Source organism: Pseudomonas sp. GW821-FHT09C09 (assembly GCF_059418105.1).
In genome coordinates this window covers 229,212-286,882 of record NZ_JBWKPF010000009.1, presented here as the reverse complement: position 1 = coordinate 286,882, position 57,671 = coordinate 229,212, and the positions used below count along the sequence as shown (strand labels likewise).

Genomic DNA, 57,671 nt, shown 5'->3' with positions numbered 1-57,671 from the left:
GCTTTCAAGGAGTAACGGATACAGCGAAATCACCAGCAGCGCCGCCATGCCCCAGTTGAACACCCGCAACCAGCGACGATCCTTGAGCACATTGCGCAGCAAGGTCCCGCACGCCGCCCAGACGCCGACGCTCGGCAGGTTGATGATGGCGAACACAGCAGCGATCACGATCACGTTGGTGAAATAACCCTGCATTGGCGTGTAGGTGCTGATGGCGCCAATGGCCATGATCCACGCCTTGGGATTGACCCACTGGAAGGCTGCCGCGCCGAGGTAGCTGATCGGTTTCGCCTCGCCGGATTCGCTTTCGCCGACCGGGCCGGAATGGGCGATTTTCCACGCCAGGTACAGCAAGTACGCCGCGCCGACGTAACGCAGGACCGTGTAAAGAAGTGGATAAGTCTGGAACACCGCGCCCAGTCCGAATCCCACCGCTACCACCAAGACGAAGAAGCCGCAGGTAATGCCGAGCATATGGGGGATGGTGCGGTTGAAGCCGAAATTCACGCCCGATGCCAGCAACATGGTGTTGTTCGGCCCCGGTGTGATCGAGGTGACAAGGGCAAACAGGGCAAAGCCCAGCAACAGGTCAAGCGAGAGGGTCATGGCAGGCAGTCCGTCAGGGTCATTCAGGTGTTGACCCTATCCCACGACGCCGCGCAAACCCACGGACAGTTGGGTAAAACTTCGAGCAGTACAGTTTCGGATCAGCTAGGACGACCGTGCAGCTGTACGGCCCGCTCTGCGCTCATTTCACCCTTGTTATCAAACCCGAAAGGCTTCTGCGGCTGGCCGAGCAATTCGGCTTTTTTCACCTGGTATTCCTCGAAGGACAAGCCGCGACGGTTCAGGCTTTCGAGGGCCAGTTCGCGGGTTTCTTCCGCCGTGTAGGGGCGAAGTTCCGGGGAAACGTGGCTCGCGCAACCGGCGAGCACGGAGACAGCGAGCATCAGGGAAACAGTCAGTAAACGATTCATGGGAGCGTCCTGGCGAGCAGAGTGGGTCGATGGAGAAAGGCTACGCCCGGGCTCGTCGTGGCAGAAATCAACGCTCTCAATAGTGGCTATCAGGTTTCGGACAGATCGGCTTCGAATATTCAAAAAAAATCTATCAATATCAATTAACAGTCTTTTACGGAATAACAGTCAGCCTTTATAAATCCTTCATCGCGTTCGGCAGTGTTGCTCCAGCAACTGTTTCCCAGGCAACAGCGGTTCAACAAACCGGCCTGAAAGTCACAGGACCACAGCCCCCGACAACGCTAAAAGCCCCGGAATACGGGCCTTACAGGAATTGGTACAGCGCTTGCTCTGCTCCAGTGACTACTCACTGCTCGCCGAGCAACTGTTGAAAAAGGAACTGACCATGTCGCGTCCATTGAAAGTCGTCGCCCTGTCCGGCGGAACCTGGCGTCCATCGCGCACCCTGGTGCTGACCCAGGCCCTGCTGACTGAATTGTCCGGGCACCTGCCGGTCGAGAGTCATCTGATCGAACTCGGCGACATCGCCCGCCCGCTCGGCGCCGCACTGTCCCGTCAGGAATTGCCGGCGGAAATCGAGGCCGAGCTGCAAGCCATCGAACAGGCTGACCTGCTGATCGTCGCCGCGCCGGTGTATCGCGGTTCCTATCCTGGCCTGCTCAAGCACTTGTTCGATCTGATCGATCTGAATGCGCTGATCGACACCCCTGTGCTGCTCGCCGCCACCGGCGGCAGCGAACGCCATGCGCTGGTCCTCGATCATCAGTTGCGCCCGCTGTTCAGTTTCTTCCAGGCCGTGACCCTGCCGATCGGCGTGTACGCCACCGAAGCCGATTTCGCCGACTACCAGATCACCAGCGAGCCGCTGAAAGCGCGCATCCGTCTGGCCGCCGAACGCGCCGCGCCGCTGTTCGGTGCACACCTCAAACCGTTGCTGAAAATCGCTTAAGGAGCTGTTCATGGATGTTTTCTGGTTCCTGCCGACCCACGGCGACGGCCACTATCTGGGCACCACCCAAGGCGCGCGCCCGGTCACCCTCAATTACCTGAAACAGGTGGCGCAAGCCGCCGACAGCCTCGGTTACCACGGCGTGCTGATTCCTACCGGGCGTTCCTGCGAAGACTCTTGGGTGATCGCCTCGGCGCTGGTGCCGTTGACCGAACGCCTGCGCTATCTGGTGGCGATCCGTCCGGGGATCATTTCGCCGACCGTCTCGGCGCGTATGGCCGCCACCCTCGATCGACTGTCCAATGGCCGCTTGCTGATCAACGTTGTGACCGGCGGTGACCCCGACGAAAACCGTGGCGACGGCAGCTTCCTCAGCCACAGCGAACGCTACGAGGTCACCGACGAATTCCTCAAGATCTGGCGCCGCGTGTTGCAAGGCGAAGCAGTGGATTTCGAAGGCAAACACCTGAAGGTGCAGAACGCCAAGGCCCTGTATCCACCGGTGCAGAAACCCTACCCGCCGCTGTACTTCGGCGGTTCCTCCGACGCCGCCCACGATCTGGCCGCCGAGCAGGTCGACGTGTACCTGACCTGGGGCGAACCGCCGGCCGCCGTCGCCGAAAAACTTGCCGACGTACGTGAACGCGCCGCCCGTCACGGGCGCAAAGTGAAGTTCGGCATTCGCCTGCACGTGATCGTGCGCGAGACCGCGGAAGAAGCCTGGAAAGCCGCCGACAAGCTGATCGAGCACATCAGCGACGAAACCATCGAGGCCGCGCAGAAATCCTTTTCACGCTTCGATTCCGAAGGCCAGCGGCGCATGGCCGCCCTGCACGACGGGCGCCGCGACAACCTGGAAATCGCCCCCAACCTGTGGGCCGGCGTCGGCCTGGTACGCGGCGGTGCCGGGACTGCCTTGGTGGGCGATCCGCAACAAGTGGCGGCGCGGATCAAGGAATACGCAGATCTGGGCATCGAGAGTTTTATTTTCTCCGGCTACCCGCATCTCGAAGAAGCCTACCGCTTTGCCGAGCTGGTCTTCCCGCTGCTGCCCGAGCCGTATGTAAGCCTGGCCGGACGCGGCGTGACCAACCTCACCGGGCCGTTCGGCGAAATGATCGCCAACGATGTTCTGCCCGCCAAAGCCAACGCCTGAGGAAGACCGAGTGACCGCCAAACCGCAAAGCACCCTGCTCTCCCCCTTGCAGACCGCCCGCCAACTGGCCGCCGAATTCGCCCTGACCGCCGTCGAGCGCGACGAGCGCGGCGGCACACCGAAAGCCGAGCGCGATGCCCTGCGCGACAGCGGACTGCTGGCCCTGAGCATTCCCACCCGTTACGGCGGCCTCGGTGCGCGCTGGAGCGAAACCCTGGAAGTCGTGCGCGAGTTCGCCAAAGTCGACAGCTCAATCGCCCACGTCTTCGGTTTTCATCACTTGATGCTGGCCACCGTGCGCCTGTTTTCCCGCCCCGAACAATGGCAACCGTGGTTTGAGCAGACCGCGCGACAGAACTGGTTCTGGGGCAATGCGCTCAATCCGCTGGACACCCGCACCGTGGTCAAGGACCTCGGTGGCTGGCGCGAGTTTTCCGGCAAGAAAAGCTTCTGCTCCGGCGCCAGCGATTCGCAGATGCTGATCGCCTCGGCGGTGGACGAAAGCAACGGCGGAAAACTGCTGATCGCGGCGATCCCCAGTGGTCGCAGTGGCATCACCCTGCACAACGACTGGAACAACATCGGCCAGCGCCAGACCGACAGCGGTAGCGCCACGTTCGAACGGGTGCGGGTCGAGGAATCGGAACTGCTGCTGGATCCGGGTCCGTTGAGCACCCCGTTCGCTTGCTTGCGCCCGCTGATCGCACAACTGACGTTCACCCACATGTTTCTCGGCATCGCCGAAGGGGCCTTTGAAGAGGCGCGGCAATACACCCTCAGCGAAACTCGGGTCTGGCACAAATCCTCGGTGCGCGAGGTGCGTGAAGACCCGTATGTGCTGGCCCATTACGGCGAATTCTGGGTCGCCCTCGAAGGCATCCGTCTGCTGGTAGAACGCGCCGCTACGCTGCTCGACGAAGCGTGGTCCAAAGGTCCGAACCTGAGTGCCGAAGAGCGCGGACACCTGGCCACGGCGATTGCCACGGCCAAGGTCGCCGCCAGTCGCCAGGGTCTGGAGATTTGCAGCCGACTGTTCGAAGTCACCGGTGCCCGCTCGACCCACGCGTCGCTACGCCTCGACCGACACTGGCGCAACCTGCGCACGCAAACCCTGCACGATCCGCTGGATTACAAACTCCATGAGCTGGGCGACTGGGCGCTGAACCAGTCCCTGCCGGTGCCGACGTTCTATTCCTGATTTCCTTTCGTGGAGCGAGACCCATGCAACTGCTGACCCTGCCGCCCTCACCCGCCCTGGCCACTTCGATTCGCGCCACTGCCCAGGTGTTCGAAGACCCGAAATCCCAGGCCCTGCTCGCGCATCTGCAACAAGTCGCGCCGAGCGAAGCCAGCGTACTGATCATCGGTGAAACCGGCACCGGCAAGGAGCTGGTGGCGCGGCACATCCATAACCTGAGCAACCGGCGCAACCGGCCGTTCATTGCAGTCAACTGCGGGGCGTTTTCCGAATCGCTGGTGGAGGCCGAATTGTTCGGCCATGAAAAAGGCGCCTTCACTGGCGCCCTCAGTGCCAAGGCCGGGTGGTTCGAAGAGGCGGATGGCGGCACCTTGTTCCTCGATGAGATCGGCGATCTGCCGATGGCGATCCAGGTCAAATTGCTGCGGGTGTTGCAGGAGCGCGAAGTGGTGCGACTGGGTTCTCGCAAGAGCATTCCCATTGATGTGCGGGTGCTGGCGGCGACCAACGTGCAGCTGGAGAAAGCCATCAACGCCGGGCATTTCCGCGAGGATCTGTATTACCGGCTGAACGTGGTCAATCTGGAACTGAGCCCGTTGCGCGAACGGCCCGGCGACATCCTGCCGCTGACCCGGCATTTCATAGAGGCCTACAGTCAGCGTCTGGGTTACGGACGCATCACCATCAGCCCCGGCGCCGAGCACAAACTGCGCGGCTACACCTGGCCGGGCAACATCCGCGAACTGGAAAACGTCATCCATCACACGCTGTTGATCTGCCGTAACGGCGTGATAGAACGCGACGATCTGCGCCTGTCGAACCTGCGCATCGACCGTCCGGACGATCAGCACGGCAGCGTCGACGATTCACCGGAAGCGCTGCTCGAACGCGCCTTCCAGAAACTCTTCGAGCATCAGGCCGGCGCCCTGCATGAAAAAGTCGAGGACGCGTTGCTGCGTTCGGCCTATCGCTTCTGCCATTACAACCAGGTGCACACCGCCGCGCTGCTAGGCCTGAGCCGCAACGTGACCCGCACGCGGCTGATCAAGATCGGTGAACTGGCGGTGAACAAGCGGCGGCCCGCGGAAAACCTGCAGGGCGAGCGCCTGATCCAGCTGTCGATCTAGCCCACCAGTAGGCAGTGCAAACCATCGTCGTGACTGCGGGCGATGCTGCTCAGCACCTGGAATGAACCGAAGGTCACGGTGCGCGCCTGATGGGCGCGAATCAACTGCCAGAAATCCTGCTCGCCGGTTTCGAAACTCTGGAACGCCGCCTCCCCCGCCTCGCGGGATTGCCATTGCAGGAAACCCAACACCCGCCGGCCATCGTCGCTGGCCTGAACACTGGCGCTGACGAAACCGGCGTAACGCTGGGCCAGACGCTCGGTCTGCACGGTCAGCGCCGAGACCAGCGCCGGTTGTTGGCCGGGCTCGATTTCGAATTCGATCAATTGGGTGAAGCTGCGATTTTTCGCTGTGACTTGCATAACGCCCCCACTCGGTCAGGCGAATCTTGCGATTCGAAGGCTTGCAGGGTAAAACCTCGAGTTAACTAGAGGTCAAGGGGCAATTTTCAAATGGTCACAGCGGAAAATTTGCACAGGCAACTCACCGTCGGCGAAGTCGCGGCCCGCAGTGGTGTTGCCGTCACCGCCCTGCATTTCTATGAATCCAAGGGTTTGATCAAAAGCCAGCGCAATGCCGGCAACCAGCGCCGTTATCCACGGGAAGTGCTGCGGCGGGTGGCGCTGATCAAAGTAGCGCAACGGCTGGGGATTCCGCTGGCGGAAATCGGCGAAGCGCTGAAACAGCTACCGGACAACCGCGCACCGACGGCAGCGGACTGGAAAGTGTTGTCGGAACAGTGGCGGCGGGAGCTGGACGAGCGGATCAATCAGTTGATGCTGCTGCGGGATCGGCTGACCGGTTGCATCGGCTGCGGCTGCCTGTCGATGGAAGCCTGCCCGCTGCGCAATCAGGGCGATGTGCTGGGCGAGCAAGGGCCGGGGGCGCACTTTCTCGATGTCCCGGATTGACGGTCCCCATGGCATGGGAACCGTCAAATCGAACAATCAGAAGCCCGGCGCAATCTGCCCTTTGTAGCGGGTCAGGATGAACTGACGCACCTCATCGGAATTCAACGCCTTGGCCAGTTTGTGCAGGCCCGGATCGTTGATATTGTCGGGACGGGCGACCAGAAATTCGATGTACAGGCTCTTGCCCTTCTCGACGATCAGCGCGCTGTTGGTGTCGATCCCGGCTTCAAGCGCGTAGTTGGCGAACACGAAGGCCAAGTCCACCTGGCTGACGGAACGAGCCAGCAACGCGCCTTCCAGTTCACGGATTTTCAGATGCTTGGGGTTTTCGACGATGTCGCGCTGGGTGGCCAGAGTGTTGCTCGGATCCTTGAGTTTGATCAGCCCCGCCTCATGCAACAGCACCAACGCACGACCGGTGTTCACCGGGTCGTTGGGGATCGACACACTGGCGCCGTCCTTCAGCTCGGAGATGTTTTTGATCTTGGTCGAGTAAGCACCAAACGGCTCGATGTGCACGCCGACCACCGGCACCAGATTGGTGTGGCGGGTCTTGTTGAAGTCATCGAGAAACGGCCGGTACTGGTAGTAGTTGGCGTCGAGGTTTTTCAGCGCCAGTTGCTGGTTGGGCTGGATGAAGTCGGTGAAGACCTTGATGTCCAGATCCACGCCTTCCTTGGCCAGGCTCGGTTTGACGAATTCGAGGATTTCCGCGTGCGGCACCGGGGTGGCGCCGACGATCAGTTTTTCGTTGGCGTGAGCGCCAAACGACAGCACGGCAGCCAGAACGGCCAGGGTCTTTTTCATGGTTTGCTCCAAGGCAGATTTGAGTGGCCGTCGTGGGGTGGACGTGGGGCCTTTATGGGATGAACTGTTTTTTTCAGCGGCGGCTGTAGTGCGCCACCAGTCGGTCGCCGCTCATTTGCAGGGCCTGCACCAGAATCAGCAGCAACACCACGGTGACCACCATCACGTCAGTCTGAAAGCGCTGATAGCCGAAGCGGATCGCCAGGTCGCCGAGCCCGCCGCCACCGATCACGCCAGCCATGGCCGTGTAATCCACCAGCACGATGGCGGTCACCGTCACCGCCGCCAGCAACCCGCCGCGGGCTTCCGGCAACAGCGTGTGGCGAATGATCTGCCAGGTGTTGGCGCCCATGGCCTGGGTCGCCTCGACCACGCCGCGATCGACTTCGCGCAACGCGGTTTCCACCAGTCGCGCAAAGAACGGTGTGCAACCGACCACCAGCGGCGGAATGGTCCCGGGCACACCCAGAGAGGTCCCTACCAGCAACGTGGTCAGCGGAATCAGCACGATCAGCAAAATGATGAACGGCAGCGAACGCAGCATGTTCACGATCACCGACAGCACCCGGTACACGCCGACCGTTTCATGCAACTGGCGCTTGCCGGTGAGAAACAGCAGCAGGCCCAGCGGCAAGCCCAGCAACACTGTGAACAGCAGCGCCGCACCGAGCATGCTCAACGTATCGAGACAGGCCTGGGCGATGTCGGCCCAGTAAATGTGTTTGAACCAGTCGGCCATGATCAGGACCAGTCGTGGCGCGGTGGTTTGACGCCGTTGAGCAGCCAGTTGCCGACCACGTGGTATTTCCAGCGCACCGGGTCATGCAGGGTGTGGACCCGGGCGTTGCGCCAGTGACGGTCGAAGTTGTGCTTCTTCAGGGTCGAACGGGTGCCACCGAGTTCGAACAACTTGTTGCTGGCTTCGATGGCGATTTCCGTGGTCAGCACTTTGGCCTTGGCCACGGCCAGGGAGGCCAGCGCGACGTTGTCTTCATCGGGTGCCGGACGTGCGGCGTCGAGCGCCCAACCGGCGCGTTCCAGCAACGCCTCGGCGGCTTCCAGACGGATTTCCAGTGCGCCGATCTGAATGATGGTCAGCGGATCTTCGCTGGCCTTGTCCACACCCGCATCGATCCATGGCCGGGCGAACTGACGGACGAACTCAACCGTGTCACGCAGCGCCGCCCGGGCAATGCCGGCGTCGATGGCAGCGGTGGTCAACTGGGCGAACGGCCCGGCCAGGGTCGGGCTTTCGTAGGAACGGTACGTCGGGAACAGATTGAACGGCGCCACCTGCAAGTCTTCCGCCAGCACGGTGCCGCTGGACGTGGTGCGCTGGCCGATGCTGTCCCAGTCGTCGACGATCACCAGCCCTTTTGTGCCGCGCTCGACGAACGCCAACTGGCCCTTCTGTTCCTCATCCAGCGCCAGCACCGCCAGCCAGTGGGCGTAGAGCGAACCGGTGCAGTAGCCCTTGCGGCCATTGATCACGTAGCCGTCACCATAACGACGGATCGTGGTCTGGATGTCCTGCACGTTCTTGCCGCCGGTTTCCGACAGCGCATTGGCGAAGCGATGACCTTGCAGCGCCAGCTCAAAGAAGTGCGCCTGCTGCGCCGGCGTGCCTTGCAGACGGATGTCTTCGAGCAGGCAATAGTGGTTCTGCGGGATCTGCCCGAGGGACGGATCGGCGGCGGAAATGATCGCGATCACCTGTGCCAGCACCGCATTGGACACCTGCGCGCCGCCGTATTCCTTCGGCACGGTGATGCCCCACAGGCCACTGTTGGAATACAGGTCGACGATTTCGGCGGGCACTTCACGGTGGCGGTCACGCTCGGCGGCGTGCTCCTGCAAAACGGCGGCGACCTGTACGGCCACGCGCAAGGCTTCGGCGTCGTCGGCGATCCGATGGGCGGCCGGCGGGTTGATCGGATAAACGGCAGATTCAGACATGGATGACTCTCGGTATCGGTGTTGTACCGGGTCATTGCAGCTTCTGTGCCTGACTGGCAGCCCTTGTCTGACGCGGCTTTCAACGGCTATCAACAGATAATGGCGATAAAAACCCGCGCATTCTGTTGCTTCACTGTCGATGGCTGAACACTGCTCGTCGGCTACTCGTTCATGGCTGCGCGACGGATCTATAGTTGAGCGACCGGAAACCCCGGCGAAGGCAAACCTTCAGTCACTCATAAAAAAAGGGAGTACCGCCATGAGCGTCCAACCCATCCCGGAGGGGTACCACAGCGTGACCCCGTATCTCGGCATCCATAAGGCCGCCGAGGCCATCGATTTCTATAAAAAGGCGTTCGGTGCCACCGAAGTCATGCGCCTGAGCATGCCTGACGGTCGCGTCGGCCACTGCGAACTGCGCATCGGCGACAGCGCGATCATGCTGGGCACACCGTGCGACCAGGGACCATTGAGCAATCCGGACAGCGCCGTGTCCGTCGGTCTGCATCTGTACGTGACCGATGTCGACAAGTCGTTCCAGCGTGCACTGGATGCCGGGGCGAAGGCAGTGTCCGAGGTCAAGGATCAGTTCTACGGCGATCGCAGCGGTACGTTGAAGGATCCCTACGGACATCTGTGGTTCCTGGCCACGCGCAAGGAAGACCTGACCCAGGAGCAGATCGAACAGCGGGCAAAGGAAATGTTTCAGCAGGCTCAGTAATGACGATTCTCCATTCCCGCGCCGCGCGCGGGGATGGGTGAACACGATTCATGAACCGTCGAACCACGCTTCACGCCTTGTCATGAACGCCCGGCGATTTCAGGATGCAGGTCAACCGCCTGAATAAAGGATCACCCCCGATGTTTGCCGGATTCGTCAAAGACCAGCGCCACGTCAATGGCATGGACATCACTTATCGCCTCGGCGGCAGCGGCCCGGGCCTGCTGCTGTTGCACGGGCACCCGCAGACCCACGTCATCTGGCACAAGGTCGCCGAGCAACTGGCCGAACATTTCACCGTGGTCGCCGCCGACCTGCGCGGTTATGGCGACAGCAGCCGACCACCCGCCGATGAGCGGCACGCCCACTATTCCAAACGGGAGATGGCCCGCGACGGCGTGGAATTGATGAAGGCGCTGGGCTTTACGCAATTTTCGATCCTCGCCCACGACCGTGGCGCCCGGGTCGCCCATCGCCTGGCCCTGGATCATCCTTTTGCCGTGCAACGCATGGTGCTGCTGGACATCGCGCCGACCCTGGCGATGTACAGCCAGACCAACGAAGCCTTCGCCCGGGCCTACTGGCACTGGTTTTTCCTGATCCGCCCGGCGCCGCTGCCGGAAACCCTGATCGAGGCCGATCCCGAAGCCTACCTGCGCAGCGTCATGGGCAGCCGCAGCGCCGGGCTCAAGCCGTTCACTGACGAAGCGTTCGCCGAATACCTGCGCTGCCTGAACCTGCCCGGCAGCGCTCGCGGCATCTGCGAGGACTACCGGGCCAGTGCCGCTATCGATCTGGAACATGACCGGGCCGACCTCGCGGCTGGCCATCATCTGAGCTTGCCGCTGCTGGTGTTGTGGGGCGCCGAAGGCACGGTCGGTCGTTGCTTCGATCCACTCAGGGAATGGCAGCAGGTGGCCACCGACGTGCGCGGCAAGTCCTTGCCCGCCGGGCATTACCTCGCTGAAGAAGTGCCCGATCTGCTGCTCGCCGAAGCGCTGCCGTTCCTGCGCTGAGCCATCCCGGCCATCCGCTCACCACGATTCCACTAGGCGTCGTGGTGAGATTGCAGTCGCGAAACATTTACTTTCATATCCTTCATCGGGATTTGCTTCAGTCATCCGTCTTATAGAGATGCGGGCCAGTCGCGTAGGCAAAAGCCACGACCGGCCCTTCAGGGACTCCCGCGCTGCGAAGCCCGTAGCACCGAGCCCCCTCACTGAATCAAGACCCGTCATCATGTCGAAGAAATCCCGCTCGAAACTGTGGTTCCTCATACACAGCTGGTTGGCGTTGCCGATCTGGTTTTTTGTTCTGATTGTCTGCGTCACCGGCACCCTGGCGGTGGTCAGCCAGGAAATCGTCTGGCTGGCCAACCCGCAGATGCGCGCCAGCGCCCCTTCGGACGACGCACCGCGCCTCAGTTACGACCAGATCCTCGCCGAAATCAAAAAAGCCGAACCGCAGACGCTGGTGCAAAGCATCAGCCGGCCTGACGAGTCGCACTTTGCCCTCGACGTCGAGGTCAGCTACCCCGACGGCCGCTCGCTGACGGTCTACGTCAATCCGTACACCGGGGTCATCCAGGGCACCGCGCCGACCTTTGACTTCAAGGCCTTCACCCGCGCCTTGCACGGCTGGTGGCTCGTGCCGTTCACCAACGGTTTCAGCTGGGGCTGGTATCTGGTGTCGTTCCTCGGGCTGCCGATGCTGGCGTCGCTGGTGACCGGGCTGGTGGTGTACAAGCGCTTCTGGAAGGGCTTTTTCCGTCCGACCCTGCGCTTCAACCACGGCGCGCGAATCTTCTGGGGCGACTTCCATCGCCTGAGCGGTATCTGGTCGATCTGGTTCATCGCGGTGATTTCCATCACCGGGGTCTGGTTTCTGATCCGCGCCCTGCTGTTCGACTTTCAGATTTCAATTTCCAGCGAGCCGATCATTCCGGCCATGTCCCGTGAAAGTGTGCCGATCTCCACCGACGGCACGCCCCCGCCAAAGATCAGCCTGGATTCGGCCATCGAGATCGCCCAGACAAAAATCCCGGGGCTGGAAGCCAGTTTCGTCAGCCTGCCCGGCAACGCCTACAGCCACATGAGTGTCGGTGGTCGCGGCTGGTATCCACTGATGTTCCAGACCGCCACGCTCAATCCTTACAACGGTGAGATTGCCGCCTCGCGCCTGCTGTCCGACCGGTCGGCCGTAGAGTTCGTCACCGAATCCATGCGTCCGTTGCATACCGGCGACTTCGGCGGGATATGGATCAAACTGATCTGGTTTTTCTTTGGTTTGCTGCTGAGCATGATGGTCCTCAGCGGTCTGCTGATCTGGACCAAACGCACCGCACTGGCCACGCTCAACGCCCTCAAGCGCGAAGACAAGAGAAACCGCAAGGCGATACCACGCTCGGCTTCCCGACAGGAACCTTCGGAGGTGAGCCCGTGAGTAAGAGCAAAGCAATATCACCCTCGCGTCTGAGCCGGTTCTGGCACAAGTGGCGATTCCACCTCAATGTCCTGCTGTTGCTGATCCCGCTCGGGTTCATGCCCAAGTATTTTGCCGATGCTTCGCTGTTTCGTGGCGACAGTGGACTGGGCGAACGGGAAATCGGCGAGATCCAGGTCGGTCCCTGGAGCCTGCGCCTTGCCGAGCTGCGCAATCAGGCGCCGATCCTGACCGGCCCTGCCGGTTACATGAAGGACTTCAGCGCCGCCCTTTGCGACGCCTGCATCGGTCACGTCAAGGCAACTTACCTTCGCATCGGCAAACCCCGCAGCCTGCGGGCTGCCGGCGTGATTTTCTTCGGCACGCCGTATCGCATGGGCACCCAATTGCCAGTGCCGGAAAAGACCGCCGCCGACGCCGAGCTGTGGATCACTATGGAAGGCTGGGACGGCAGCATGCACCAAGCCTCGATTCCGCTGAGCCAGGCCTCACCCGCCACCCTTGCCTGGCTGAACAAACAAGGAGCCAAACCATGAGCCGTCCTTTCCACCCGATCATGAACGCTGCCTTGCTGGCACTGTGTGCCGGTTTCAGCGCCAGCGCCCTGGCCCACAACCCGATGTGCGAGTGCAAGGCCATCGATGCCGAGCAGATCAAATGCACCGGCGGTTTCTCCGACGGCAGCGGCGCGCCGGGGGTGACCCTCGACGTGATCGGTTACGACGAGACCATCCTGGTACCGGGCAAGCTCGGCGCCGATTCGACCCTGACCTTCAAGAAACCCGGCGCCGAGTTCTACGTGCTGTTCGACGCCGGCCCCGGCCATGTGGTCGAAATCGACCAAGCGGATATCGAAGCCCCATGACCACGCCGACCACTCAAATCGTGCGCCCCGCAGGCGCCGGCCATGAAACCCTGAATGTGCTGCTGATGTGCCTGCTGATCCTCGCGGTCGCCGGTTCCGTGGTGGCGTGGCGCGGTGTTTCCCACGAACCGGAGCCGGTTTCCAGCCATCAGCTCGACGCCCGCCGCGACCTCAGCGCCAGCGAGCAAGGCATCTACGCCGACCTGCGGGTGACCCTCGACGAAATCCACCTGTTGCGTGAGGAACAGCAAGCGCTGCCAACCCCGCAGAACCTGGCGGATGAAGGTTTCGCGCCGTTCGCTCAGGACGCCAGTTCGGTGAGCCGTGGCGGCCATGCCTGGCAATTGCTGGCCAATGCCGCCTACTTCGGCCACAGCCAGGCACCGGCTGTGGCCGGTTCGTTTCTGATGCGCCTGAACGACGCCGCGCCGGACATATGGCTCAACCGCGCTGCCGATCTGCAAACGCCGACAGACCTGTCCGACGCGGCACTGACCGCAGCCGGATGGAAACAGATCGTCGCGCAATTCGATGCCGGGGTGACCCGCGAACATCGTCATTGAACCCTCGCCTTCATTCGAGAGAAGACCGCTTGCCCATGCCTAGTTCATCTCAACGCCGCCCCTTCCTGCGCCTGCTGCTGATCGGCCTGTGCGCCTGCCTGCTGAGCCCGCTGGCCAGCGCCGATCCGGCCAAGCGCCTGCGCATCGGCATCACCCTGCACCCTTATTACAGCTATGTGGCGAACATCGTCGGCGACAAGGCCGATGTCGTGCCGCTGATTCCTGCCGGCTTCAATCCGCACGCCTACGAGCCGCGCGCCGAAGACATCAAACGCATCAGCGGGCTGGACGTGATCGTGCTCAACGGCGTCGGCCATGACGACTTCGCCGACCGCATGATCGCCGCCAGCGAAACGCCGGGCATCAAGACCATCGAAGCCAACGAAAACGTGCCGCTGCTGGCCGCCACCGGAGTCGCCGCGCGCGGTGCCGGCAAAGTGGTGAACCCGCACACCTTCCTGTCGATCAGCGCCTCGATTGCCCAGGTCAACAACATCGCCCGGGAACTGGGCAAGCTCGACCCGGACAACGCCAGGACCTACACGCAGAACGCCCGCGCCTACGGCAAGCGTCTGCGGCAAATGCGCGCCGACGCCCTGGCCAAACTGACCCAGGCGCCAAACGCCGAACTGCGGGTTGCCACCGTTCACGCGGCTTACGACTACCTGCTGCGCGAGTTCGGCCTGGAAGTGACGGCGGTGGTCGAGCCGGCCCACGGCATCGAGCCGAGCCCGAGTCAGTTGAAGAAAACCATCGATCAACTGCGGGAACTGGACGTGAAGGTGATCTTCTCCGAGATGGATTTCCCGTCCACCTACGTCGAAACCATTCAGCGCGAATCCGGGGTGAAGCTGTATCCGCTGTCGCACATTTCCTACGGCGAATACACCGCCGACAAGTACGAAAAGGAAATGACCGGCAACCTCAACACCGTGGTTCGGGCGATTCAGGAGTCCGGCGCATGACGGCACAGGAAAACCTCTCGATCGTCAGCAGTGGCCCGACCCTGGAATTTGCCGAGGTCAGCCTGACACTGGGGCGCACCACGATTCTGGACAAGGTCAGCTTCCAGGTGCAGCCCGGTCACGTGCATGCGCTGGTCGGCCCCAACGGCGGCGGCAAGAGTTCGCTGATCAAGACCCTGCTCGGGCAAATGCCCCATCAGGGCCGGCTCAGCCTGCAATGGCCCGGCGAGCCCGGCACCATCGGCTATGTGCCGCAGGCGCTGGAATTCGACCGGGGCCTGCCGATGACCGTCGACGACTTCATGGCTGCCATGTGCCAGCGCCGCCCGGCGTTTCTCGGCCTGAGCAAACGCTACGCCGGCGCCATCGGTGAGGCACTGGAGCGAGTCGGCATGCAGGACAAGCGCAAGCGCCGGATGGGCGCGCTGTCCGGTGGTGAACGCCAACGGGTGCTGCTCGCCCAAGGCCTGATCCCGGCCCCGCAACTGTTGGTGCTGGATGAGCCGATGTCGGCCCTCGACGAAGCCGGGATCCAGGTGTTCGAACGCCTGCTCGGCGACTGGCGCGCGGCGGGCATCACCGTGCTGTGGATCGAACACGACCTGGAAGCCGTCGGGCGTCTGGCCAACCGCGTCACCGGCCTCAACCGCCGGGTGCTGTTCGACGCCACGCCGCAACAGGCGCTGACCCCGGAACGCCTGCTGACCCTGTTCTCGACCCATCCACGGAGCGCTGCCTGATGAGTTACGAAGCCTTTCGTTTGATGGTGCAGGGCTGGGCTTCGTCCGGTTACCTGCCGGAAGCCCTGGCCTACGGTTTTGTGGTCAACGCGCTGCTTGCCGGCTTGCTGATCGGCCCTGTGCTCGGCGGTCTCGGTACGCTGGTGGTGGTCAAGCGCTTCGCGTTCTTCTCCGAGGCAGTCGGTCACGCGGCGCTGACCGGCGTGGCCATCGGCATTCTGCTCGGCGAGCCCTACACCGGGCCGTACGGCAGCCTGTTCGGCTACTGCCTGCTGTTCGGCATTCTGCTCAATTACCTGCGTAACCGTACCGGTCTGGCCCCGGACACCCTGATCGGCGTGTTCCTGTCGGTGTCCCTGGCGCTGGGTGCCAGCCTGCTGCTGATCCTCGCAGGCAAGATCAACGTGCACATTCTGGAAAACGTACTGTTCGGCTCGGTGCTGACGGTCAATGGCAATGATCTGGCGGTGCTGGCCATCGTCGGTTCGCTGGTGATGGCGCTGGCGTTGCCGCTGTACAACCGCATCATGCTCGCCAGTTTTAACCCGCAACTGGCGGCGGTGCGCGGCGTCGCGGTGAAGACCCTGGATTACCTGTTCGTGATTCTGGTGACGCTGATTACCGTCGCGGCGGTGAAAGTCATCGGCGCGATTCTGGTCGGGGCCCTGCTGGTGATTCCAGCGGCGGCCGCGCGTTTGCTCAGCCAGTCGCTCAAGGGCTTTTTCTGGTGCTCGGTGCTGATCGCCACGGTCAGCACGCTGTGCGGGATTCTCGCGCCCATCGTCTTCGACCTGCCGATTCCGTCCGGCGCCGCGATCATCCTCGTTGCCGGTATCGGCTTCGCCCTCGCCGCCATTGCCCGGGGCGTCGTCCCCAGTCTGAAAGGGAACCTTGGATAAATGTCATTTTCATTGCGACAACTTGCCCTGGCCATCGCCCTCAGCGGCGCTGTCTCCAGCCCATTGCTGGCCGCCGAAAAACCCGTGCGCGTGCTGGCCTCGCTGCCGATCACCTATGGTTTGGGTGAAGTGCTGCTCAAGGGCACCGACATCAGCCTCGAACGCGCGGCACCGGCGAACCTGCCGGGCAGCCGTCAGTCCGCGTACTTCACCGGGCGCGGCGCCCCGGAGCTGAGCAAGCTGGCCACCGGCGCCGACGCGGTGATCGGCGTGCGCTCGCTGTGGGCCGATGATCCGCTGTACCCGATGGCCCGACGCAGCAACATCCGCATCGTCGAAGTCGATGCCGCCCGCCCGGTGGACGGCGCCCTGCCCGGCATTGCCGTACAACCGGGGCTGAAAGTCGACGGCCTGAACAGCCAGCCATGGCTGGCCAGCAACAACATGGGACGCATGGCGGACGTGATGGCGGCGGATCTGGTGCGTCTGGCGCCGAAGGACAAACCGAAGATCGAGGCCAACCTGGCGGAGCTGAAACAGCGCCTGCTGAAACTCAGTGCCGACAGCGAGGCGCGTCTGGCCAGTGCCGACAATTTGAGCGTGGTGAGCCTGAGCGATCATTTCGGCTATCTGATCGGCAGCCTGAATCTGGAGTTGATCGGACAGGATCCGAGGCCGGATGCCGAATGGACACCGGAAGATCTTAAAAAATTGACTGCCACGCTCAAGGACTACGACGTGGCGGTAGTGCTGCACCATCGGCAGCCGTCGGACGCGGTGAAAGCGGCGATTGCCGAGTCGGGCAGTCATCTGCTGGTGCTGAGCACCGATGCGGCGGATCCGGTGGCTGAGCTGGAAGGGAATGTGGATGCGCTGCTCAAGGGTTTGAGCGGCGCGTAACACCGAACCTCCGGACATGAAAAAACCCGCTAACTGTTTCCAGTCCAGCGGGTTTCTTTTTAGCCGGCGACTTACTGTGCAGCCGCTTGCGCTTCCATCTTCTGGCGCAGGCTCAGCGGACGCATATCGGTCCAGACTTCTTCGATGTAGGCCAGGCATTCTTTCTTCAGGCCGCTCTTGCCTACGGTGCGCCAGCCTTCCGGGATGGCCTTGTAATCCGGCCAGATCGAGTACTGCTCTTCGTGGTTGACCACGACCTGAAAGAGGATGTCCTCGCGGTCGAATACTGACGTCATGCTGTGTCTCCATCGTTGTAGGGGTGGGCTGCACGGTGGGTGCAGCCGGGTATGTAGAAGGAACGTTCGGCGCGGCGAAAAATTTACAGGGCGGCGGTCGCGGCGCTCAGCGCACGACCGAAGATCTCGGCGACGCGGTCGACTTCAGCGGCGGTGATCACCAGCGGCGGCAGGAATCGCACCACCGCACCATGGCGTCCGCCCAGCTCCAGGATCAGCCCGCGCTTGAGGCATTCGCGCTGCACCAGCGGCGCCAGGCGCGCAAACGCAGGTGGATGACCCAGTGCATCCGGTGCACCGTCCGGATCCACCAGCTCGACACCGAGCATCAGGCCGCGACCGCGAATGTCACCCAGTTGCGGGAAGTCACGCTGCAGGATGTGCAGGTGCTCGCTCAGGCGTTCGCCCATGGCCGCCGCGTGATCGCAGACCTTGTGCTCGACCAGGTAACGCATCACCGCGGAGCCGGCGGCCATCGCCATCTGATTGCCACGGAAGGTGCCGGCGTGGGCGCCCGGTTGCCAGGTGTCGAGCCAGTCGCGATAGACCACCACCGCCAGCGGCAGGCTGCCGCCGATGGCCTTGGACAGCACCACCACGTCCGGGGTGATGCCGGCGTGCTCGAAGGCGAACATTTTGCCGGTGCGGGCGAAGCCGCTCTGGATCTCATCGACGATCAGCGCGACGCCGGCCTTTTCGGTGATGCGACGCAGACCGCGCAGCCACTCGATGTCCGCCGGGATCACCCCGCCCTCGCCCTGCACTGCCTCGACGATCACCGCCGCCGGCAGTTGCACACCGGCCTCCGGGTCGTTGAGCAGGTTTTCCAGGTAACTCAGATTGGCCTTCACGCCCGCCGCGCCACCGAGACCAAACGGGCAACGGTAGTCATACGGGAACGGCATGAACTGCACGCCGTTGCTGAGCAGTGCGCCCAACGGTTTTTTCGGCCCCAGGCTGCCCATCAGGCTCAACGCGCCCTGGCTCATGCCGTGGTAACCGCCGGAGAACGACAGCACGGTGCTGCGGCCAGTGGCGGTACGTACCAGTTTCAACGCGGCTTCCACCGCGTCGGTGCCGGTCGGGCCGCAGAACTGGATTTTTGCCTGAGAAGCCAACTCTGGTGGCAACAGGCCGAACAGATCCTGAACGAATTGATCCTTCACCGGCGTGGTCAGGTCGAGGGTGTGCAGCGGCAACTCATCGGCCAGCACTTGCTGGATGGCCTCGATCACCACCGGGTGGTTGTGCCCCAGCGCCAGGGTGCCGGCACCGGCCAGGCAATCGATGAAGGTGCGGCCTTCAACGTCCTCGACATACAGCCCCTTGGCACGCTTCAGCGCCAGGGGAATGCGTCGCGGATAGCTGCGGGCATTGGATTCCTGCTGGCTCTGACGGGCCAGCAGCGGCGATTCATTGAACTGATACAGCGTTTCCGCCGGCGCGGAGGCGATCCGGGCCGACGACTCTTCGATAAGGCTGGTGGCGACTGACATCTCTCGACCCCTCAATTCGCTATGGATAGTGACCAAAACTGCACACCGCACAGGTGCGCGTTCCGGTCCCGGGGCGCACATGCAGGTTTTCCTGTTCTGGAAACGCACCAGCACGTCGAGGATTTACACCCTTGAGCGAGTTGTCATGCCGACAGCGGCAGCGACTTGTGCATCGGCAGGCTGCGCATGCCGTGGCGGATGAGCGGCGGCGCCGATTCGCGATAACCCAGACGCCGATAAAAGGCTTCCCCGGTGCGGGTGCTGGTGAGCACGGAACGGGCGCTGCCGCGAGTCAGCAGCCAGCCTTCAAGGTCAGTCATCAGCGCCCGGCCGACGCCCCGGCGAAACCATTCCGGCTGCACATGACAAAGGGTGACATCGCCGTCGGCCAACGCCATGCCGACACCCACCGGTCGGCCCTGCATCAGGGCAATGTTCAGATAGCGCTGTGGATCGGCGAGCCAGGCGCTGATGTGCTCCGGCGATTGCTGGCGGACCCAGAGATCGACAAGGTGGGGGTCATTACGATGGTCCAGTGCGCAACCGACGCGGATCGAACGCTCGACGATGCGGCTGATGATACCGGCATCGGCCGCAGTGGCCGGGCAAATGTAGATGGATGCATCCATGGCGCTGTTTCCCTCAATCCATTGAGTCAAAGGCTGGGGCGACAATAGCGGCGCGCCCGGCGAATGACCAATGGAGAGAGGTTACATTTGATGTGCCGGGCTCAGGCCGGTTGCAGCGGCATGGTCAGTTCGACCCGCAAGCCATCCGGGCGACTGTCGAAATGCAGGGTGCAGGCACAGCGCTGGACAATCGCCTGGACAATCGCCAGCCCGAGCCCGCAACCGGTGCTCTGGCCGTTGCGCCAGAAGCGTTGGGTCAGGTGTTGCAGATCGTCCGGTGCAATCCCCGGCCCATGATCGCGAACGACGAAGCGCACGCGGTTGCCGATGGTTTCGAGGCTCAGCTCCACGGCCCCCTCGGTCGGGGTATGGCGCAGGGCGTTATCGAGCAGGTTGCGCAAGGCCGCGATCGACAACACCGCCGGCATTTGCAGCGGTGCGCTGGACAGTTTTTCGGGCAGATGCAGTTTGATCCGCTGCCGCTCATCGCTGGCAGAGTCCTGAATCGCCAGTCTTGCCACTTGCTCGGCGCTGCACTGCACTCCGTCGTCGAACGACAGGCTGCCCTCTACCCGGGCCAGCAACAGCAATTGTTCGAGGGTGCGGTGCAGGCGGTCGGCGCCTTCCTCGGCCCGGGCCAGGGACTGGTCGCGGGCGCTGCCGTCGGTCATGCGCGCCACTTGCAGGTGGGTCTTGATCGCCGTCAGCGGGCTGCGCAGTTCATGGGCGGCGTCACCAGTGAGACGACGTTCGCGCTCGATGGTCTTGCCGATGCGCTGGAACAGTTGGTTCTGGGTTTCAAGCAGCGGTTTCAGTTCGCTGGGGAATGACTGCAACTGCAACGGTTCGAGGGAGTCGGCGTTGCGGCGCATCAAGGCTTCGCGCAAGCGATTGAGCGGCGCCAGGCCCTGGCCGATCCCCAGCCACAGCAAGCACAGACAGCCGAGCAGCGCCACTCCTACCGGCACCGAGGCGGCCAGCAGGATCGACATGTTCAGGGCTTCGCGCTCGATCACCCGGTCGGCGGTGGTAATGCGCACGTCGCCCCGGGCCAACGTGAAAGTGCGCCAGGGCGCGCCGTCGATCATCTGGTCGTGGAAGCCCATTTTCTGCGCCTCCAGTGCCTGTTCCGGGTTGTTGTGGCTGCGGGCGAGGATTTCGCCGCGCAACGAGCTGACCTGACAGGCCATGCCACCGGGAATGTTCAGTTGTTCGGCACTGAAATGGGTGCCCTCGCCCTTGCTCGGGATCGCCGGCAATTGCTCCAGCAACCCGGCGACCATGCGCGCCGAGGCCACCAGCCGCTGGTCGAGGGAAAACATCATCTGGTTGCGCAGGTCGCTGAGCATCCAGGCAGCCGCCAGGGCCCAGATCAGCGCGAATGCGGCGCCGAGGGTCAGGCTCAGGCGCAGGCGCAGACTCATCACTTGTCAGGTTCTCCACCATCGGCCGGGCCCAGGCGATAGCCCAGACCACGCACGGTTTCGACGATGCCTTTGCCCAGTTTGCTGCGCAGGTGGTGGATGTGCACGTTGAGGGCGTTGCTCTCCAGTTCATCGCTGAAACCGTAGACGCTGTCTTTCAATTGCTCGGTGGACAGCACCCGGCCACGGTTGTGCAGCAGGGCTTGCAGCAGGGATTGTTCGCGACGGGACAAATCCACCGAACGGCCGGCCAACGTGGTTTCGCGGCTGCTCGGGTCGTAGGTCAGCGCGCCGTGCTCGATCAGGTTGACGCTGCGCCCGGCCACCCGGCGCAACAGGGTTTGCAGACGGGCGAACAGTTCACGCAGGTCGAACGGCTTGAGCAGGTAATCGTCGGCGCCGGACTGCAGGCCGTCGACCCGGTCAGTCACCGAGTCTCGCGCAGTGAGGATCAACACCGGAATTTCCAGGCCCTGCTGACGCAGTTGCTGCAGCAGTTTGAGGCCGTCTTCGTCCGGCAATCCGAGGTCGAGCACCATCACGTCAAATTCGGCGACCTTGAGGATCGCCCGGGCCTTGGAGGCGGTGTTGACGTGTTCGACCGTCAAGCCCTGGGCCGTCAGCCCGGCGACGATGCCGCTGGCGATCAACTCATCGTCTTCGCAAACCAGTACGTGCATGGTGAGTCCCGTAGAAAAATGCCGATTAGGCGGTTGGCCGATTAAGCTGACATTATGCCCCGAACGCCACAGCGACAAGGGTGCCGCGGTTAATCATCGGTTAATCGCCGCCGCCCATTGTGCTCATCACTTGCACAGGGACAAGGCTCCTCCATGCGTCATATTTTTTTGCTGTTTGCACTGTTGATTTCGGGTCTGGCCCAGGCAGGGAACGATCCTTTTGCGACAAAACCGGAATTTCTCCCGGTCGACAAGGCCTTCGTCCTGACGTCCGAACGTCTGGACTCCGGCGAAACTCAACTGTTCTGGCAGATCACCGACGGTTACTACCTGTATCAGAAACGCCTGAAATTCGACGGACTGGCGGCGGAAAACGCTCCGGCGCTGCCCGAAGGCGAATCCCACAGCGACGAATATTTTGGTGAGCAACAGGTCTATCGCCAGGGTCTTGAACTGAAAATCCCGGCAGCAGCCAAGGGCCAGATCAAGGTCAGTTATCAGGGCTGCGCCGATGCCGGCCTGTGCTATCCGCCGCAGACCCGCGTGATCGATCTCGGTGGCAAAGCGGCCGCTGCGGCGAACGATGAGGCGCAGGATCAAGCGTTGGCCAGCGGCTTGCAACAGCACTCGCTGGGCTGGAGCCTGCTGGTGTTCTTCGGGCTCGGCCTATTGCTGGCCTTTGCGCCATGTTCGTTGCCAATGCTGCCGATTCTGGCGGGCATGGTAGTCGGCAGCGGTGCCACGCCGCGTCGCGGTTTCGCGCTGGCCAGCAGCTATGTGGTTTGCATGGCGCTGGTTTATGCGGCAATGGGCGTGATCGCCGCGCTGCTGGGGGCGAACCTTCAGGCATGGTTGCAAAACCCGTGGCTGCTCGGAACGTTCGCGGCGGTGTTCGTGATTCTGGCGCTGCCGATGTTCGGCTTCTTTGAACTGCAACTGCCGGTGGCCGTACGTGATCGGCTGGAGCACGCCTCGCGCAGTCGCAGCGGCGGCAGCCTGGTCGGTGCGGGTGTACTGGGCGCGCTGTCCGGCCTGCTCGTCGGCCCGTGCATGACCGCACCGCTGGCCGGTGCCCTGCTCTACATCGCGCAAAGCGGCAATGCCCTGCACGGCGGCTTGATTCTGTTTGCCCTCGGTATCGGCATCGGCATCCCGCTGTTGGTACTGGTGACGGTCGGCAATCGATTCCTGCCGAAACCCGGTGCGTGGATGAACTTGCTCAAGGGCGTGTTCGGCTTCCTGTTCCTCGGCACGGCGGTGTTGATGCTGCGTCCGGTGCTGGACTCGTCGCTGTGGCTCGCACTGTGCGGCGCGCTGCTGCTGATCGCGGCCTACAGCGCCTGGAAACAGTCCGAAGGCTTCGGCCGGGTCGCCCAGTTGTTCGGCGCCAGCTCGCTGTTGCTGGGACTGTGGGGCAGTTTGCTGGTGGTGGGTGCAGCGGGCGGTAGCGATGATCCATTCCAGCCGTTGCAGGTCTACAGCGCCGGACGCACCGGCACGGCGGCACCGAACGGTCACGAAGCGTTCATTACGATCAAGGATCCAGCGGCCCTGCAACGCGAACTCGACACCGCCAAGGCTCAGGGCCAGTGGGTGTTGCTCGATTACTACGCCGACTGGTGCACGTCGTGCAAAGTCATGGAGAAAAAGGTGTTTGGCCAGGCGCGGGTGATGCAGGCCCTGAGCGATGTGCATTTGCTGCGTCTCGACGTCACCGATGACAATGCCGCCAGCCGCGAGTTGCTCGGCCGCTACAAGGTGCCGGGGCCACCGAGTTTTGTGTGGATCGGCACCGACGGTGAAGAGCGCCGCAGCCAGCGCATCACCGGCGAGGTCGATGCCGATACCTTCCTGCAACGCTGGACCACCACCCGAGACGCCCGTTAATGCTGACCTTCACCCTCGGCACCTTTGCCATTGCGCTCAACCACCTGCTGCTGATCAGCGCCCTGGCGCTGGCAACATTCGTCGGCTGGCGGGTGGCAAAACGCGGTGGCGATAACCCCGAGTCGGCGCTGTTCAGCCTGTTTCTGCTGGGCATGCTCGCGGCGCGCATCGCGTTTGTCGCCGTGTACTGGGGTCACTATCGCAACGATCCGTGGCAGATCATCGACCTGCGCGATGGCGGCTTTCTCGCCTGGCCGGGGGTGATCGTGCTGTTGCTGGCGGCGCTGTATCGCGGCTGGCGTCGGCCGGGTTTGCGTCGACCGCTGGGTTTCGGCGTGGCCAGCGGTGTGGCGTTCTGGGTGCTGGCGACCCTGTCGCTGAACATCTATGAGCAAGGCACACGACTGCCGGACATCACCCTGCGCAACGCCGCCGGGGAAACCGTGAAACTCGCCGATTATCAGGGCGGCCCGCTGGTGATCAACCTGTGGGCCACCTGGTGCCCGCCGTGCCGCCGGGAAATGCCCGTATTGGAAAACGCCCAGCAGCAACGCCCGGACCTGACGTTCCTGTTCGTCAACCAGGCCGAAAGCATGCAAAGCGTCGCGACCTTCCTCGAAACCCAGGGCTTGAGCCTGAACAACGTGCTGTTCGACCGCAGCGGTCATCTGGGTCAGGCCGTGGGTTCCATGGCATTGCCGACTACGCTGTTCTATAGCCCTGACGGCCAATTGCTGGCCAGCCATCTGGGCGAGTTGTCGAACGCCAGTCTGGCCCGAGCCCTGGAAAACTTCGACACCCCGAATCCGACTACAAACGCCGCACCGGCCACCTCTGCAAGGAAACTGCCATGCCCCGCCTCCGCCACCTGCTGACGCTGTCTCTGGGCGCCGCCCTGCTGCACTTGCCGTCGGTGCAGGCCGCTGACGAATTGCCTGATGCGATCAAGAAAATCGAAGCCAAGGGCGCGAAAATCGTCGGCCAGTTCGATGCACCCGACGGACTGCGCGGTTATGCCGCGCAATACCAGAACCGTGGCATGGCGCTGTACCTGACGCCGGACGGCAAGCATGTGCTGCTGGGCAACCTGTACGACGCCGACGGCAACGACCTGAGCAGCGCACCGCTGCAAAAACTGGTGTACGCACCGATGGCCAAGGAAGTCTGGGCCAAGTTCGAGGCGAGCAACTGGATTCAGGACGGCAAAAAGGACGCACCGCGCACGGTGTACCTGTTCAGCGACCCGAACTGCCAGTACTGCAACATGTTCTGGGAACAGGCTCGCCCTTGGGTCAAGGCCGGCAAGGTGCAGTTGCGGCACATCATGGTCGGCATCATCCGCGAGGACAGCCCGGCCAAATCCGCCGCGCTGCTGGCGGCCAAGGACCCGGCCAAGGCCCTGGACGATCACGAGAAAGCCGGCAAGTCCAGCACCCTCAAGGCCATGAAAGATATACCGGCCGCCGTGCAGACCAAACTCGCAGCGAATATGCAGTTGATGGAAGACCTGGAATTGCAGGCCACCCCGGCAATCTTCTACATGGACGACAAGGGTGAACTGCAACAACAGCAAGGCGCACCGACGCCGGACAAGCTGGCGAAGATTCTCGGGCCGATGTAACGCTTGATATGCAGGCGCCCGAACGGGCGCCTGCTCGCGAAGAGAGATTCGCTCTAGCGGTTGCGCTCGTTCAGAAAAGTAAACAACACCTCCGTCACAAACCCGGGATTCTCCAGATTGGAGATATGCCCCGCCTCCGGCACCAGCACACACGGGCAGCCGATCAGTTCGGCCATTTCCTGTGCTTCCGACGGTGGACGGGGTTTGTCCTGATCGCCGCAAACCACAAGCGTGGTGGTGGCATTCAGCTCGCCCAGACGCGGCAGCAGATCGTCGCGTCCAAAGGTGATGCGCCCCATCGGCACGATGCTTTGACGCAGGCATTCGGCGGAATAGCCGACGAGTTTTGCGCGGAAATCCTGATACAGCGCCGATTCTCGATCAATGCCCGGACGGAAGAAGATCGGCACCACGATATCCAGCAGTTGCTCGGAGATCCCGCCGCTTTCCTCGATCTGTTTGAACAGCGAGAAGTAATACTGGCGGGTCGGCTCCGGCTCTACACCGACATAGGTGTCCATCAGCACCAGACCGTTGAGCCGCTGCGGTGCCGACAGCGCCAGACGCACGCCCCACATGCCGCCGACCGACAGCCCCACCAGCGTCACCCGGTCGATCTCCAGATGATTGAGCAAGGCCAGTGCCTGACGTGCGATGTCATCCAGTGATGTGGTGTTTTCAGGCAAGCGCCCGGATTCACCGTGGCCCCAGAGATCCAGCGCAATCACCCGATAGTGCGGCGACAACGCGGCAATCTGCGGTCCCCACATGGTCTGGTCCCACAGGTAGCTGCCGGCCAGCAGCACCGCCGGGCCTGTGCCTTGATCAATGTAATGAAGCGCTTGTCCGTCCACCGTGAAGAAAGGCATCGACTACCCCCGCGACAAAAAAAGAGAACCGGCAGACTGAGCTGCCGGTTCTCGATCGTCAACCCTGGAAATGTACGCGAATGTACAGGTTGAATGGTGTTGAACGCGCAGGCGCTGAAGACTACAAACCCTCCAGCTCCGCCATCAGATCATTCAACCGATCCACCTTCTCCTCGGTAATGTCACTGGCCGCCAGCCCTTCAATGTATTCGGCCAGTTCCTCCACCGTGCTGCACTCGAACATCGCTCGCAGTGGAACGTCCCGTTGCAGGGCTTTCTGCACCCGCGAGGCGATCTGCGTGGCGAGCAGCGAATGGCCGCCGAGTTCGAAGAAGTTGTCGCGTACGCCGACCTTCTCGACCTTCAACACCTCGGCCCAGATATCGGCCAGGGTCTGCTCAAGTTCGCTGCGCGGCGCCAGGAAATCCTGGCTCTGCAACTGGCCGATCTCCAGCGCCGGCAAGGCCTTGCGGTCGAGCTTGCCGTTGGCATTGAGCGGCAGACGGTCGAGCCACAACCAGTGCAGCGGCACCATGTATTCCGGCAGTTCGGCGCGCAGGCGCTGCTTGATTCGTTCCAGTCGTTCACTCGGGTTCAGTGCGGAATCTGCGGCGACCAGGTAGCCGACCAGATGCTTGCCATTGACGCCTTCCTGCACGCCGACAGCGCCATCGCGAACTTCCGGTTGCTCGTGCAGACGCGCTTCGATTTCACCCAGCTCGATCCGGTAACCGCGAATCTTCACCTGATGATCGACCCGGCCGACGTATTCCAGCACGCCGTCACTGCGGCGGCGCGCCAGGTCGCCAGTGCGATACAGACGCTCGCCCGGCGCACCGAACGGATTCGGTACGAACACCGGCGCGGTGCGCAACGGATCGCTGACATAACCGCGCCCGACACCAGTGCCCGCCACGCACAACTCGCCCACCGCACCCAGCGGCACCAGATCCAGCGCGCCATCGAGCAGGTACAGCAAATTGTTGTCGGTCGGCGTACCGATTGGCAGGTAACTGCCGCGAGTCGAGGCCATATCGACGCGGAAGAATGCTACGTCGTCCGAGCATTCCGCCGGGCCATAGGCGTTGACCAGACCGATCTCCGGATAACGCAGCAGCCATTGGTGCGCCAGCTCCGGCGGCATTGCTTCACCGGTCGGCAGCATCCAGCGCAGGCCATCGAGGCTCAGGCGATCCGAAGCGAGCATGCCCTGAATCAGCGACGGCACGCTTTCCAGCACGGTGATGCCTTGCTGCTGAACATGCACCAGCAAACCTTGCGGATCGTGGGCGATGGTGTTCGGCACGATGTCCACCCGCGCCCCGAACAGCGGCGCGGCGAGGAACTGCCAGACCGAAATGTCGAAGCTTTGCGAAGCGGTCTGGGCGATCACATCGGCGTCGCTCAGGTTCAGATACGGCACCTTGCTCAACTGGTTGTTGAGCATGCCGCGCTGCTCGACCATCACGCCTTTCGGCAACCCGGTGGAGCCCGAGGTGTAGATCACGTAGGCCAGGTTGTCCGGGCCGCTGAAGATGCCCGGATTCGCCAACGACACCGCGCCCGCCTGAACCTCTTCCCACACCAGCAGGCGTGGGCGATTGGCGCAGCTGAACTCATCCAGCAAGGTCGCCGCCTGCTCTCGGCAAGCCTCGGTGCACACCAGCACCGGCGTGCGGCTGAGTTCGATGATGCGCTGCAGACGCTGACTCGGCAGCCCCGGATCCAGCGGCAGGTAACCGGCACCGGCCTTGAAGCTGCCGATGATCATGCCCAGCAGATCCAGATTACGCTCGCCCAGCAGCGCGACCGGTTGATCCATCTGCACGCCCGCAGCAACCAGCGCATGGCCGAGACGGTTGGCGTTCTGGTTCAGCTCGGCATAGCTCAGTTGCTGATCGAGACAGCTGGCGGCGATACGTTGCGGATGCGCCGCGACCTGCGCCTCGAACAACTCGACGTAGCTCTGCTCCAGCGGATAGTCGTGCTCACTCTGGTTGCAACCGTGGAGCAGGAAATCCTGTTCCTCATGGCCCAGCAGCGGCAGGTCAGCCATGTCGCCATGAAAGCCGTCGACCAATGCCAGCAGTAGACGCTTGAACTCACCGAGCATGCGTTCGATGGTCGACTCGTCGAAATAACGCTGGTCGTAGGACAGATGCAGACCTAGGTCGTCGCCCGGGTAGCAAACAGCAGTCAGCGGGAAGTTGGTGTGGGTACGGCCCGAGTCCGAGGTCGCGTTGAGGCTCTGCGCACGGTCCAGCACCGAGACTTCCACCGGGGCGTTTTCGAACACGAACAGGCTGTCGAACAGCGGCTGGCCTTTCGGCAGTTCGCTCTGTTCCTGGATGTTCACCAGCGGCAGGTATTCGTACTCGCGCAGTTGCATGTTGCTGTCGAGCAAACCGCTTAGCCACTGACGCACGCTGGCACGCTGATCGTCTGCCGGAATCTGCACCCGCAGCGCGATGCTGTTGATGAACAGGCCGACGGTGCGTTGCATCTCCGGCATTTCCACCGGACGCCCGGCCACGGTCACACCGAACAACACGTCGCGATCACCGCTCAGGCGTCGCAGCACCAGCGCCCACGCCGCCTGGGCGAAGGTGTTGATGGTCAGTTGATGAGCCTGGGCCAGCTCACGCAGACGGGCGCCGTCCTCGACATTCAGTCGGGTGTAGCGGTCGCCGACGATCATGCCGCCGCTTTCGCCGGCGTGTTCACGCAGGAACGGACGGTCGCTCGGGATCGGCGTGGTGCGCTCGAACCCTTGCAGGTTCTGCTGCCACCACTGACGCGCCTCGGCCAGGCTCTGGCGTTGCAGCCAGCCGATGTAATCGCGGTAGCGCGGTGGCACCGCCAATTGCGCTTCGCGGCCTTCGCCAAGTGCGGTGTAGATCTCGAAGAAATCGTTCATCAGCAGCGAGCGGCACCAGGCATCGATCAGGATGTGGTGGTTGCTCATCATGAACCAGTAACGCGCCGCGCCGACCTTGATCAGGCGCAGGTGGAACGGTGCCTGATTGAGCAGATCGAACCCGGCCTCGCGCTCGGCCTTGAGCAGCGCTTGCAGTTTCGGCTCCTGCTCGGCGTCAGCGATGGCGCTCCAGTCCAGATACTCGATCGGCGTGCGACCCGGGGTGTGGATCACTTGCAGCATGTCTTCGCCGACGTTCCAGCAGAACGACGCACGCAACGCTTCATGACGTGCGACCACAGCCTGCCACGCCTGGGCGAAACGCTCGGGGTCGAGTTCGCTGTTGATGCGGTAGCGATCCTGCATGTAGTACAGACCGGTGCCCGGTTCGAGCAAGGTGTGCAGCAGCATGCCTTCCTGCATCGGGGTCAGCGGGTACACGTCTTCGATGTGCGCCGCCGGCACCGGCAGTGCGTCAAGTTGCGCCTGGGTCAGTTTCGCCAGCGGGAAGTCCGACGGCGTCAGGCCACCGGCGGCGTCCTGCAGGCAATGTTCGATCAGGCTCTGCAACTCGCCGACGTAGGCATCGGCCAGCTCGTTGATGGTCTGCGCGTCGTAGCGTTCGGCGCTGAAGGTCCAGCGCAGCAGCAGTTCCCCGCCGTACACCTGACTGTCGACGCTCAACTCGTTCGGCAATGGTGCGTGCGGATCGTGGGCCGCGCCGACCGATTCATCCAGCGGACGGAACAGCGCGTCGCTGCCGAAGCTCTGGTCGAACTGACCGAGGTAGTTGAAGGTGATCGGCGCGTTCGGCAATGCCGCCATGCTTGCGCGACTGGCGTCATCGGCCAGATAACGCAGCACACCATAACCGAGGCCTTTGTGCGGCACGGCGCGCAGCTGTTCCTTGATCGCTTTGATCGAAGCGCCCTGCCCGGCAGCCTCTTCGATGTTGTGCGGAGTCAGGCGCAGCGGATAAGCGCTGGTGAACCAGCCGACGGTGCGGGTCAGGTCGATGTCGTCGAACAAGGTTTCGCGGCCGTGGCCTTCCAGTTGAATCAGCGCCGACGGCTGGCCGCTCCAACGGCACAGCACGCGGGCCAGCGCGGTCAGCAGCAGGTCGTTGACCTGCGTGCGATAGGCGCTCGGCGCCTGTTGCAGCAGTTGTTTGGTTTTTTCTGCATCCAGACGCACGCTGACCGTTTGAGCGTGGCGATTCTCGCGACCGCCCTCTGGACGTTCGCACGGCAAGTCGACATCAGGACCAGCCAATTGCGCCTGCCACCAGCTCAGTTCTTCGCGCAGGGATTCGCTGCCGGCATAAGCCTGCAAGCGCGCCGCCCAGTCCTTGAAGGCGCTGGTTTTTGCCGGCAGTTTCACCGACTGATCGGCGTCCAGCTGGCGATACACGGTTTGCAGATCATCGAGCAGAACGCGCCACGACACACCGTCGACCACCAGGTGATGAATGGCGATGAACAAACGTTGCTGGGTGTCCGGCCCATCGACCAGTACCGCACGCAACAGTGGGCCTTGGGCAAGGTCGAGACTGCGCTGGGCGTCGGCGAACAAAGCCGCGCATTTGTCCATCGACGGCACTCGCACTTGCCACAGCACGGCGGCATCAGTGACCGGTTGATGGGTTGCTTGCCATGTGCCGTTGGCCTCGGTGAAGCGCAGACGCAGGGCGTCATGCTGCTCGATCACGGCCAGCAACGCCTGTTCCAGACGATGCGGTTCAAGCAAAACAGTCGGCTCCAGCAGCAATGCCTGGTTCCAGTGCTGACGCTCGGGAATCTCGGTGTCGAAGAACCAGTGCTGGATCGGCGTCAGACGCGATTCGCCAGTCACCAGACCTTGCTGGGCGGTCACGGTTTCACTGCGGCTGGCGACAGCCGCCAAGGTCTGCACAGTCTGATGCTGGAACAGATCACGAGGGCTGAAATGAATACCCTGCTGCCGTGCCCGGCTGACCACTTGAATCGAGAGGATCGAGTCGCCGCCCAGCTCGAAGAAGTTGTCGTTCAGACCAACCTGCTCGACATTGAGTACCTCGCACCAGATCTGCGCCAGGGTCTGCTCCAGCTCGTTGCTTGGTGCCACGTAATCCTGACGATTGAGCTCCGGGTCCGGCGCCGGCAAGGCGCGGCGGTCGAGCTTGCCGTTGGCGGTCAGCGGCATGCTGGCCAGCAGGATCAGATGCGTCGGTACCATGTAGTCCGGCAGTTGCGTCTTGAGGTGCGCCTTCAGGGCTTCGCGCAGTGCAGCCTGCTCGGCTTCGCTTCGCGAAGCGACCTCGGTCACCAGATAGCCGACCAGTTGCTTGCCGCTCGGTGCATCCAGCGCCAGCACCACGGCTTCGCGGATCGAATCGTGGTCGAGCAGGCGGGTTTCGATCTCGCCCAGTTCGATACGGAAACCACGGATTTTCACCTGATGGTCGATCCGTCCCAGATACTCCACCAGACCGTCGGCGCGCTGGCGCACCAGGTCACCGGTGCGGTACATCCGCCCGCCATCGGCGGCGAACGGGTCGGCGACAAAACGCTCGGCGCTGATGCCGGCACGGTCGTGATAACCCTGGGCCAGACCGGCGCCGCCGACGAACAATTCACCGGTCGCACCTTGCGGCACCAGCGCCAGGTCGGCGTCGAGAATGTAGGCCACGCGATCACCGATCACGCTACCGATCGGCACGCTGCCGGCGCCCTCTTCCAACACCTCCGGCGCCAGACTGGCCAGCGGCATGACCACGGTTTCGGTCGGGCCATAGGCGTTGAAGAACAGGCTCGGCTTGAACGCTGCGCGAATCCGTTGCAGGTGTTCGCCGGTCAACGCTTCGCCACCGGTGATGATCATGCGCACTGGCAGGATGTCGTTTTGCGTGGCGAGGAACTGCGCCAACTGGCTGCCGTAGCTTGGGGTGAAGCCGAGAATATTGATCTGATGTTCGCGGATCAGGCCGCAGATTTCTTCCGCGTCCCACTGCCCCTGCGCACGCAGCACCACCTGCGCGCCGCTGAGCAGCGGCACCAACAGGCGCTCGGTGGCAGCGTCGAAGTTGATCGAATAGAAATGCAGCTCGCAGTCGTCCGGGCGCATGCCGAAACGCTCGATCACCGCCTGGCAGTGCATGGCGATTTCACCGTGGGACACCACCACGCCTTTCGGCTTGCCGGTGGAACCCGAGGTGTAGATCAGGTACGCCTGGTGCTGCGGCAGGCTGATGAACGGAAGCTCCGTGGCCGGGTAATCGGCCAGTGCCGCACTGTCGTCTTCCAGGCACCAGCGCGCTACGTTCGACGGCAGTTCGCCGATGGCTTTGAACATCGCGCGGTCGCTGAGCAGCAGGCCGACGCGGCTGTCTTCGATCATGTAATGCAGACGGTCGAGCGGGTATTCTGGGTCCAGCGGCACATAGGCGCCGCCGGCCTTGAGGATCGCCAGCAGGCCGACGACCATTTCCAGCGAACGCTCCAGCGCCAGGCCGACCCGCACTTGCGGGCCGACACCGCGCTCACGCAGGGCCCAGGCCAGACGGTTGGCGCGGGCATCGAGTTCGGCGTAGCTCAGGGTCTGCCCGGCGAACGTCAGGGCCGGTGCATCTTTGCGCGCCAGCGCCTGTTCGGCGAACAGGTGATGAATGCACTGGTCGAGACGATGCTCGCCCGGCTCGACGCCAAGGCTGTCGAGCAATTGTTGTTGCTCCGGGGCGTCGAGCAGCGGCAGTTCGCTAAGGCGTTGCTGCGGGTCGGCGATCAGCGCTTCCAGCAGATTGCGCCAATGTTTGGCCATGCGCGCAATCGTCGGTTCGTCGAACAGGTCGGTGCTGTACGTCAGGCAGCAACCGAGGCGATGGTCGAGGTCAGTGACTTCCAGGTTGAGGTCGAATTTGGTCGCCCGCGCATCGTTGGCCAGATATTCGACGGTCATCCCGGCGAGCATGCGGCTCTGCTGGAATTCCCAGCGCTGCACGTTGCACATCACCTGGAACAGCGGGTTGTACGCGGCGCTGCGCGGTGGTTGCAGGGCTTCAACCAGATGGTCGAACGGCAGGTCCTGATGAGACTGCCCTTCGATCACGGTGTGGCGCACTTGCTCGAACAACTCGCCGACCGACATCTGGCCGTCGAGCTGGCAACGCAACACTTGAGTGTTGAGGAACGCACCGATCAGCCCTTCGCTTTCCGGACGGATCCGGTTGGCCACCGGCGCGCCGATGCGTAGATCGGTCTGGCCGCTGTAGCGGTAAAGCAAGGTCGCGAGTGCGGCGGTCATGGTCATGAACAGAGTCAGACCGTTCTGCGCGTTAAACGCCCGGACCCGTGCGGCAAGGTCATCGCTCAGGTCGAAACGGAACAGTTCACCCTGGTGGCTTTGCACCGGCGGACGCGGACGGTCGCCCGGCAATTCCAGCAGCGGGTGTTCGCGGCCCAGTTGTGCGGTCCAGTAGTCGAGCTGACGCTGACGCTCGCCGGATTCCAGCCAGTTGCGCTGCCACACGCTGTAGTCCAGGTACTGCACCGGCAGCGGTTCCAGCGGCGAATCGCGGTCATCGACGAACGCTTCGTACAGCGCGCTGAGTTCCCGGGCGAAGATGTCCATCGCCCAGCCTTCGGTGACGATGTGGTGCAGGGTCAGGACGAAGTAATGCTCCTGCTCGGCGGTCTTGACCAGGCAGGCGCGCAGCAGCGGGCCGGTTTCCAGATCGAACGGCAGATGCGCTTCGTCGTCAGCCAGTTGCTGGACTTTCTGCTCGCGCACATCGGCGGCGAATTTCGAGAAATCCTTCCAGTCCATGCGCACGCCAGTCTCGGCATGCACTTGCTGACGGGCCACGCCGTCGACGCTCGGGAACGTGGTGCGCAGGGTTTCGTGACGCAGGATCAACGCTTGCAGCGCCGACTCGAAACGCCCGACATCCAGCACGCCACGCAGGCGCGCCATGCCGCCAACGTTGTACGCCGGGCTGTCCGGCTCCATCTGCCAGAGGAACCACATGCGCTGCTGGGAATAGGACAGCGGCACCGGTTTGCTGCGGTCGACCTTGTCGATCGGCGGCTGTTTGTTGGTGCGACCGCTGGCCTGGATCTGCCGGATCTGCTCGGCAAAATCACCCAGTTCGCTGTGTTCGAACAAGGCACGCAGCGGCAGCTCGACGTCGCAGGCCTGACGGGTGCGGGAGATGATTTGCGTGGCCAGCAGCGAGTGACCGCCGAGGGCGAAGAAGTCGTCGCGCAGGCCGACCTGTTTCAGGCCCAGCACTTCGCGCCAGATGGCGGCGATCTGTTGTTCCAGTTCGGTCACAGGCTCGACATGTTCGCGCACTTGCCATTGCGGCTCGGGCAAGGCGCGGCGGTCGAGTTTGCCGCTCGGGCTCAGGGGCATTGCTTCCAGGCGCATCAGTTGCGCCGGGACCATGTATTCCGGCAGTTCGGCGGCCAGTGCGGTTTTCAGGCGAGCGGTTTGCGTGTCCTGATCTTCGCTGGCATCGGTTGCAGTGAAGTAGCCAATCAGTTGCGGGCCGGCGACGGTTTCGCGCACCAGCACGGCGGCCTGAGCGACGCCGTCCTGAGCCAGCAGACAGGCTTCGATTTCCTCCGGCTCGACGCGGAAGCCGCGCAGTTTGACCTGCTGATCGAGACGGCCGAGGTATTCGATCACACCTTCGTGGGTCCAGCGTGCGCGGTCACCGGTGCGGTACAGACGCGCGCCCTGCTCGCCCAGCGGATCGACCACGAAACGTTCGGCGGTCAGCGCCGGCCGGCCGAGGTAACCACGGGCCAGGCCAATGCCGCTGATGCACAGTTCACCCGGCACACCGGCCGGCACTGGGTTGAGATCGCTGTCGAGCACGCGGCAGACCACGTTGCCCAGCGGACGGCCAATCGGCGAACGCTCGCCGTCCGCCACGCTGCAATGCCAATGGGTGACGTTGATCGCGGTTTCGGTCGGGCCGTAACGGTTGTGCAGTTGCACCGCCGGCAGTTGCGCCAGCACGCGGTTGCGCAGTTCCGCCGGCAGCGCTTCACCGCCGGAGAACACGCGACGCAGGCTGGTGCATTCGGCGCTCAACGGTTCATCGATGAACAGCGAAAGCAGCGGCGGCACGAAGTGCAGCGTGGTCACGCCGTATTCTTGAACAAGCTGCGCGATGCGATGCGGATCGCGGTGTTCACCGGGGCCGGCGATCAACAGGCGTGCGCCGGTGATCAGCGGCCAGAAGCATTCCCACACCGAAACGTCGAAACTGATCGGTGCCTTTTGCATCAGCACGTCGGTGTCGTTCAGGCGATAGGTGTTCTGCATCCATTGCAGGCGCTCGGCCAACGCCGCGTGGGTGTTGCCCACGCCTTTCGGCTGGCCGGTGGAGCCGGAGGTGTAAATCACGTAGGCGAGGTTGTCGCCGTGCAGGTGAAGGCCCGGTGCCTGGCTCGGCCAGTTTTCCAGGTGCAGGGTGTCCATGGCGATCACGCTGACACCTTCGCTGGCCGGCAAGCGGTCGAGCAACGCAGTCTGGGTCAGCAGCAGTTCGACGCCGCTGTCGCCGAGCATGTAGGCCAGACGATCGGCCGGGTAATCCGGGTCCAGCGGCACGTAGGCGCCGCCGGCCTTGATGATCGCCAACAGACCGATCAGCAGTTGCGGCGAACGCTCGGCGGCGATGGCTACGCACACGTCCGGGCCGACGCCTTTGTCGCGCAGGTAATGGGCGAGACGGTTGGCCTGGGCGTGCAGTTCAGCGAAGTCGAGACTGCCGCCGTCCCACACCAGCGCGGTGCGATCAGGCGTCTGTCGTGCTTGCTCATTCAGCAGCTCCGGCAACCATTGCTGCGCCGGGTTGCACGGGGCGATGCTCCACGCGTTTTGCTGAGTGTGTTCGGTGGCGGTCAACAGCGGCAGATCACCGATGGCCTGTTCCGGACGTTCGCAGACAGCACGCAGCAAGTTGCTGAAATGCTCGGCCAGACGCTCGATGGTCGCAGCGTCGAACAACTCATCGGCGTAGTCGAACGACAGCGTCAGGCGACCATTACGGTCTTCTTCGCTGTGCAGTTGCAGATCGAACTTGGCCTCGCGGCTGTGCCACGGCAGTTCTTCGGCGAGCAGACCCGGCAGACGTTTCAGTGCGCTCAGATCGCGTTGCTGATGGTTGAACATGACCTGGAACAGACCCTGTTCGCGGGCCTGCGGGAAGGCTTCGAGCAGTTGTTCGAACGGCAGATCCTGATTCGCCTGGGCACCGAGCGCAGCCTGACGGGTTTGCGCCAGCAGTTCGGTGAACGGCAGGCGCGAATCGACGTCAGCGCGTAGCACCTGGGTGTTGATGAAGAAACCGATCAGGCCCTGGGTTTCCAGACGCGGACGGTTGGCGTTCGGCACGCCGATGCGAATATCGCGTTGACCGCTGTAGCGATGCAGCAAACTCTGGAACGCCGAGAGCAGCAGCATGAACGGCGTGGACTGATGGGCCTGGGCAGTCTGGCGAATGGTGTCGCTGAGGCTGATCCCCAGGCGAACGCTGTGGCGTGCGGCGCTGTGAATTTGTTTGGCAGAACGTGGATGGTCGGTCGCCAGTTCCAGCGTCGGATGCTCATCACCCAACTGCGCTTTCCAGTACGCCAGTTGCCGCTCACCCTCGCCTTGCGCCAGCCACTGGCGCTGCCAGCTGCCGTAGTCGGCGTATTGGGTGGGCAGTGGCGCGAGCTCGGCGCGCTGGCCTTGGGAAGCGGCGGCGTAAAGGCGCGAGAATTCGTCGATCAGCACATTCAGCGACCAGCCGTCGGCGATGATGTGGTGCAGGGTCACCAGCAACTGGTGATCTTCGTCGTCGAGGCGAACCAGCGTCACCCACAGCAGCGGGCCTTTCTCCAGATCGAACTGGGTGCGGGCTTCGTCTTCGCGGATCTGTTGTGCGCGGGCTTCACGCTCGCTGGCCGGCAGGTCGCTGATGTCGATCAGCTGCAGGTTGAACTCACCCGCCGCTTCGACCTGTTGCAGGGCGACGCCGTCGCGCTCGAAGAAGCGCGTGCGCAGGGATTCGTGGCGTTCGATCAGTTGCTGGAAACTGGCGCGCAGTGCATCTTCGTCCAGTTCGCCGCGCAGACGCAGGGCGCCGGGAATGTTGTAGGCGCTGCTGTGCGGGTCGAGTTGCCAAGTGATCCACAGACGGTTTTGTGCCAGCGATTGCGGCAATGCTTCGGTGCGCGACAACGCGGTGATTTCGCCCTGGGCGCTGCCGCCGTCCTGTTGCTGCTGCACCACGGCGGCGGCGAACGCGGACAGGGTCGGCGCTTCGAACAGCAGGCGCAGGTTAAGCTCCAGGCTCAGTTCTTCGCGCACCTTGGCAATCACTTGGGCGGCGGCAATCGAGTTGCCACCGAGCAGGAAGAAATGATCGTCGGCGTTGACATGTCTGACATTGAGCTGCTCAGCCCAGATCTTGCCGATCAGCGCTTCCAGTTCAGAGGCGGACGCGGTCGAATCCTGAGCAGTTTCAGCCGTGGTCATCGGGAACACCGCGTAGCTGTCGAGGCTGCCGTCAGCCAGACGATTGCGGCAGGCCGATCGTTGCAGCTTGCCGCTGGAAGTCTTCGGCAATGCGCCCGGATTGAGCAGCACCACCACGCTCGGTGCTTCCTGATAAGCCTCGGCCACGGCCTGGCGGATGGCTTTGATCAGCGCTTCGGGCGGCAGAATTTTCTGCACGCTGCGGCTGATTTCCGCCGCGATGCCGATGCCTTCTTCGCCGTTCTGATTGACCGCGAATGCAGCGACGCGGCCCTTGCGCACCACTTCCACTTCGTTCTCGACTGTTTTCTCGATGTCCTGCGGATAGAGGTTGTGACCGCGCACGATCAGCATGTCTTTCAGGCGACCGGTGATGAACAGTTCGCCGTCGCGGATAAAACCCAGGTCACCGGTGCGCAGCCAGGTCTGGCCGGCGTGCTGGACGAAAGTCTTGGCAGTCGCCTCGGGGTTGCGCCAGTAGCCAAGGGCGATGCTCGGGCCGGTGGCCCAGACTTCGCCGACGGCGTTGTCGGCCAGTTCTTCGAGGCTGCTCGGCTCGACGATCAGTACCGCATGATCGGGCTGGCTGATACCGCAACTCATGATCGGGCTGCCCTCGCCCACTTCGGCGCGGTTCTGTGCCAGGGCTTGATCGTCGACGCGCAGGGTCGGAATGCCGGTACCGCGCGGCGTGCCGGCGACGAACAGGGTCGCTTCGGCCAGACCGTAGGACGCCATGAAACTGCTTTCGCTGAAACCGCACGGAGTGAACTTTTCGGCGAAGCGTTCGAGGGTGTCGAGACGGATCGGCTCGGAGCCGGAATAGGCCACGCGCCAGCGGCTCAGGTCGAGACGCTCCAGCGCCGATTCGCTGACCCGCTCGCTGCACAGTCGATACGCAAAGTCCGGTCCGCCGCTGATGGTGCCGCCGTATTGGCTGATCGCTTCGAGCCAGCGCAATGGCCGGCCAAGGAAGTACGCCGGCGACATCAGGATGCACGGCACGCCGCTGAAGATTGGTTGCAGAAGACCGCCGATCAGGCCCATGTCGTGGTACAGCGGCAGCCAGCTGACGATCACGTCGTCGGGGTTCACGTCGATGCCGAAGCCGTGACGGATCAACAGTTCGTTGGCCACCAGGTTGCCGTGGCTGACCTGCACGCCTTTGGGCAGCGCGGTCGAACCGGAGGTGTATTGCAGGAAGGCGATGTGGTCTTGCGGCAGGTTCGGTTCGACCCAACGCTCGGCCAGCGCATTGTCGAGGGTGTCGACGCACAGCAGCGGCGGCGCACCTTCGATTTGCTGCAAGGCATCGCGCAGGTCGGCGCTGGTCAGCAACAGGCGCGGTTCGGCGTCGGCGATGATCGACAGCAGGCGTTCCTGATGGTGTCGCTTGGCCGACTCCGGCGGATAGGCCGGCACTGCGATCACGCCCGCATACAGGCAACCGAAAAACGCCGCGACGTAATCCGGGCCACTCGGGAACAGCAGCACCGCGCGATCACCGAATCCAGCGTCGGCCTGCAACGCAGCAGCGATGGTGCGGGCGCGCTGATCGAGTTCGCGGTAACTGAGCACCACAGCCTGCTCCTCGGTTTCGGCGAGAAAGCGCAAGGCCAGCCGGTCCGGCGTCAGGGCCGCGCGTTGCTGGAGGGCTTGGACCAGGGTGCTGGGGAGTTCGAACGCGTCGGTCATGAGGTTTCCTGCCTGAATTCGGCTTGCTGGTGGAATCGGGTTGGCTGCGGCACGCCCATGAGAGGCATGCGGGACACGGTCTTCGCCGACCGTGCAAGGCATTGGAATGCGGTAGGTCCGGGGCTGCGAACCCGGATCCATTCACCAATGAGAACGGATGACGTCTTGAAATAATTAGTCGGCAGGCTGGATCGCCAATGGGGCTGGGCGCATGGACGAGTGCGGCGGCGTGTCGCAGTTCTCAGATCGCACCGTTATGGATCATTAGTTCTCTTTCTCAATTGACAATCATTATCATTCAACATAATTTGTCGCTCGATGTGTAGGACGGCCCCGTCCCCCAGGCGTCCCACTAACCTATTGGCAGCAAGGTGATTTCCATGACGGAACAAGTATCCACAAGCAGGTGCGATTCACCGCTACTTCAGGCATTCGTCGACAATCGACTGATTCTGGTCAAGATTGCAGCCCGCATTACCGGCTGCCGTTCACGCGCCGAAGATGTGGTGCAGGATGCGTTCTTCCGACTGCAATCGGCGCCGCCGATCACGTCGTCGATCAAGGCCCAGCTGAGTTATCTGTTCCAGATCGTGCGCAATCTGGCCATCGATCACTACCGCAAGCAGGCGCTGGAGCAGAAGTACGCCGGCCCCGAGGAGGAAGGGTTGAACGTGGTCATTCAGGGTGCCTCGCCGGAAACCTCACACATCAACTTCTCGACCCTGGAACACATCGCCGACGCGCTGACCGAACTGCCGGTCCGCACCCGCTATGCGTTCGAGATGTACCGTCTGCACGGCGTGCCGCAGAAGGACATCGCCAAGGAACTCGGCGTTTCACCGACCCTGGTCAACTTCATGATTCGTGATGCGCTGGTGCACTGCCGCAAAGTGTCGGGCAGCCGTGCTGATGCCGTGACTGCAAACCGTCGCTGACAGCACACCACCCAAAAAAAAGATCGCAGCCTTCGTCGAAGGGCTGCGATCTTTTTTTGTTTCAGCGAGACGTCACGCCAGTTTGCAGCGATCAAAAAACCGCTCACGCCCGAGGATCATCAGCGCCGCGCGCTTGTGCGGGAAGTCAAATTCCTTTTCGCAGTGGAAGCACTGATTGTGCATGTGGCCGATCATCTTCGCGTTGTCGGCACGCGGCTCGGCAACCACACGCTGGGTGCGCGGATCATCCAGAAACAGGTAATGCACCAGCGCCGAAAGCCAGCTCGCCACTTTGTGCGGGCCGCGATGGTCTTCCTCACCGACCAGCATGTGAATGCCACGATCGTAATCATCGGCATCGTAGAACGGCGCGATGCGATCTTCCTTGGCCCAGTAGGCCTCGAAGTAAGCGAACGGCTGATCGTCGAAACAACCGATCAGGGTCAGCGTGTGCGGGTCGGCGTCGAGCTTGCTCAGGTACTCGCGATGCTGTTCGAGGCTGCCCTCTTCCTGCCAGAAGCTGGCGACTCGCGGGCTGTTCTGCCAACGGTTGAAACGCGCAAGATCCTGCTCGATCTCTACCGTTCGCAGGGAAATCCACGCACCGAGACGTGCATCGAAACGCCGATAAACCTCACCACGCGGTTTCACCGGCCGCAGCGGATGGCGCTTGCCGTTGCTGATGACCATCTGCTGCGGATAATTGCCGGTCAGCGAAGCCCCCAGCCACGGTTGCGGCAGTTGCCAGAACAGCGTGCGCTCGCAGCGATATTCACCCGCCACGTCGGTGCTCACCAGCAAGCCGCCGAGCAAGGCTTCGGTCGGCGACTGATCCAGTTGCCAGATCAATTGCTGACGTGCCGGATCCCGGGCAAACAGCCAGTAACAGGCCGCCCACAGCGCCTGGCCTGGCGGCAACGCATAACGTTCATCGATCTGGATCGGCCCCTGCCCTTCACGATCGAGGCGCAGGCGAATCAGCGGTTGCCCGTCCAGGCTGAGGCTCAGACGGCTTTCGGTGGCATCGGCTATCAGTTGACTACCCGAAGGCAAGGCCAGGGCAGTCAGGTCATTCAGATTGGACATGGGTCGGGCTCACGATAATCGTCGACAGTTCAACGATGGGACGTGAGCCGGGGCGGGAAATTTAGGCCGGCCGCGAAAAACCGCCAGTCATGGGTGAGGCACCGGCACCACGGCAATCTTGTAAGGATCGAAGATCTTCAGCATCTGCCCGCTGTCGCGCAGCCCCTGAAGCAACTTGCCGAACGCCTCGCCGGTAATCGGCGCTTTCGGGCTGAGAATCGCGTAATGGTGATAAATCTGGTCGATGCGCTGGGACACCAACAATTCGTCACGCACCTTGTCGTTGCGCAGCAGGTAATCGAACAGATAGGAGCGAGTCACCAGCGCAATGTCCGCCCGACCGCGCAGCACCATCAACAGGTTGCTGTCATGGGAATAGGTCAGTGTCGCGTTGTAAGTTTCAGCGAGATACTTGGGGTCGGCATTGAAGTTGGCGAATTCGTAGTGATAGCCGCTGTACAGTGCCAGCCGTTTGCCCTTGAGATCGGCGAAGTAATTCTGCTGGCGACCGGGTTCTTTCTGTGCGACGAAAATTTCCGCGTCTTCCAGCCCCATGTCGACCGTGGTGTGGGGAATGTCTTTCCAACCCCAGTCCGGGTTCTCGAAGATCGCCATGTCCGTGCGACCTTCCTTGAAATCGCCGAACCGCCGCGGAATCGAGGTAGGGACAAGCTCGAAACGATAGTCGCTCTGCGAGTGGTTCAATGCCTCGACCAGTTCCGGCAGCAGACCGGTGTCGGCGCCGTTTTCCGGGCGAATGGTGTAAGGCGGAAAATGCGCGGCGCCCACCCGAACCACTTGCACCGCCTGAGCGGGCAATACCCATAGTGCAGCCAGCGCTGCGAGCATCAGCCCCGCGGCCGTCCGATCTGGCAAAGACTTCAAAACACCCCACTCCCCGAAAAAGTACCGTTGCATGCATTCAAGCTAGGCGGTTTCGCCCAGTTAGCCAGTTTCCCGGGCCGATAGAAAGCGATTAGCGCTCTTCGAGCACCAGAATCAACGCCTCTTCGGCCAGTTGATCGAGGCTCAGACTGCCGCCGGCGCGGAACCAGGTGGTAGTCCAGGACAACGCCCCCGTGAGAAAACGTCGGGTAATGAACACATCGCCGCGAATGAACCCCGCTTCTTTGGCTTCACCCAGCACTTGCAGCCAGATGTCCTCATAGATGTCACGTAGCGCCAGTACCTTGGCCTGACCGTCTTCGGACAGTGAGCGCCATTCATACACCAGCACCGCCATCGCTTCGCCGCTGCCGCCCATGATCGACTGCAATTCGCAGCGGATCAGCGCCAGCACCCGCTCGCGCACATCGGTGGCGTCGGCCAGGGCCGCCCGCATCAGCGCGGTGTTGTAGCGAATGGTTTCTTCCATCACGGCACGCAGGATTTCATCCTTGCTTTTGAAGTGATGAAAAATGCTGCCCGACTGAATGCCCACGGCGCCGGCCAGGTCGCGCACGGTGGTGCGTTCGTAGCCCTTGTTGCGAAACAGGTGGGCCGCCACTTGCAGCAGTTTGCCGCGAGCGCTGTCCGGGTCGGTCAACTGGCCTTGGTCGACCAGTTCGCGCATCACCTTCAGGGCTTTTTGCTCGTCCACCCGTTCTCTCCTACAGTCGTTCAGTCGTCTGCCGCCCTGAAACCGCAGGGTTGCGCGGGCAATTTAAGCCGCCGGCCGCGACCAAGCAAGCGCTTGGGCAGAAGATAATTTCGCCTGTTTACAAACCAAGCGCTTGCTTGGTAGCCTCGATGCACTTCTGTCACAGGTTGCTGAGTCGGAGATGAAAATGCCCACCACGGTTCGCATCGGATGCGCCAGCGCATTCTGGGGAGACACCTCGACCGCCGCCGCGCAGCTCGTGGCCGGAAGACAGCTGGATTATCTGGTGTTCGACTACCTCGCCGAGATCACCATGTCGATCATGGCCGGCGCCCGCATGAAGGACCCGCAGGCCGGGTTTGCCGGGGATTTCATCGAAGTCCTCACGCCCCTGCTGCCACAACTGGCGGAACAGAAGATTCGCGTCATCAGCAATGCCGGCGGGGTCAATCCAAAGGCCTGCGCCGCCGCGCTGCAAGCGGCCTGCGACAAGGCCGGCGTGGCGCTGAAAATTGCCGTGCTGTCGGGCGATGACCTGCAACCGCAATTCAAACAGCTCGCCACCCAGGGCATCACGGAGATGTTCAGCGGCGCCCCGCTGCCGCCGATGTGTGTTTCGACCAACGCCTACCTCGGCGCACCGGGCATTGTCGAAGCGTTGCGTCTGGGCGCCGACATCGTCATCACCGGCCGGGTGGTCGACAGCGCGGTGGTCAGCGCCGCGCTGGTGCATGAATTCGGCTGGTCGTGGCACGACTACGACAAACTCGCCCAGGCCGCATTGGCCGGGCACATCATCGAATGCGGCGCGCAGTGCACCGGCGGCAATTTCACCGATTGGCGCGACGTGCCGGATTACGAACACATCGGCTTTCCGATCGTCGAGGTCAGCGCCGACGGCCAGTTCATCGTCAGCAAACCCGAAGGCTCAGGCGGACTGGTGACGCCGCTGACCGTCGGCGAACAGATGCTTTACGAAATCGGCGATCCGCAGGCCTATCTGTTGCCCGATGTGGTCTGCGATTTCAGTCAGGTCAAACTGCAGCAACAAGGCAAAAATGCAGTCCGGGTCCACGGTGCGAAAGGCCTGCCACCCAGCGACAAATACAAGGTCAGCGCGACATATCCGGACGGTTTCCGCTGCACCGCCAGTTGCCTGATCGCCGGTATCGATGCGGTGGAAAAAGCCCGGCGCGTCAGTCAGGCGATCATCGACAAGACCTCGGAAATGCTCGGCCAGAAAGGCCTCGGGCCTTACACCGAAACCCATATCGAACTGCTCGGCAGCGAAGCCACCTACGGCCCCCACGGCCAGCGCCGGGACAGCCGCGAAGTGGTGATCAAACTCGCCGTGCGCCACCCGAACAAACAGGCGCTGGTCCTGTTCTCCCGGGAAATCGCCCAGGCCGCCACCGGCATGGCGCCGGGGCTGACCGGCATCGTCGGCGGACGGCCGACAGTGTATCCGCTGATCCGGCTGTTCTCGTTCCTGATCGACAAAAGCGCCTGCACCTTGCAGATCGACATGGACGGCGAATCTCATCCGTTCGCCCTGCCCGCCCCCGCCATCCTCGACAGTCAGGATCTGCCCCTGCCCCACGAAACGCCCAAACCTCAGGGCCGCGCCGACGCGAGCGTGCCATTGGTGAAACTGGCGGTGGCGCGCTCCGGCGACAAGGGCAATCACAGCAACATCGGTGTGATGCCGCGTCGCCCGGAATACCTGCCGTGGATCGCCGAAGCGCTGACACCGGCGGTGGTGGTCGACTGGATGAGCCATGTCCTCGACCCGATTCACGGCCGTGTCGAACGCTGGTATCTGCCGGGTACTCACAGCCTGAATTTCCTGCTGGAAAACGCCCTCGGCGGCGGTGGCGTGGCGAGCCTGCGCATCGACCCGCAGGGCAAAGCGTTCGCCCAGCAATTGCTGGAAATCCAGATCCCGGTGCCGCAGAGCATCGCCGAACAGTTCGATTAGAGGATTGGCACCATGGCGTATGAATCGATTTTCAAGGCCGATCTGTTCAGCGGCCAGACCGTGATTGTCACCGGTGGCGGCAGCGGCATCGGACGTTGCACCGCCCATGAACTGGCGGCGCTCGGGGCCACCGTGGTGCTGGTCGGACGCAAGCCGGAAAAGCTGCAAGCCGTCGCCGCCGAAATTGCCGAGGACGGTGGCCGGGCACACTGGAAGGCTTGCGACATTCGTGACGAAGAAGCGGTGAAAGCGCTGGTCAGCGAACTGATCCGCGAACACGGGCCGATCCACGGACTGGTCAACAATGCCGGCGGCCAGTACCCGTCGCCCTTGGCCTCGATCAATCAGAAAGGCTTCGAAACCGTGCTGCGCACCAATCTGGTCGGCGGTTTTTTGATGGCCCGGGAAGTGTTCAATCAGTCGATGAGCAAACACGGCGGCAGCATCGTCAACATGCTCGCCGACATGTGGGGCGGCATGCCGGGAATGGGCCACTCCGGCGCCGCGCGGTCGGGCATGGACAACTTCACCAAGACTGCCGCCTTCGAATGGGGTTACGCCGGCGTTCGGGTAAACGCGGTAGCGCCGGGCTGGATCGCCTCCAGCGGCATGGACACCTATGAAGGCGCGTTCAAGGCCGTGATCCCGACCCTGCGCGAACACGTGCCGCTCAAGCGCATCGGCACCGAATCGGAGGTCAGCGCCGCGATTGTGTTTCTACTGAGTCCCGCTGCCGCGTTCGTCAGCGGCAGCACGTTGCGCATCGACGGCGCGGCGAGCCTGGGCAGTCGTGCATGGCCGCTGCACAAGGCGACCCACAGCGAATCCTTCAACGGTTTTCACCGGGCCTATATGCCGGACGTCTTGAAGGACAAGGAGTAAGCCATGCCGGTCATTCAATCCCAGCTCGACCCGCACAGCGAAGCCTTCGCCCGCAACCGCGCGGCGATGCTCAACGCCATCGAGCAAGTCCAACAGCTCGAACAGAACCTGCTGAACAAGGCCGCCGAAGCCAAACCGAAATTCGACAAGCGCGGACAATTGCTGCCCCGCGAACGCCTGAACCTGCTGCTCGACCCCGGCGCGCCGTTCCTCGAACTGGCGAGCCTGGCCGGCTACAAACTGCACGATGACAAGGACGGCAGCTCGGCCGGTGGCGGCCTGATCGCCGGCATCGGTTACGTGTCCGGTGTGCGCGCCTTGATCGTGGCGAACAACAGCGCGATCAAGGGCGGGACAATTTCCCCGTCGGGCCTGAAAAAATCCCTGCGCCTTCAACAGATCGCCCAGGAAAACAAACTGCCGGTGATCACCCTCGCCGAAAGCGGCGGCGCCAACCTCAACTACGCAGCGGAGATTTTCGTCGAAGGCGCACGCAGCTTTGCCAATCAGGCGCGGATGTCGGCCATGGGTTTGCCGCAGATTACTGTGGTCCACGGTTCGGCCACCGCCGGCGGCGCCTATCAGCCGGGGCTGTCGGATTACGTGGTGGTGGTGCGCGGCAAGGCCAAGCTGTTTCTTGCCGGCCCGCCGTTGCTTAAAGCGGCGACCGGTGAAGTCGCCACCGACGAAGAACTGGGCGGCGCCGAGATGCACGCGCAAGTGGCCGGCACCGCCGAGTACCTGGCAGAAAACGATGCTGACGGTGTGCGTCAGGTGCGGGAAATTGTCAGCCTGCTGAACTGGAACGAGCAACTGCCCTGGCTGCCCGAGCCGCAATTCAAGGAGCCGCTGTACCCCATCGACGAACTGCTGGGTCTGATCCCGGACGACCCGAAAAAGCCCTACGACGCACGCGAAATCATTGCCCGGATCGCCGACGAATCACGCTTCCTTGAGTTCAAGGGTGAGTTCGATCAGCAAACCATTTGCGGCCACTTGAAAATTCAGGGCCGCGCCTGCGGCTTCATCGGCAACAACGGTCCGATCACGCCCAACGGCGCGAGCAAGGCCGCGCAGTTCATTCAGCTCTGCGACCAGAGCCAGACGCCGCTGCTGTTTTTCCACAACACCACCGGGTTCATGGTCGGCACCGAATCGGAACAGCACGGCGTGATCAAGCACGGCTCGAAACTGATCCAGGCCGTGGCCAATGCGCGGGTGCCGAAACTGACCATCGTGGTCGGCGGCTCCTATGGCGCGGGCAACTACGCGATGTGCGGACGCGGGCTCGATCCGCGCTTCATCTTCGCTTGGCCCAACAGCCGCACGGCGGTGATGGGTGGCGCCCAGGCCGGCAAGGTGTTGCGCATCGTCACCGAAGCCAAACAGTTGAAGGACGGCCTGGTGCCCGACCCGAAAATGCTCGACATGCTGGAACAGGTCACCGCGCAGAAACTCGACAGCCAGTCCACCGCCCTCTACGGCAGCGCCAACCTGTGGGACGACGGGCTGATCGACCCGCGCGACACCCGCACTCTGCTTGGCTACCTGCTGGACATCTGCCACGAAGCCGGCATCCGCACGCTGGCCCCCAACAGCTTCGGCGTCAGCCGGTTCTGATTGCCACGGACTCAAGGAGAACAATAAAAATGATCTTCACCCCGGAACACGAAGCCCTGCGTCGCACCGTCCGCCAGTTCGTCGAGCACGAGATCAACCCCCACGTCGATGAATGGGAAAAGGCCGGGCGCTTTCCGATCCACGAGATTTTCCGCAAGGCCGGCGACCTCGGTCTGCTGGGGATTTCCAAGCCGGAAAAATTCGGCGGCATGGGCCTGGATTACAGCTATTCGATCGTCGCCGCCGAAGAGTTCGGCACCATCCATTGCGGCGGCATTCCGATGTCCATCGGCGTGCAGACCGACATGTGCACCCCGGCCCTCGCCCGCTTCGGCTCCGATGAATTGCGTGACGAGTTTCTGCGCCCGGCGATCACCGGCGAACAGGTCGGCTGCATCGGCGTCTCGGAAGTCGGCGCCGGCTCCGACGTCGCCGGGCTCAAGACCACTGCGCGCAAGGATGGCGACGACTATGTGATCAACGGCAGCAAGATGTGGATCACCAACTCGCCAAGCGCCGACTTCATCTGCCTGCTGGCCAACACCTCGGACGACAAGCCGCACGTCAACAAATCGCTGATCATGGTGCCGATGAACACGCCGGGCATCAGCCTCAGTTCGCACCTGGACAAGCTCGGCATGCGCAGCTCGGAAACCGCTCAGGTGTTTTTCGACAACGTGCGGGTTCCCCAGCGTAACCGCATCGGCCATGAAGGCGCCGGGTTCATGATGCAGATGCTGCAGTTCCAGGAGGAACGGCTGTTCGGCGCGGCCAACATGATCAAGGGTCTGGAATACTGCGTCGACAGCACCATCGAGTACTGCAAGGAACGCAAGACCTTCGGCAGCGCGCTGATCGACAATCAGGTAATCCACTTCCGCCTCGCCGAATTGCAGACCGAAATCGAATGCCTGCGGGCGCTGGTGTATCAGGCCACCGAGCAGTACGTGAAAGGCCAGGACGTCACCCGACTGGCCTCGATGGCCAAACTCAAGGCCGGACGCCTCGGTCGTGAGGTGAGCGACAGCTGCCTGCAATATTGGGGCGGCATGGGCTTCATGTGGGACAACCCGGTGGCCCGCGCTTACCGCGACGTGCGTCTGGTATCGATTGGCGGCGGCGCCGACGAAATCATGCTGGGGATCATCTGCAAACTGATGGGCATCCTGCCGGGGAAAAAGAAATGACCTCCCTGCCCGCTTGCCAGACGCTGTTGCTGGAGACGCATAACGGCGTGCTGCACATCACCCTCAATCGCCCGGAAAGCCGTAACGCCATGAGCCTGCAAATGGTCGCCGAGCTGCGTTCGGTTTTCGCCGCTGTGCGCGATGACCGCAGCGTGCGCGCCTTGGTGCTCAGCGGCGCCGGCGGGCATTTCTGTGCCGGTGGCGACATCAAGGACATGGCCAACGCCCGCGCCCAGGGCAGCGATGCCTATCGTGAGTTGAATCGGGCTTTCGGCTCGCTGCTGGAAGAAGCGCAGCACACACCGCAAGTGTTGATCACCGTGCTCCAGGGCGCGGTGCTCGGTGGCGGCTTCGGACTGGCGTGCGTGAGCGATATCGCCATCGCCGATCATCAAGCGCAATTCGGTCTGCCGGAAACCAGCCTCGGCCTGTTGCCGGCGCAGATCGCGCCGTTTGTGGTGCAGCGCATCGGCCTCACCGAAACCCGCCGCCTGGCGCTGACCGCCGCCCGTTTCGATGGACATCAGGCTCGACGGCTGGGGCTGGTGCACTTTGTCGAACAGGATCCGCAGGCACTCGCCGAGCGTCTGGATGAAGTGCTCGATCACGTTTTGTGTTGCGCCCCCGAAGCGAATGCCGTGACGAAAAAACTGCTGCTGGCCAGTGCCGGCCAGCCATCGAGCGAACTGCTGGATGAAGCGGCGCAGTGGTTCAGCGCAGCGGTGACCGGAGCCGAAGGGATCGAAGGCACGATGGCGTTTGTGCAAAAGCGCAAACCCGGATGGAGCACCTGACCCTGTGGGAGCGGGCTTGCCCGCGAAGAGGCCCATCAATCCACCGCCAACATTCAGGAAAAACCACCATGCCCGCCATCCATAAAATCCTGATCGCCAACCGCGGTGAAATTGCCTGCCGCATACAGCGCACCGCCCAGGCCCTCGGCTATCGCACCGTCGCGGTGTTCAGCGACGCCGACGCCGATGCGCTGCATGTCCAAATGGCGGATGAGGCCGTGAACATCGGCCCGGCGCCGGTTCAGCAGTCCTACCTGAACATCCCGGCCATCCTCGACGCCGCACGGCGCAGCGGTGCCGACGCAATTCATCCCGGTTATGGCTTCCTCTCGGAGAACGCCGAATTCGCCCGCGCCTGCGAACAGGCCGGCCTGACGTTCATCGGCCCCAGCGTCGAAGCCATCGAGCTGATGGGCAGCAAACGCCAATCGAAAATCGCCATGCTCGCCGCCGGTGTGCCGTGCATCGCCGGCTATCAAGGCGCCGAGCAGGACGACACGACCTTGACACGGGAAGCCGAACGCATCGGTTATCCACTGATGATCAAGGCCAGCGCCGGCGGTGGCGGACGCGGCATGCGGCTGGTGCACAGCGCCGAAGAGTTGCCGGCGCAATTGCGCACGGCGCGCTCGGAAGCCTTGAACGGATTCGGCAACGACGAACTGATCCTCGAACAGGCCCTGATCGAACCGCGTCATGTCGAGATTCAGCTGTTCGGCGACCGGCACGGCAACCTGATCTACCTCGGCGAACGGGACTGCTCGATCCAGCGTCGCCATCAGAAGGTCATTGAGGAAGCACCGTGCCCGGTGATGACCGAAGAATTGCGTCAGGCGATGGGCGAAGCGGCGCTCAAGGCCGGACGTGCGGTGAACTATGTGGGCGCCGGCACCGTGGAGTTTCTCCTTGACGCGCGCGGCCAGTTCTACTTTCTGGAGATGAACACCCGGCTGCAGGTCGAACACCCGGTGACCGAATTGATTACCGGACTGGACCTGGTGGCGTGGCAGCTCTTGATTGCCGAAGGCCAGCCGCTGCCGTTGACCCAGGCGCAGGTCAAACTCGATGGCCACGCCATGGAAGTGCGACTCTATGCCGAGGATCCGGCCCAGGGATTCCTGCCGCAGACCGGTCGTGTCGAAGCCTGGGCACCGGCACTGAATCGGGGCGCGCGGGTTGATCATGGGCTGATCGAAGGTCAGTCGATCACACCGTTCTACGACCCGATGCTCGGCAAACTGATCGCTCATGGCGCGACCCGCGAAGAGGCCCGGCGCAAACTGTTGTGCGCGGTGCAGGACAGCGTGTTGCTGGGTGTGCAGAGCAATCAGCGGTTGCTGGCCAGTCTGTTGCAGCATCCGCAGTTCATCAGCGGCGAATTCAGCACCGGGTTTATCCCGCAACACTTCGCCGACCATCCATGCCTGCATCCCCATACACCGAGTGCCGAAGAACTTGCGATCGCGGCGTTGCTGTTCTATCAATCTGCCGCGGGTTCACATCGCACACCGTTGGCCGGTTGGCGCAACAATGCCGGCGCGCCACTGCACTATCGCCTGGGTCTTGAAGATCAGGAATGGAGCGTGCAATTACTGGCCGCCCCGGATGGCATCGTTCGGGTACAGGTCGCTGAACGCGCCTTCGAACTGAAGCTCATCGAACACGACGAACGCTCGATTTCCCTGGACATCGAAGGCCTGCGCCAGCGCCACGCCTATCGCCTGCACGACGACCAGCTCTGGCTGTTCACCCGCCCCGGCAGCCTGCGTCTGGTGGATCGAACTCATGCCGTGATCGACAGTCAGACCAGCGTCAGCACCGGCACCTTGAAAGCCCCGATGGATGGCGCAATCATCGACGTGCTTGTCAGCGAAGGCAGCCCGGTCATTAAAGGCCAGCTGCTGGTGGTGCTGGAAGCGATGAAAATGGAGCACCCGCTCAAGGCCGGCATCGATGGCGTGCTCAAGCGGGTGCAGGTCAAGGTCGGCGATCAGGTGAAAAATCGTCAGGTTCTGTTGCAGGTCGAGTAGTCACCGCGCGCATCCGCAAGGTTTGACTACGCTCTGAATAATCAGGACGCGGAAATCAGGAACCCTGCGATGCCCCATTGGCTGGTCATTGATCTGGAAGCCACCACCGATGAGGGTGGCTGGCCGGTTACGGAAATGGAAATCATCGAAATCGGTGCCACCCTGGTGGATCGAACCGGTCGCGAGCAGGATCACTTTCAACGGTTCGTCAAACCGACGCGTCGGCCCCTGCTGACGCCGTTCTGTCGTGAGTTGACACACATCACCCAGGCCAACATCGACGCGGCGCAACCGCTGACCGAGGTCTGGCCGGCGTTCGAGCGCTGGCTCGCTCAGCACCAGACACGCCTCGAAGGCTGGGCCAGCTGGGGTGATTACGACCGCAAGCAATTGCTTCAGGAATGGCAGCGCCTGCAACTCGACAGCGCGCTGAGCCGCGTGCCGCATATGAACCTCAAACAGCGCTTTGCCAAGGCCCGACGCCTTGAACGGCCCCTGGGACTCAATGGCGCCCTGCAACTGGCGGGCATGCAGTTCACCGGTCAGCAGCACCGGGCGCTGGAAGATGCGCGCAATACCGCCCGATTATTGCCGCTGGTGCTGCCGCTCTAGCGCAGGTGACGGCGCCCTGAGCCTTGTGCATACTGGCCGACCTTTTTGACCCTTTTTAAGCCCTTTTCGAGAGGAATCGCCCATGTTTAAAGTCAACGAGTACTTCGACGGCACCGTCAAGTCGATCGCTTTTGGCACTGCCGAAGGCCCTGCGACCATCGGCGTCATGGCCCCGGGCGAATACGAATTCGGCACCAGCCAGCGTGAAATCATGCACGTGGTTTCGGGCGCACTGACCGTCAAACTGCCGGACAGCAGCGACTGGGAAACCTTCTCTGCAGGCAGCCAGTTCAACGTGCCAGCCAACAGCAAGTTCCAGCTGAAAGTGGCCGTCGACACCGCTTACCTGTGCGAATACCGCGGCTGAAACCACGGTTTCCTGCGGCAATAAAAAATGCCCGTGTCCTTAGACACGGGCATTTTTCGTTTCAGGGCCGGTTATTCGAGGATTTCCACCGGCATCCCGATTTCGAGTCGACCGTTGCTGTCATTGACCAGGTTCTGACCGAACATCGCACCGTCGGCCTGGGCCCGGGTCTTCTGCAGGGTCGCCAGTGGCTCGCGGTCGGCGCTGCGCTCTCCGGTTTTCGGGTCGATGGTGGTGAGAATGCAGCGCGAGCACGACTTGACCACGCGGAATTCGACATCGCCAATGCGGATGCGCTTCCAGCCATCCTCGGCATACGCCTCGCTGCCCTCGATCACCAGATTCGGCCGGAACCGCAGCATTTCCAGCGAACGCCCGACTTCCTGCGACAGATGTTGCAGCGACGCCTCGCCAATCAGCAGCAGCGGGAAACCGTCGGCGAACGCCACCTGATCGTCATCGTTGCCATACCCGGCCTGGGTCGTGCGGGCGCGATCCAGCGGCACTTGCACCAGTCGGGTCGGCTTGCCGATGAATTCGCTGACCCAACGGGCCGCTTCTTCACCGGCATCAGGTACACGCAAAGTGTCGCGCCAGATGGTTACGCCGCGCAGTTCGGCTTCGTTGCCCGGCAAGGCGATATCAATCTCCGAATGTCCCGGCGCCTCGAGGGTCAGGCCACCGTCAGCATTCCACAGCGCCGACAACTGGCTCATCTTCGCTTCGGCGCGCTGGGTCAGGAAACGCCCGCTGGCTTCGTCCACCAGCATCCAGCGTCGGTCGCCCTCAAGCCCCAGTTTGTCCAGGCCGATCCCTTGCAGGACCTCGCCCTTGCCGGATTTCAGCGGGTAACGATAAAGCGCGCTCAGACGCAGCATGGCCAGCTCCCTGGTGGGTGAAAAACGCCACCCTATACGAGCTTTGTCGCCGAATCAAAGGCTGACGCCGGGTCAGCCTCGACAAGTTGATCAGGCCGGCACTTCGTCGAGCATCAGACGCTGGCGCACCACATCGACCAGCTTGTCCGGCTGGAACTTGGAGAGGAAGTTGTCGCAGCCGACCTTCTTCACCATCGAGTCGTTGAAGCTGCCGGACAGCGAAGTGTGCAACACCACATACAGGCCACGCAGACGCGGGTCGTTGCGGATTTCGGTGGTCAGGCGATAGCCGTCCATTTCCGGCATTTCCGCGTCGGTGAAGATCATCAACAACTTGTCGGTCATGTTGACCCCGGTGTCGGCCCAGGCCTTGAGCATGTTCAGGGCTTTCAGACCGTCGCTGGCGATGTGCATCTTCACGCCCAACTGGCCGAGGGTGTCGCGCAATTGCGACAGCGCCACATTGGAATCGTCCACCAGCAGCACTTCACGGCCGCGGGCACGCTCCAGGACCGGATCCTCCAGTTTGTCGCGGGACACCTTGGCGTTGTACGGAACAATTTCGGCAAGGACTTTCTCGACGTCGATGATTTCCACCAGTTGATCGTCGACCTTGCTGATGGCGGTCAGGTAGTGCTGGCGACCGGCGCTGGTCGGCGGCGGCAGGATGGCTTCCCAGTTCATGTTGACGATGCGATCCACACCACCGACGAGGAAGGCCTGCACCGAACGGTTGTACTCGGTGACGATAATCGTGCTGTTGGGGCCCGGCACCAACGGGCGCATGCCGATCGCCTGGGACAGGTCGATCACCGGCAGGGTCTGGCCGCGCAGGTTGACCACACCGCAGACAAACGGGTGACGCTGAGGCATCAGGGTCAGCTTCGGCAGTTGCAGGACTTCCTGAACCTTGAACACGTTGATCGCGAACAATTGGCGCCCGGCCAGTCGAAACATGAGAATTTCCAGGCGATTCTCACCCACCAGTTGCGTGCGTTGGTCTACCGTATCGAGAATGCCGGCCATCAATGACTCCTGGGCTTGTTCTGGTGAATTCATTAAAGGGGGTTATCGGCGGATTCCGGCCAATCTTGATCCCCATACAAATCACCTACAAAATGCCATGAGCAGGCATTGATGTCACATTAACATCATGCTTTACTGGCCCCCGTGATTTCATCTGCTACATTCTCTGCGGCGCGACCTCGGTTTGCACCGTAGGTTCCCGTGTCTAAGGGATTCCCCTAGTAACAATCAGGCCCAACCTGATGTTCGCAATATCCAATAGCCATTAATGTGACGCCATTCTCATTGCATGAACGGAGTCAGGCTTTTGTGTGCGATCGCAGTTCAGTGGAACCCCATCCTCTCGAAACCCCCGGCACCAGCCTTCTCGGCACTGCAGGGCGCGATCTCACGACGGTTCATGATCGTCGACACACACGACATTCGCTCATCAGACATGACGTTGTGGAGATAAGCATGCCGAACGACCGTAAAGAGTGGGCGCAGCGGTTCCCCGAATTTCTTGTCGAGGCTGAAACGCTCCTGGCCAAGTCCGAAGAGTGCCTGAGTCATTTGCAACTGATCAGCAATGACAAGGACGCAATCGATTGCATGCTCAGCACCCTGCTCAAACTGGCGAACAAGGCCGATGCCCTTGCATTGGTGGCAGTCTCCGAGTTCTGCCTGCACCTGCACGGTTTGCTCACTCAGACGCAAGATCATGTCGACCTGCATGCTCAGGCACTCGACGCCCTGAAAGACTGCTTCACCCTGATGGCCTGGCAACTTGAACTGGTCGACCAGAGCACCGGCCAGCTAAGCCTGGACGAAAGCGAACAGACGTCCCTCATCGAAGCGTTCGCCTTCCAGGTCGGACAGAGCCAGTTTCAACCGCCGCTCAGTGCCAAACCCTTGTCCCTCGTGTCTTACTCGGAGCGGCAAGCGTAATCGGGTGCACGCCGGGTCCGTTGGAGCCTGTTAGTTCGAGCCATCGAATGTCGCAATTGAATAACTCATGCCTGCCAGCGACATCTCCAAATAAATAATTACGCTTCAACATGCAGACTGCCTACCGTTGAAGTCAGGGTTTACCTGTGTATAAAAATTGAAGACTTCAGGTGTCACCGATAATTATCGACTCCAATAAATCAACTTTTTCCATTATGGAACTCACGTCCAACATGGCGTATTTCCTGACTCTTTGGACATATAGGGCGAACGCGACCAACGGTATGTTAAGTGGTATTATGCCGCGCGTTAGTTGCTTTCACTTAATGGCACAGTGACTTCAATGATCGGTCTGCTCCGAAGTTGGCAGTCAATTATCGATCACTGAACCGTATTGAAACCAACAACCTGAATCACAGATTTTCAGACAGAGACCGCCAGCCACTCTGACCGGTCTGCCCGCAGCGAACATCCATTGGCTCCATCCGCTATGTACGCCAGCCTCAAGTCAATCGCCACATGGCCACCCTCCCGAGAAAACGCGCGCAGGTTCACGCTCATGCTTTGCATTGGTGCAGCTTTGGGCAGTCTGCTGACTTATTGCCTGTCCGCACCGTTGTCATTTGGCCTGCTGCTGCTCAACGTGGCAGCCGCCGCTTGCGTCTTTACCCAGCATCGCCTGTCGCGCAAGTCGATCAAGTTTCAGCCCCAGGAGCTGGCCGATCGATTGCTCGAAGTCCAGGAAAACGAACGCCATCGCCTCAGCCGTGAACTGCACGACGATATCGGCCAGTTGCTGACCGCCGCCAAGTTGCAGAGCGAATGGCTCAAACGGCGTCTGCCCGAAGAGCTTCAGGAACAATGTTCGGCACTCTGCGACACCCTTGAGGAAACCCTCAATAAAGTCCGCGACGTTTCGGCCATTCTCAACCCACGACAACTGACCAGCCTCGGACTGGAAGCCAGTCTGCGCGCGCATTTGCTCAAGACACTGGCCAATACATCGGTTCACTGGAGCCTGGACTGTCAGCAGCGTTTGAACGGCATCCCTGAAGAAATGGCTGTCGCCGCCTTCCGCATCACTCAGGAAGCCGTGACCAACATCCTGCGACATGCGCAGGCCAAGAACCTGCTGATCCGCGTGCAACGCCTTCCCCAAGGCTTGACCCTGCTGATCAGCGATGACGGTCTGGGGTTTGCCCCGGCCGCCAATCCCGGTCGTGAAGGACAACGAGGCATGGCCGGGATGGCCGAACGGATCGAGCAACTGGGCGGCAGCCTGAGCGTGACGAGCGAACCGGGCAAAGGCACTCAAATCGAAGCACTATTCCCCTGGGCGCCCCGTGCACTCGAGCGGGCCAGTACGAATAAGGTTATGCGTTGACTTGTAACTTACTTCTGGTGGATGACCACTCGCTGATCAGAGCCGGCGTGCGCGCTCTGGTGCTGGATATTCCCGGTTACGCGGTAATCGGCGAGGCCAATGACGGCTCGCAATTGCTCGAGATGGTCGAGCAGTTGAACCCCGATATCGTCTTGCTGGATATTTCCATGAGAGAAACCGGCGGCCTGGAGGCATTGCAGCGGCTCAGACGGGTTCGCCCGCACAGCAAAGTGCTGATTCTGTCGATGCACACCGACCCTGCGCTGATCATGCAGGCACTGGAATCCGGTGCTCATGGCTATCTGCTCAAGGACACCACGGCCACCGAGCTCGAACACGCACTGGAAGCCCTGCGCAACAACGAACGCTACCTGAGCCCGGCCATCGCCCACACGGTGATCAACCAGGCCCTGACACGCAATCAGAAGTTGCAACCGGAAGTCGCCGATTCCCACAACCTGACGGCTCGCCAGCTGGAAATCCTGCGCCTGATCGTTCGCGGCAAGTCCACCCGTGAGATCGCCAATGGTTTGGGTCTGAGCATCAAGACTGTGGAAACCCACCGCTCGCAGATCATGAAACGCCTGCAGATCTACGATGTGGCGGGGCTGGTACTGTTTGCCGTACGGGAGCAGATCATCAGTCTGGACGACTGACCCGCCGCGTCCTGCCCAACAGCGGCGAGTTCTCCGGCAAATGCACACGCAATGCCGCCGGACGAGCCGCAAACCGCAGACTGTCGCCTTCCAGCGGCTCGCCATCAAGATTGATGCAGAGCCCTTCGGCAACCTTGATTTCGACCCACGGCAAACGCGTGCGGACAAACATGTTGTCGAGACCGAATCCGTCGCTGAGCAGGTTTTTCAGCGTGCCGACCAGCTCCTGTGGTGCCGGCAGAATACTGATATCCAGCAGGCCGTCATCCGCCAGTGCCTCCGGGCACAACACATGTCCTCCGCCTGCCTGGCGGCCATTACCGATACCCAGCGCGAGCAGTTCACCGCTCCAGTGAAAGTCCGGCCCCTGCAATTCGCCATAGGCGGCGTGCAACTCACTGAATCGCGACAGGCCCGTAAACAGATAGGCCGCGCCGCCCAGCACCTTTTTCAGATCCTCCGAGGTATTGGCAGTGACCTGACTGCCAAACCCGCCCGTGGCCAT

At 62.3% G+C, this 57,671-nt stretch carries 49 protein-coding genes (2 of these 49 cut by a window edge); 30 read left to right on the top strand and 19 right to left on the bottom strand.

Features of this window, described 5'->3' with window-relative positions; genetic code table 11:
• Positions 1 to 606, bottom strand: the 5' portion of a protein-coding gene (locus AC07NR_RS25975; protein ID WP_085710685.1) for a LysE family translocator. The gene continues 9 nt to the left of window position 1, outside the view; 606 of the gene's 615 nt are visible here — the first part of the coding sequence; its start codon is at positions 604 to 606; its stop codon lies beyond the left edge, outside the window.
• A gap of 101 nt (positions 607 to 707) precedes the next feature.
• Positions 708 to 977, bottom strand: a complete 270-nt coding sequence (locus AC07NR_RS25970) for a hypothetical protein (RefSeq protein ID WP_248743764.1) — start codon at positions 975 to 977, stop codon at positions 708 to 710.
• A gap of 388 nt (positions 978 to 1,365) precedes the next feature.
• Here AC07NR_RS25970 and msuE point away from each other — a divergent pair, with 388 nt between their 5' ends.
• The 4 genes from msuE to AC07NR_RS25950 are packed head-to-tail and all read left to right on the top strand — an operon-like array spanning position 1,366 to position 5,410.
• Entirely contained in the window at positions 1,366 to 1,929 is a 564-nt protein-coding gene (msuE, locus tag AC07NR_RS25965; RefSeq protein WP_134827613.1) for an FMN reductase, read from the top strand.
• Positions 1,930 to 1,939: 10 nt separating this feature from the next.
• A complete protein-coding gene (ssuD, locus tag AC07NR_RS25960; RefSeq protein ID WP_495079765.1) occupies positions 1,940 to 3,085 on the top strand; it encodes an FMNH2-dependent alkanesulfonate monooxygenase in 1,146 nt (381 codons plus the stop codon).
• 10 nt (positions 3,086 to 3,095) lie between these two features.
• Entirely contained in the window at positions 3,096 to 4,283 is a 1,188-nt protein-coding gene (locus tag AC07NR_RS25955; protein ID WP_495079764.1) for an acyl-CoA dehydrogenase family protein, read from the top strand.
• 23 nt (positions 4,284 to 4,306) lie between these two features.
• Positions 4,307 to 5,410, top strand: a complete 1,104-nt coding sequence (locus tag AC07NR_RS25950) for a sigma-54 interaction domain-containing protein (RefSeq protein WP_495079763.1) — start codon at positions 4,307 to 4,309, stop codon at positions 5,408 to 5,410.
• Here AC07NR_RS25950 and AC07NR_RS25945 read toward each other — a convergent pair.
• A complete protein-coding gene (locus AC07NR_RS25945) occupies positions 5,407 to 5,772 on the bottom strand; it encodes an antibiotic biosynthesis monooxygenase (RefSeq protein ID WP_495079762.1) in 366 nt (121 codons plus the stop codon). The two genes, AC07NR_RS25950 and AC07NR_RS25945, sit on opposite strands and share 4 nt — an antisense overlap.
• 90 nt (positions 5,773 to 5,862) lie before the next feature.
• Between AC07NR_RS25945 and soxR the strand changes: the two genes are divergently transcribed.
• On the top strand, positions 5,863 to 6,321 hold the full coding sequence (gene soxR / locus AC07NR_RS25940) for a redox-sensitive transcriptional activator SoxR (protein ID WP_085710691.1): 459 nt from the start codon (positions 5,863 to 5,865) through the stop codon (positions 6,319 to 6,321).
• Between the two features lie 36 nt (positions 6,322 to 6,357).
• On the opposite strand, the gene AC07NR_RS25935 is transcribed toward soxR, so the two are convergent.
• From AC07NR_RS25935 to AC07NR_RS25925, 3 genes are all read right to left on the bottom strand, one after another.
• A complete protein-coding gene (locus tag AC07NR_RS25935; RefSeq protein ID WP_495079761.1) occupies positions 6,358 to 7,128 on the bottom strand; it encodes a MetQ/NlpA family ABC transporter substrate-binding protein in 771 nt (256 codons plus the stop codon).
• 73 nt (positions 7,129 to 7,201) lie between these two features.
• Positions 7,202 to 7,867, bottom strand: a complete 666-nt coding sequence (locus AC07NR_RS25930; RefSeq protein WP_495079760.1) for a methionine ABC transporter permease — start codon at positions 7,865 to 7,867, stop codon at positions 7,202 to 7,204.
• A 2-nt stretch (positions 7,868 to 7,869) separates the two neighbouring features.
• Positions 7,870 to 9,084 (bottom strand): SfnB family sulfur acquisition oxidoreductase, encoded by a 1,215-nt coding sequence (locus tag AC07NR_RS25925; protein ID WP_495079759.1) that lies wholly within the window; start codon positions 9,082 to 9,084, stop codon positions 7,870 to 7,872.
• Positions 9,085 to 9,343: 259 nt separating this feature from the next.
• Between AC07NR_RS25925 and AC07NR_RS25920 the strand changes: the two genes are divergently transcribed.
• The 10 genes from AC07NR_RS25920 (at position 9,344) to AC07NR_RS25875 (ending at position 17,179) form a co-directional block, all read left to right on the top strand.
• Entirely contained in the window at positions 9,344 to 9,805 is a 462-nt protein-coding gene (locus AC07NR_RS25920) for a VOC family protein (protein WP_085710695.1), read from the top strand.
• 140 nt (positions 9,806 to 9,945) lie between these two features.
• Positions 9,946 to 10,821 (top strand): alpha/beta fold hydrolase, encoded by an 876-nt coding sequence (locus AC07NR_RS25915; RefSeq protein WP_495079758.1) that lies wholly within the window; start codon positions 9,946 to 9,948, stop codon positions 10,819 to 10,821.
• Positions 10,822 to 11,044: 223 nt separating this feature from the next.
• Positions 11,045 to 12,247 (top strand): PepSY-associated TM helix domain-containing protein, encoded by a 1,203-nt coding sequence (locus AC07NR_RS25910; RefSeq protein ID WP_495079757.1) that lies wholly within the window; start codon positions 11,045 to 11,047, stop codon positions 12,245 to 12,247.
• Positions 12,244 to 12,783, top strand: a complete 540-nt coding sequence (locus AC07NR_RS25905; protein ID WP_495079756.1) for a PA2404 family protein — start codon at positions 12,244 to 12,246, stop codon at positions 12,781 to 12,783. Before AC07NR_RS25910 ends, AC07NR_RS25905 begins: the two co-directional genes overlap by 4 nt.
• A 20-nt stretch (positions 12,784 to 12,803) precedes the next feature.
• A complete protein-coding gene (locus AC07NR_RS25900) occupies positions 12,804 to 13,112 on the top strand; it encodes a hypothetical protein (protein ID WP_225739982.1) in 309 nt (102 codons plus the stop codon).
• Positions 13,109 to 13,675, top strand: a complete 567-nt coding sequence (locus AC07NR_RS25895) for a DUF6162 family protein (protein WP_495079755.1) — start codon at positions 13,109 to 13,111, stop codon at positions 13,673 to 13,675. The genes AC07NR_RS25900 and AC07NR_RS25895 overlap by 4 nt, the downstream gene beginning before the upstream one ends.
• A 35-nt stretch (positions 13,676 to 13,710) precedes the next feature.
• Positions 13,711 to 14,640, top strand: coding sequence for a metal ABC transporter substrate-binding protein (locus AC07NR_RS25890; RefSeq protein WP_248740240.1), 930 nt, complete (start codon positions 13,711 to 13,713; stop codon positions 14,638 to 14,640).
• Positions 14,637 to 15,380, top strand: a complete 744-nt coding sequence (locus AC07NR_RS25885; RefSeq protein ID WP_248740239.1) for a metal ABC transporter ATP-binding protein — start codon at positions 14,637 to 14,639, stop codon at positions 15,378 to 15,380. The genes AC07NR_RS25890 and AC07NR_RS25885 overlap by 4 nt, the downstream gene beginning before the upstream one ends.
• Entirely contained in the window at positions 15,380 to 16,279 is a 900-nt protein-coding gene (locus AC07NR_RS25880; protein ID WP_114884478.1) for a metal ABC transporter permease, read from the top strand. Before AC07NR_RS25885 ends, AC07NR_RS25880 begins: the two co-directional genes overlap by 1 nt.
• On the top strand, positions 16,280 to 17,179 hold the full coding sequence (locus tag AC07NR_RS25875) for a metal ABC transporter substrate-binding protein (protein ID WP_495079754.1): 900 nt from the start codon (positions 16,280 to 16,282) through the stop codon (positions 17,177 to 17,179).
• Positions 17,180 to 17,250: 71 nt separating this feature from the next.
• On the opposite strand, the gene AC07NR_RS25870 is transcribed toward AC07NR_RS25875, so the two are convergent.
• The 5 genes from AC07NR_RS25870 to AC07NR_RS25850 form a co-directional block, all read right to left on the bottom strand.
• Positions 17,251 to 17,475 carry an MbtH family protein gene (locus tag AC07NR_RS25870; RefSeq protein ID WP_011335246.1) on the bottom strand — a complete coding sequence of 75 codons (225 nt, stop codon included), beginning with the start codon at positions 17,473 to 17,475 and terminating at the stop codon, positions 17,251 to 17,253.
• Between the two features lie 83 nt (positions 17,476 to 17,558).
• Positions 17,559 to 18,971, bottom strand: a complete 1,413-nt coding sequence (locus AC07NR_RS25865) for an aspartate aminotransferase family protein (RefSeq protein ID WP_495079753.1) — start codon at positions 18,969 to 18,971, stop codon at positions 17,559 to 17,561.
• Between the two features lie 143 nt (positions 18,972 to 19,114).
• Positions 19,115 to 19,600, bottom strand: coding sequence for a GNAT family N-acetyltransferase (locus AC07NR_RS25860; RefSeq protein ID WP_248740235.1), 486 nt, complete (start codon positions 19,598 to 19,600; stop codon positions 19,115 to 19,117).
• A gap of 101 nt (positions 19,601 to 19,701) precedes the next feature.
• Positions 19,702 to 21,024: an ATP-binding protein gene (locus tag AC07NR_RS25855; protein ID WP_085710707.1), complete on the bottom strand. Its 1,323-nt coding sequence runs from the start codon at positions 21,022 to 21,024 to the stop codon at positions 19,702 to 19,704.
• Positions 21,024 to 21,704 (bottom strand): response regulator, encoded by a 681-nt coding sequence (locus AC07NR_RS25850; RefSeq protein ID WP_114884486.1) that lies wholly within the window; start codon positions 21,702 to 21,704, stop codon positions 21,024 to 21,026. The genes AC07NR_RS25855 and AC07NR_RS25850 overlap by 1 nt, the downstream gene beginning before the upstream one ends.
• 153 nt (positions 21,705 to 21,857) lie before the next feature.
• Here AC07NR_RS25850 and dsbD point away from each other — a divergent pair, with 153 nt between their 5' ends.
• Genes dsbD through dsbG form a run of 3 tightly spaced genes read left to right on the top strand, consistent with a single transcriptional unit; the run spans position 21,858 to position 25,212 of the window.
• Positions 21,858 to 23,591 (top strand): protein-disulfide reductase DsbD, encoded by a 1,734-nt coding sequence (gene dsbD / locus AC07NR_RS25845; protein WP_495079752.1) that lies wholly within the window; start codon positions 21,858 to 21,860, stop codon positions 23,589 to 23,591.
• On the top strand, positions 23,591 to 24,466 hold the full coding sequence (locus AC07NR_RS25840) for a TlpA disulfide reductase family protein (RefSeq protein WP_134827631.1): 876 nt from the start codon (positions 23,591 to 23,593) through the stop codon (positions 24,464 to 24,466). The genes dsbD and AC07NR_RS25840 overlap by 1 nt, the downstream gene beginning before the upstream one ends.
• Positions 24,442 to 25,212, top strand: coding sequence for a thiol:disulfide interchange protein DsbG (gene dsbG / locus AC07NR_RS25835; protein WP_423203996.1), 771 nt, complete (start codon positions 24,442 to 24,444; stop codon positions 25,210 to 25,212). Before AC07NR_RS25840 ends, dsbG begins: the two co-directional genes overlap by 25 nt.
• A 53-nt stretch (positions 25,213 to 25,265) precedes the next feature.
• On the opposite strand, the gene AC07NR_RS25830 is transcribed toward dsbG, so the two are convergent.
• A complete protein-coding gene (locus AC07NR_RS25830; protein WP_495079751.1) occupies positions 25,266 to 26,081 on the bottom strand; it encodes an alpha/beta fold hydrolase in 816 nt (271 codons plus the stop codon).
• A gap of 121 nt (positions 26,082 to 26,202) precedes the next feature.
• Positions 26,203 to 39,204 (bottom strand): non-ribosomal peptide synthetase, encoded by a 13,002-nt coding sequence (locus tag AC07NR_RS25825; protein ID WP_495079750.1) that lies wholly within the window; start codon positions 39,202 to 39,204, stop codon positions 26,203 to 26,205.
• A gap of 380 nt (positions 39,205 to 39,584) precedes the next feature.
• Here AC07NR_RS25825 and AC07NR_RS25820 point away from each other — a divergent pair, with 380 nt between their 5' ends.
• The gene (locus AC07NR_RS25820) at positions 39,585 to 40,139 is read left to right on the top strand and encodes an RNA polymerase factor sigma-70 (protein ID WP_096821112.1); all 555 of its coding nucleotides are present in this window, start codon (positions 39,585 to 39,587) and stop codon (positions 40,137 to 40,139) included.
• A 72-nt stretch (positions 40,140 to 40,211) separates the two neighbouring features.
• Here the strand turns inward: AC07NR_RS25820 and AC07NR_RS25815 are convergent, their stop codons facing one another.
• The 3 genes from AC07NR_RS25815 to AC07NR_RS25805 form a co-directional block, all read right to left on the bottom strand.
• The gene (locus tag AC07NR_RS25815; RefSeq protein WP_495079749.1) at positions 40,212 to 41,225 is read right to left on the bottom strand and encodes a GNAT family N-acetyltransferase; all 1,014 of its coding nucleotides are present in this window, start codon (positions 41,223 to 41,225) and stop codon (positions 40,212 to 40,214) included.
• 87 nt (positions 41,226 to 41,312) lie between these two features.
• Positions 41,313 to 42,074, bottom strand: coding sequence for a substrate-binding periplasmic protein (locus tag AC07NR_RS25810; RefSeq protein WP_495079748.1), 762 nt, complete (start codon positions 42,072 to 42,074; stop codon positions 41,313 to 41,315).
• Between the two features lie 127 nt (positions 42,075 to 42,201).
• Complete coding sequence (locus tag AC07NR_RS25805) at positions 42,202 to 42,825, bottom strand: TetR/AcrR family transcriptional regulator (protein ID WP_495079747.1); 624 nt, start codon at positions 42,823 to 42,825, stop codon at positions 42,202 to 42,204.
• Between the two features lie 187 nt (positions 42,826 to 43,012).
• Between AC07NR_RS25805 and AC07NR_RS25800 the strand changes: the two genes are divergently transcribed.
• The 8 genes from AC07NR_RS25800 (at position 43,013) to ppnP (ending at position 52,295) form a co-directional block, all read left to right on the top strand.
• Positions 43,013 to 44,803, top strand: a complete 1,791-nt coding sequence (locus AC07NR_RS25800; RefSeq protein WP_495079746.1) for an acyclic terpene utilization AtuA family protein — start codon at positions 43,013 to 43,015, stop codon at positions 44,801 to 44,803.
• Positions 44,804 to 44,815: 12 nt separating this feature from the next.
• Complete coding sequence (locus tag AC07NR_RS25795; protein WP_495079745.1) at positions 44,816 to 45,685, top strand: SDR family oxidoreductase; 870 nt, start codon at positions 44,816 to 44,818, stop codon at positions 45,683 to 45,685.
• Between the two features lie 3 nt (positions 45,686 to 45,688).
• Positions 45,689 to 47,305, top strand: a complete 1,617-nt coding sequence (gene atuC, locus AC07NR_RS25790; protein WP_495079744.1) for a geranyl-CoA carboxylase subunit beta — start codon at positions 45,689 to 45,691, stop codon at positions 47,303 to 47,305.
• A 29-nt stretch (positions 47,306 to 47,334) separates the two neighbouring features.
• The gene (gene atuD, locus AC07NR_RS25785) at positions 47,335 to 48,492 is read left to right on the top strand and encodes a citronellyl-CoA dehydrogenase (RefSeq protein WP_114884508.1); all 1,158 of its coding nucleotides are present in this window, start codon (positions 47,335 to 47,337) and stop codon (positions 48,490 to 48,492) included.
• A complete protein-coding gene (locus tag AC07NR_RS25780; protein ID WP_495079743.1) occupies positions 48,489 to 49,286 on the top strand; it encodes an enoyl-CoA hydratase/isomerase family protein in 798 nt (265 codons plus the stop codon). The genes atuD and AC07NR_RS25780 overlap by 4 nt, the downstream gene beginning before the upstream one ends.
• 68 nt (positions 49,287 to 49,354) lie before the next feature.
• Positions 49,355 to 51,316 carry an acetyl/propionyl/methylcrotonyl-CoA carboxylase subunit alpha gene (locus tag AC07NR_RS25775; protein WP_495079742.1) on the top strand — a complete coding sequence of 654 codons (1,962 nt, stop codon included), beginning with the start codon at positions 49,355 to 49,357 and terminating at the stop codon, positions 51,314 to 51,316.
• A gap of 69 nt (positions 51,317 to 51,385) precedes the next feature.
• A complete protein-coding gene (locus tag AC07NR_RS25770; protein WP_248740219.1) occupies positions 51,386 to 51,928 on the top strand; it encodes a 3'-5' exonuclease in 543 nt (180 codons plus the stop codon).
• A gap of 82 nt (positions 51,929 to 52,010) precedes the next feature.
• Positions 52,011 to 52,295, top strand: a complete 285-nt coding sequence (ppnP, locus tag AC07NR_RS25765; protein WP_074878773.1) for a pyrimidine/purine nucleoside phosphorylase — start codon at positions 52,011 to 52,013, stop codon at positions 52,293 to 52,295.
• A 71-nt stretch (positions 52,296 to 52,366) separates the two neighbouring features.
• On the opposite strand, the gene AC07NR_RS25760 is transcribed toward ppnP, so the two are convergent.
• Positions 52,367 to 53,173 (bottom strand): MOSC domain-containing protein, encoded by an 807-nt coding sequence (locus AC07NR_RS25760; protein WP_495079741.1) that lies wholly within the window; start codon positions 53,171 to 53,173, stop codon positions 52,367 to 52,369.
• A 90-nt stretch (positions 53,174 to 53,263) separates the two neighbouring features.
• Positions 53,264 to 54,199, bottom strand: a complete 936-nt coding sequence (locus AC07NR_RS25755; RefSeq protein WP_085710725.1) for a chemotaxis protein CheV — start codon at positions 54,197 to 54,199, stop codon at positions 53,264 to 53,266.
• A gap of 456 nt (positions 54,200 to 54,655) precedes the next feature.
• On the opposite strand from AC07NR_RS25755, the gene AC07NR_RS25750 reads away from it, so the two are divergent.
• The 3 genes from AC07NR_RS25750 to AC07NR_RS25740 all read left to right on the top strand — a co-directional run bounded on the left by AC07NR_RS25750 (position 54,656) and on the right by AC07NR_RS25740 (position 57,166).
• Entirely contained in the window at positions 54,656 to 55,126 is a 471-nt protein-coding gene (locus AC07NR_RS25750; protein WP_096821100.1) for a hypothetical protein, read from the top strand.
• 490 nt (positions 55,127 to 55,616) lie between these two features.
• Positions 55,617 to 56,510 (top strand): sensor histidine kinase, encoded by an 894-nt coding sequence (locus AC07NR_RS25745; RefSeq protein WP_495079773.1) that lies wholly within the window; start codon positions 55,617 to 55,619, stop codon positions 56,508 to 56,510.
• Positions 56,507 to 57,166 (top strand): response regulator, encoded by a 660-nt coding sequence (locus AC07NR_RS25740; protein WP_085710728.1) that lies wholly within the window; start codon positions 56,507 to 56,509, stop codon positions 57,164 to 57,166. The genes AC07NR_RS25745 and AC07NR_RS25740 overlap by 4 nt, the downstream gene beginning before the upstream one ends.
• Here AC07NR_RS25740 and yegS read toward each other — a convergent pair.
• On the bottom strand, positions 57,150 to 57,671 hold the 3' portion of the coding sequence (gene yegS, locus AC07NR_RS25735; protein ID WP_248740217.1) for a lipid kinase YegS. 396 nt of this gene lie beyond the right edge of the window; 522 of the gene's 918 nt are visible here — the last part of the coding sequence; the start codon falls outside the window, past its right edge; it ends in the stop codon at positions 57,150 to 57,152. The two genes, AC07NR_RS25740 and yegS, sit on opposite strands and share 17 nt — an antisense overlap.

Coding starts and splice junctions, on each gene's coding strand:
- atuC (WP_495079744.1), top strand. CDS start 45,689: ATGCCGGTCATTCAATCCCAGCTCGACCCGCACAGCGAAGCCTTCGCC.
- AC07NR_RS25885 (WP_248740239.1), top strand. CDS start 14,637: ATGACGGCACAGGAAAACCTCTCGATCGTCAGCAGTGGCCCGACCCTG.
- AC07NR_RS25795 (WP_495079745.1), top strand. CDS start 44,816: ATGGCGTATGAATCGATTTTCAAGGCCGATCTGTTCAGCGGCCAGACC.
- AC07NR_RS25950 (WP_495079763.1), top strand. CDS start 4,307: ATGCAACTGCTGACCCTGCCGCCCTCACCCGCCCTGGCCACTTCGATT.
- AC07NR_RS25800 (WP_495079746.1), top strand. CDS start 43,013: ATGCCCACCACGGTTCGCATCGGATGCGCCAGCGCATTCTGGGGAGAC.
- dsbG (WP_423203996.1), top strand. CDS start 24,442: ATGCCCCGCCTCCGCCACCTGCTGACGCTGTCTCTGGGCGCCGCCCTG.
- AC07NR_RS25945 (WP_495079762.1), bottom strand. CDS start 5,772: ATGCAAGTCACAGCGAAAAATCGCAGCTTCACCCAATTGATCGAATTC.
- AC07NR_RS25840 (WP_134827631.1), top strand. CDS start 23,591: ATGCTGACCTTCACCCTCGGCACCTTTGCCATTGCGCTCAACCACCTG.
- AC07NR_RS25755 (WP_085710725.1), bottom strand. CDS start 54,199: ATGGCCGGCATTCTCGATACGGTAGACCAACGCACGCAACTGGTGGGT.
- AC07NR_RS25875 (WP_495079754.1), top strand. CDS start 16,280: ATGTCATTTTCATTGCGACAACTTGCCCTGGCCATCGCCCTCAGCGGC.
- AC07NR_RS25860 (WP_248740235.1), bottom strand. CDS start 19,600: ATGGATGCATCCATCTACATTTGCCCGGCCACTGCGGCCGATGCCGGT.
- AC07NR_RS25925 (WP_495079759.1), bottom strand. CDS start 9,084: ATGTCTGAATCTGCCGTTTATCCGATCAACCCGCCGGCCGCCCATCGG.
- AC07NR_RS25870 (WP_011335246.1), bottom strand. CDS start 17,475: ATGACGTCAGTATTCGACCGCGAGGACATCCTCTTTCAGGTCGTGGTC.
- AC07NR_RS25865 (WP_495079753.1), bottom strand. CDS start 18,971: ATGTCAGTCGCCACCAGCCTTATCGAAGAGTCGTCGGCCCGGATCGCC.
- AC07NR_RS25850 (WP_114884486.1), bottom strand. CDS start 21,704: ATGCACGTACTGGTTTGCGAAGACGATGAGTTGATCGCCAGCGGCATC.
- AC07NR_RS25900 (WP_225739982.1), top strand. CDS start 12,804: ATGAACGCTGCCTTGCTGGCACTGTGTGCCGGTTTCAGCGCCAGCGCC.
- ssuD (WP_495079765.1), top strand. CDS start 1,940: ATGGATGTTTTCTGGTTCCTGCCGACCCACGGCGACGGCCACTATCTG.
- AC07NR_RS25890 (WP_248740240.1), top strand. CDS start 13,711: ATGCCTAGTTCATCTCAACGCCGCCCCTTCCTGCGCCTGCTGCTGATC.
- AC07NR_RS25855 (WP_085710707.1), bottom strand. CDS start 21,024: ATGAGTCTGCGCCTGCGCCTGAGCCTGACCCTCGGCGCCGCATTCGCG.
- AC07NR_RS25920 (WP_085710695.1), top strand. CDS start 9,344: ATGAGCGTCCAACCCATCCCGGAGGGGTACCACAGCGTGACCCCGTAT.
- dsbD (WP_495079752.1), top strand. CDS start 21,858: ATGCGTCATATTTTTTTGCTGTTTGCACTGTTGATTTCGGGTCTGGCC.
- AC07NR_RS25830 (WP_495079751.1), bottom strand. CDS start 26,081: ATGCCTTTCTTCACGGTGGACGGACAAGCGCTTCATTACATTGATCAA.
- AC07NR_RS25820 (WP_096821112.1), top strand. CDS start 39,585: ATGACGGAACAAGTATCCACAAGCAGGTGCGATTCACCGCTACTTCAG.
- AC07NR_RS25770 (WP_248740219.1), top strand. CDS start 51,386: ATGCCCCATTGGCTGGTCATTGATCTGGAAGCCACCACCGATGAGGGT.
- AC07NR_RS25750 (WP_096821100.1), top strand. CDS start 54,656: ATGCCGAACGACCGTAAAGAGTGGGCGCAGCGGTTCCCCGAATTTCTT.
- AC07NR_RS25760 (WP_495079741.1), bottom strand. CDS start 53,173: ATGCTGCGTCTGAGCGCGCTTTATCGTTACCCGCTGAAATCCGGCAAG.
- AC07NR_RS25970 (WP_248743764.1), bottom strand. CDS start 977: ATGAATCGTTTACTGACTGTTTCCCTGATGCTCGCTGTCTCCGTGCTC.
- AC07NR_RS25745 (WP_495079773.1), top strand. CDS start 55,617: ATGTACGCCAGCCTCAAGTCAATCGCCACATGGCCACCCTCCCGAGAA.
- AC07NR_RS25910 (WP_495079757.1), top strand. CDS start 11,045: ATGTCGAAGAAATCCCGCTCGAAACTGTGGTTCCTCATACACAGCTGG.
- AC07NR_RS25880 (WP_114884478.1), top strand. CDS start 15,380: ATGAGTTACGAAGCCTTTCGTTTGATGGTGCAGGGCTGGGCTTCGTCC.
- AC07NR_RS25930 (WP_495079760.1), bottom strand. CDS start 7,867: ATGGCCGACTGGTTCAAACACATTTACTGGGCCGACATCGCCCAGGCC.
- atuD (WP_114884508.1), top strand. CDS start 47,335: ATGATCTTCACCCCGGAACACGAAGCCCTGCGTCGCACCGTCCGCCAG.
- AC07NR_RS25780 (WP_495079743.1), top strand. CDS start 48,489: ATGACCTCCCTGCCCGCTTGCCAGACGCTGTTGCTGGAGACGCATAAC.
- AC07NR_RS25825 (WP_495079750.1), bottom strand. CDS start 39,204: ATGACCGACGCGTTCGAACTCCCCAGCACCCTGGTCCAAGCCCTCCAG.
- soxR (WP_085710691.1), top strand. CDS start 5,863: ATGGTCACAGCGGAAAATTTGCACAGGCAACTCACCGTCGGCGAAGTC.
- AC07NR_RS25810 (WP_495079748.1), bottom strand. CDS start 42,074: ATGCTCGCAGCGCTGGCTGCACTATGGGTATTGCCCGCTCAGGCGGTG.
- AC07NR_RS25895 (WP_495079755.1), top strand. CDS start 13,109: ATGACCACGCCGACCACTCAAATCGTGCGCCCCGCAGGCGCCGGCCAT.
- msuE (WP_134827613.1), top strand. CDS start 1,366: ATGTCGCGTCCATTGAAAGTCGTCGCCCTGTCCGGCGGAACCTGGCGT.
- ppnP (WP_074878773.1), top strand. CDS start 52,011: ATGTTTAAAGTCAACGAGTACTTCGACGGCACCGTCAAGTCGATCGCT.
- AC07NR_RS25775 (WP_495079742.1), top strand. CDS start 49,355: ATGCCCGCCATCCATAAAATCCTGATCGCCAACCGCGGTGAAATTGCC.
- AC07NR_RS25815 (WP_495079749.1), bottom strand. CDS start 41,225: ATGTCCAATCTGAATGACCTGACTGCCCTGGCCTTGCCTTCGGGTAGT.
- AC07NR_RS25915 (WP_495079758.1), top strand. CDS start 9,946: ATGTTTGCCGGATTCGTCAAAGACCAGCGCCACGTCAATGGCATGGAC.
- AC07NR_RS25935 (WP_495079761.1), bottom strand. CDS start 7,128: ATGAAAAAGACCCTGGCCGTTCTGGCTGCCGTGCTGTCGTTTGGCGCT.